This window comes from Pelomonas sp. Root1217, from assembly GCF_001425705.1.
Taxonomy (GTDB): domain Bacteria; phylum Pseudomonadota; class Gammaproteobacteria; order Burkholderiales; family Burkholderiaceae_C; genus Pelomonas.
The window spans coordinates 399,659-457,069 of sequence record NZ_LMDC01000027.1 but is presented as its reverse complement, the minus strand read 5'-3'; the positions used below and the strand labels follow the sequence as shown (position 1 = coordinate 457,069).

Genomic DNA, 57,411 nt, shown 5'->3' with positions numbered 1-57,411 from the left:
TGCGCGCAGCATCGGCCCCGCCAGCCGCGGCATGCAGCCAGCGTCGGAGCAATCGCGGACGGCAACGTCCCCCCTCAAATCTGAGGATGCCGCGCCTGCTTGCGCAGCTGAATACTTTCCGCGTTTCCGGGGGGGAGCCCCCCGCATACCAACCAAGGGAACCCAATGTCAGCCAAAAAGACCGCAACGACCGCGCGCTTCATCTTGATGCCTATGCGGGGTTTCACGTCAGAAGACATGAGGAACATCAGCGAGGCCAGTCCGGTGTTTGCCGCCGCGGCGACAAACCGCCTTGCCACCATGTCGGCGACTGGCCGGTCGCGCACGCCGGTGATGAAGGTCGTTCACTCGATCGAAGCGGATGGCCCGAAGCTTGTGGAGATGGGTTCGTAAGAACTCGCGGCGCTGCGCGTTTCCGACCCGGGTGTGAAGGCGATGCCGTTGGTCACGTACCAACTGATGCGCATGCCGCAGCTTGAAATCCTTACCAAGGCAATGCCAGCGGCGGCCTTGGGACTGACCACGAAGCTGCAGGTCACCTTCGTCGATGCCAAGAGCAAGAAGCCCGTTCAGGGCATCACTGTCGTGGCATTTACGGACTTCGCCAGCAGGGTCGGGGCCAGCGGCAAGACCAATAGCAAAGGAGTAGCCAGCCTCGGGTTCCCTGGCAACTCGGTGAAGCTGGAATTGCTCGTGGCGTATTCGCCTGCCGGCTACTGGGGATATGGAAGAAAGAACTTCACCCTCAAGGGCGGCACCACGCATGAGGTCGAGCCCGTCGATCTGGCGGTCCCGGACTTCGCGGCGATCTTGTACGGCAATCGACCTGTCGACGCTGGTGCAGGTGTCACCGTGGGCGTCATCGACACCGGCGTTGACGCCACCCACCCGGACTTGGCAGTCACTGGAGGTGCCGCTTTTGTCTACAGCGAAGGCGACGCGGGCGGTTCAGGCCCCGCCGCCAAGCAAGGCGATCACGGCACCCATGTGGCCGGCATCATCTCGAGCCGGGGCTCACTGAATCCGGCGGACCCTCACCACGCGCCTGGCAAACGGGGCATCGCACCGCAAGTGACGCTGATGAGCTACCGCGTTTTCCCTAACTCTGGAGCCGGTGCAGAAAACTACGACATCATTCGCGCGATCGATCAGGGTGTCAAACACGGCTGCGACCTGCTAAACCTCAGCCTGGGCTCTTCCATCCCCGACGACACGGTCCATGCCGCGATGAAGGATGCCTTTGACCAAGGCACGGTCTGCATCGCCGCCGCCGGCAACGACGGCCGAAAACCAGTGTCGTACCCTGCGGCCTGGAATGTCGCCGTGGCGGTGAGCAGTCTGGGAAAGAAAGGCACCTATCCAGCGTCTTCCAATGAAGTCCTGGACGAGGTGGCACCGTTTGGGAAGAGTGATTCGAAGGTCTATGTGTCCGCCTTCTCGAACGTCGGCCCACCGATCGACGTCTGCGGCCCTGGCGGCGGCATCGTTTCGACGCTTCCAGGCGGGAAGTACGGGGTGATGTCGGGGACCAGTATGGCTTGCCCCGCAGTCACGGGGGCGGCGGCTGCACTCCTCTCCGCAAACAAGACGGTCCTCAACATGCCCCGAGACCGCAACCGATCCATCGCTATCGTGGGTCTGATCACGGGCGCCGCCAAGACGCTGGGGTTCATTCAACCCCTGGAAGGAGTCGGGTTGATGGTGTAGGACAGGGGAACTGCAAACCCTGGTAGTGCTATAACAATGCTTATGGTGCGACTAGTCCTTCGCCGTTCAGAGGAAAGCGCCGCCTCGCCAGCCGAGGCAGAGGCGGCTGTTGCCTCCCAAAGTGGAGATGTCCTCGACAGCAGTGGTCGAACCATGCTTGTGAGGGTTGCCAACTCGGCAGCGGCCAATACCCTACGCAAAGCACTTCCCGGATGGTTGATCTCAGAGCAAGGTCCGAGGATTGAAGTCCCGGACACTCGGTTGAAGATCGGTTCGAGAGGTTAAGCCTCCCTTTCGCAGACCTGGCGACCGTACTCAAGCAGCTCTTGGAACGCAGCAGAGTTTTGTCCACGACGAGCAAGGTCGGCCGTAATCTGGTCCGCGTGACGTCCTCCCCTTGGCACAAGCCCCTGCCGGCGGTCATGTCTCGAGCACTGAGCGTCCCGGGGCCGGCTACTCGTCGGAGGCGATCTCCAACTGCGTCGCCATGAGCAAAGAGGCGCGCCGGGCCTTGTTCAAGGCCTGTTTCACGACCAGTTCCTCCACCTTCGCGGCGCGGCGCGTGTAGTCGGCGATCTGGTAGCGCAGGTCCGTGACGGGCACGCCCTCGATCCAAGTAAGCGGCGGCATTGCATTCGAGCCCTGGCGCACCAGCCTGATCTTCAGGCACAGCGGCTCGTAGGTCAGCTGGCTGCCGGGCTGAACGAAAAAGAGGTTGAACGCATCCGACTTGTTTTCCCCCTCCACCGCGCTCGGGCGGTGGATCTCCAGTCTGAACCACTGCGAGTTCTGCTGCACGAACTGTTCGATGAGGGGCTTGACGGTGCCGGACAGCATGCTTTCATTGCCGTCGCGCGAGAACTGGAGTTTGAGCAGGATGCGCCACAGCGGCTCCAGCCCCAGCCCCTGGTGCGCATTGACGTCCAGGCGCAGGTGCCGGCTGTGAAGCAGGTTGGCAAAGCTGCCCGACAGCGCCAGTTGTGCATTCAGCGGCGCGATGGCAGGGCCCAGCAGCGCATGCAGGCGCTGCACCATCTCCATGAATGTCACGAACCTCTCACTGAACCATGCGTGCCTTTGGTGCAGGTGCTGGGTCATTACCTGGGCCATCTCCTCCGGGACGTTCACGATGGCCCGGAGCCGGTTCACCGCGCCCTCGTCGGGTTCCACGTCCATGATCGTCGACACGCGGTCATGGCAAGCCCGCATGCAGCGGGCGAACTCGTGATCGAAGAGTTCGCAGATCTTCGAGTCATGTCTGAGGCTGTAGGCCTGAACGAACTGCGAGCCCATGATCTGCAGCAGCTCGGCCTCATGAGGCCGGAACAGGCCGAAACACGTGCCAGCCTGGGGCAGCAGTTGCAGCCGCATGTCGATGTGGTGGTCGCGCGGCGCCTCGCCGCCGTGCCTCAGGATCTGCAGGAAGCGCGGCAGGCGCTTGGCCAGCTTGGCTGTGCTGCCGCCCGGCTGGGCAGTCTCACGGATCATGGTCAGGTACTCCGTCCGGCGCGGCCATCAGTGCGCCGCGCGCGCTCATCCGCACCGTGGTCATCATGGGCGGCGACAGCGACTTCATGCCGGTCGCGCAGAAGATCAAAGCAGCTGGCCGGACGCTCATCGGCATCGGCAACCGCCGGAACACCAACAAGCATTGGGCCAAGAGCTGCCACGAGTTCCGCTACTACGGCGCTCTCATCGCGCCCCCACTTGCCGATGAGCCACCGACACCTGCCGGACAGAAGGTCGCCCCACCGTCGCCACCACCCGATCCCGCAGCCGAGATGCTGCGCCGCGCAGTGCGCCTGCTGGCAGAAACCAAAGGCGAGCCCTGGGTCAACAAGGGCTCGGTCTGGCACATGGTCAAGCGCCTGGATCCGACCTTCGACACCAAGGACCACGGACACGCAAGCTTCGCCGAGATGGTCAAGGCGCTGGATGCGGTCGTCGAAGTCAAGAAAGGCGAGTCGGACCACATGCTCCGCTTGCGCTGATCGTTCACCTCGCACCACCGTGCTTGAGGTCGGTCACCCATGGTCACCCCCTAGTCGCGCCACTCGACTGAGCAGGCAGCCGCGCCTGCCGAAATCAACTCCGTCAATCTTTGGCAGCCCTATTCACCGGCAACTGCCTCTCTGCACGTCGCGACACGAGCACCAGGCGCTGCTTCACGTTCGCACTCGGGCCATGGCCATCAAGTCAGCAACCCGACTAAAAGCCAAATGACGAAATTCGGCCGCTCGGTTTTTCGTACCTTTTTCGTACGGGCAAAGAAAAAGCACCTAGCGTCGCCACTAAGTGCTTGTTCTACCTACCGAATTTGGTAGGCGCGATTGGATTCGAACCAACGACCCCCACCATGTCAAGGCGGAGCTGACGTGATGCCTAGCCTGAGTCGTTCGAGGTAGTCGGCCCAAGCCTGCATCATCGAGACTCGCTGGTCGAGATACTGCGTACGGTTATAGGCTCGTCCCAGCGCGTCAGCTACGGCATGCGCAAGCTGAGCTTCAATGACCTCGGGGGCGAAGTTCAATCGCTCAGCGAGCATCGTTCGCGCCATGGCACGAAAGCCATGCGCGGTCATCTCATCATTGGCATAACCCAGGCGCCGCAATGCCGAACGCACCGTGTTCTCGCTCATGCATCGTTGCCGGGTCGTCAACGCCGGGAAGACGTACCGACCGTCTCCGGTGAAGGGTAGCAAGGCGCGCAGTGCCTCCACCGCCTGGCGAGCCAAGGGCACCAAGTGCGGCGGCCCGTCCTCTTTCTGCGCCTTGGTGCGCTTCATGACGCTGCCCGGGATCGTCAATAACGCGAGGTCCAGGTCGATCCATGCCCACTCCAAGTGCCGCAATTCACCAGGACGGAGTAGCAGCAACGGGGACAACTGCAACGCGACCTGGGTCGTTCGCTGGCCTGAATACTCATCGGCAGCCCGCAACAGCTTCGCGACCTCGCCTGGGTCTGTCAGTGCTGCGTGATGGCGACTCTGCACTGGCCGCAGGGCGTCGCGCAGGTCTGCCGCCGGATTCGACGCGCACGCGCCCGTGGCGATCCCAAAACGAAACACCTGACCACAAGCGTCCTTGATCCGGTGCGCCGTCTCGATAGCGCCCCGCCCCTCCACCTTGCGGAGCACGGCCAGCAACTCCGGCGCCGTAATCTCAGAAATGAGCCTTCGACCCAGCCAAGGGAAGACGTCCTGCTCAAGCCGAATACGCGTGCGGGAATGATGGCCCGCGCTGACCTTCGCCTGATGAACGGTCTCCAGCCATTCCTGCGCTACAGCCTGAAAGGAGCCGACTGGAGGAAGCCCAGCTGCCTCCAGCGCTAGTGCCTCCACCCGGCTGGCTTGCGCCACCTTTTCGCTCTTTCTTAAAGCGCTCGGGTCCACCCCGGCAGCGATTTGGCGGCGCGCCTCATCTCGTTTCGCACGGGCCTGCCCTAGGGACGTCTCGGGATACGTGCCCAAGGACAGCATGCGCTCTTTACCGTCGAACCAGTAGCGGAATCGCCACCATCCTGACTTGTTGGGCCGGACATCAAGCCGAAGTCCCGCTCCGTCCTTCACCTTGGAAGGGGCGCCGGAAACCTCTGCCGCCTTGAGCGCTGCCTTGATCGCTCTATCCGACAAGAGATCGCTAGCCGTCATCTCATCACCGCTCGGTCACATGTATGGGTAACTTTCCAGCTATTTTATCCGGCCCACGGGACTTACCCATGAAGTTACCCATGACGCTTGGGGACTCCGTGAGACGTCAAGGGATGCAGTGGGCAAAGAAAAAGGCCCAAGTCGTTGATTTACTTGGGCCTTTCAGCTCAGCGGGACCTTGCGGGACTAGCTGAGACCTCTAAGATGGTGGAGCCGGGGGGAATTGAACCCCCGTCCGCAAGCCATCACCGGGCAGATCTACATGTTTAGCCGGCTGATTTGAATCTCACGGTCAACTCGCGCAGTGGCACGCTAGCTTTTCCGCCAGTCACTTGATCTCACGCCCTACCGAGTGACCCGGTACGACGCCAGCCGATGTGAGTGACTTCTCAGCTTTGCCCCTTGCGGAACTCAGCCCGGCCCATCGGCCTGCCGTTGAGAAGCTCATCCGCAATTAAGCGGCGAGTGCGAACGTAGAGTCGTTTGCAGTTACTTTGTTTCCAGTGGTTTTACGAGCGGACTGGTGCTCGACATGCCCTACTCCGGATCCGCACCCACGTCGAAACCAAGTCGGCCCCAGAGACCTCGCATTTTAGGCCAGACCGAGCGCTTTCAAGAGCTCTCCCGGCGCAGACAGTTCCAGGTCGGCGCCCCAATGACGAAATTCACCGCTCTCGCCGAGATAGCCCCATGCCGCGGTGGCCGTTGACATGCCTGCGGCCCGACCTGCGAGGATGTCCCGTTCGTCATCCCCAACGTAGAGGCAGGACTGGGGTGCCACGCCCAGGCGGCGTGCGGCCTCCAGCAGTGGGGCGGGGTGCGGTTTGGTATGGCCCGTCGTGTCGCCACCCACGATGGCGCCGGCCGCCAAGCCCAGCGCCTTGGCCAGCGGCAAGGCGAAGCGCTCGGCTTTGTTGGTGACGATGCCCCATGTCATGCCCGCATCTGCGAGCCCGAGAAGCTCCGCCTCGATGCCGGGAAAGGCACGTGTGCTGTCATACATCACCGCTTCGTAGCGATCCAGAAATTCACGCTTGAGTTCGTCATAGCCCGACTGACCAGGCGCCGTGTCGAAGGCTTGGCCCAGCATGCCACGCGCGCCCGAGCCGCCGTGCGGCCGATATTGCAAGAGTGGCAGCGGGGCGAGACCGCGGTCGGCGCGCATCGCATTGGCGGCCGCCGCGAGGTCTGCGGCACTGTCGACCAGTGTGCCGTCCAGGTCGAACAGCACGGCCCGCAGGTGCGACCAAGACGCAAGCAGCTTCAAGCGGGACGGCGGCAAGCCAGCAGGTAGTTCACGTCGGTGTCGCTACCGAGGCTGTAGCGCTGCGTGAGCGGGTTGTAGGTCAGGCCGCGGCTGCCTTGCAGCTCCAGCCCGGCGTCGCGACAGAACTGCGACAGCTCCGACGGCTTCAGGAAGCGCGCATATTCGTGCGTGCCCTTGGGCAGCATCTGCAGTACGTATTCCGCGCCAACGATGGCGAGCAAGAACGACTTGGCGTTGCGATTGAGCGTCGACAGGAAGACCAAGCCGCCGGGCTTGACCAGCGTCGCCAGCGCCCGCACGACCGAGGCCGGGTCGGGCACATGCTCCAACATCTCCATGCAGGTAACCACGTCGAAGCTGGCCGGCTGTTCAGTGGCCAACGCTTCGACAGCGATCTCGCGGTATTCCACGCCTTCGGTCCCTGCCTCCATGGCATGCAGTTCTGCGACGCGCAGCGGCTTGGTCGACAGGTCGATGCCCAGCACCTGGGCGCCGGCACGCGCCATGGAATCGCTCAGAATGCCGCCGCCACAACCGACGTCCAGCACACGCTTGCCTGCCAAAGGGCAGAGCTGCTGAATCCATCCGAGGCGCAGCGGGTTGATCTGGTGCAGCGGTTTGAAGTCGCTCTCGGGGTCCCACCAGCGGTGGGCCAGTTCGCCGAATTTGGCGAGCTCTTGCGGGTCGGCGTTGATCGTCATGACATCCAGAAAGTAGAAAAGCCCCGACGGCGGACCGTGCGGGGCTTTGCGCAAAGCGCCCGAGGGCGCTGAGCTTACTTGTTGCGCGTACCGACGACTTCGATTTCGGTGCGGCGGTTCTTGGCGCGGCCTTCGGTCGTCTTGTTGTCGGCGACGGGCTGCTTTTCGCCCTTGCCTTCGGTGTAGACGCGGTTCGGCTCGACACCCTTGCCAACCAGGTAAGCCTTGACGGCTTCCGAGCGGCGGATCGACAGCTTCTGGTTGTACTCATCGCTGCCCACCGAGTCGGTGTGGCCCACGGCGATGATGACTTCCAGGTTGATGCCCTTGGTCTTGCTGACCAGGTCGTCCAGCTTGGCGGTGGCTTCGGGCTTCAGCGTCGACTTGTCGAAGTCGAAGAAGGCATCAGCGGCGAAGGTGACCTTCTCGCTGACCGGAGCCGGCGGCGGGGGAACCGGCTTCGGAGGCTGGGGAGCCGGCGCCGGAGGCGGGGGAGCAACCGGTGCCGGCGGCTCAACCTTGGGTGCCGGCTTGATTTCGCCATCGCAGCCCTTGGCCGCCGTAGCGGGTGTCCAGAAATTGTCGCGCCAGCAATATTCGTTGGTGCCGTTCTTCCAGACGGTGCCGTCGGTTGCGCGCCAGTTGTCGATAGCTTGGGCCGATGCGCCAGACGCAGCAACGGCGACCGCGGCCACCGCAAACAGCGACGCCACACGATTCAGTTTCTTCATGATTCTCCTCTCAAGGAATGCCGCAGTTGCCCTGCGAGAGTCAGTACTCAACCTCTAACCTCAGGAGAGACTTTAGGGTTTCTCCTAGGGACTCGACGATTGTGCCATGGGGGCACCGAGACCAACGCATTGTGGCGGCCTACGTTCAAGGCCATGGTGACGATGTTGCGCTGCTGCTACAGGGGGGCGGGCCGCATAGAATTCGCGCCTTTCACCTACCTCTGAGGACGCCGCGGCCGTGTAGCGCGTGCGTCATCCCGCCGCATGACCCAGTTCGCCAAGGAAACCCTCCCGATCAGCCTCGAGGAGGAGATGCGCCGCTCCTATCTCGACTACGCGATGAGCGTGATCGTGGGACGCGCCCTGCCCGATGCGCGTGACGGCCTGAAGCCGGTGCACCGTCGCGTGCTGTACGCGATGAACGAGATGGGCAACACCTACAACGCCAAGTACCGCAAGAGCGCGCAGGCGGTAGGTGAGACCATGGGTAAATACCACCCGCACGGCGACTCGGCCATTTACGACACCATCGTCCGCATGGCGCAGCCATTCAGCCTGCGCCACATGCTGATCGACGGTCAAGGCAACTTCGGTTCCATCGACGGCGATAACGCCGCTGCAATGCGATACACCGAGATTCGTCTCGACAAAATCGCTCACGAAATGTTGGCAGACATCGACAAGGAAACCGTCGATTTCGGGCCGAACTATGACGGCAGCCATAAGGAACCCCTGGTTCTGCCGACCCGTTTGCCGAATCTGCTGGTGAATGGTTCGTCGGGTATTGCCGTGGGTATGGCCACGAATATCCCGCCGCACAACCTCAACGAAGTTGTCGACGCCTGCCTGTTCGCGCTGAAAAGCCCGGAATGCACCGTCGACGAGCTGATGGAGATCATCCCGGCGCCCGACTTCCCGACCGCCGGCATCATCTATGGCCTGGCTGGCGTGCGCGATGGCTACCGCACGGGGCGCGGCCGGGTCGTCATGCGCGCCAAGGTGCATTTCGAGGACATCGACAAGGGCGCGCGCCAGTCGATCATCGTTGACGAAATCCCCTATCAGGTCAACAAGAAGACCTTGCTTGAGCGCATTGCCGAGCTGGTGCAGGAAAAGAAGATCGAGGGCATCAGCCACATCCAGGACGAGTCCGACAAGTCCGGCATGCGCGTGGTCATCGAACTCAAGCGCGGTGAAGTCCCCGAGGTGGTGCTGAACAACCTGTACAAGCAGACGCAGCTGCAAGACAGCTTCGGCATGAACATGGTGGCCCTCGTCGACGGCCAACCCAAGCTGTGCAATCTGCGCGACATGATCATCGTGTTCCTGGAGCACCGCCGCGAGGTGGTGACCCGCCGCACGATCTACGAACTGCGCAAGGCCCGCGAGCGCGGCCATGTGCTGGAAGGCCTGGCGGTCGCGCTGGCCAACATCGACGAATTCATCGAGACCATCAAAACCTCGCCGACGCCGCCTGTTGCCAAGGCCGCGCTGATGGCCAAGAGCTGGGATTCGTCGCTGGTGCGCGAGATGCTGTCGCGCACCGAGACGCTGTCGGCCGGTGGCCCCTCCGCCTACCGCCCCGAGGGCCTTGAGCCGGAATACGGCATGCAGGCCGATGGCCTGTACCGCCTGTCCGAGTCGCAGGCCGGTGAAATCCTGCAGATGCGCCTGCAGCGCCTGACCGGCCTCGAGCAGGACAAGATCGTCGACGAGTACAAGGGCGTGATGGCGGAGATCGCCGATCTGCTCAACATCCTGGCCACGCCGGCCCGGGTGACCACCATCATCAGCGACGAGCTGGTTCAGCTGAAGAACGAGTTCGGCCAGACCAAGCTGGGTGCACGCCGCAGCGTCATCGAGCACAACGCGCAGGAACTCGGCACCGAGGACCTGATCACGCCGACCGACATGGTCGTGACGCTCTCGCACACCGGCTATATCAAGAGCCAGGCGCTGAGCGAATACCGCGCCCAAAAGCGCGGCGGCCGCGGCAAGCAGGCTACGCAGACGAAGGACGACGACTGGGTCGACCAGCTCTTCATCGCCAACACGCACGACTGGCTGTTGTGCTTCTCCAACCGCGGCCGCGTCTACTGGCTCAAGGTCTGGGAAGTGCCGCAAGGCTCGCGCAACTCGCGCGGCAAGCCCATCGTCAACATGTTCCCGCTGCAGGCCGACGAGAAGATCACCGTCGTGCTTGCGCTGACCGGTGAGTTCCGCAGCTTCCCTGAAGATCACTTCATCTTCATGGCCACGGCCATGGGCACGGTCAAGAAGACCTCTCTGAAGGACTTCAGCAATCCCCGCAAGGCCGGCATCATCTCCGTCGACCTGGACGAGGGCGACCACCTGATCGGCGCCGCACTGACCGACGGTCACCACGACGTGATGCTGTTCAGCGACGGCGGCAAGGCCGTGCGCTTCGACGAGGACGATGTGCGCCCAATGGGCCGTACCGCCCGCGGCGTGCGCGGCATGATGCTTGAGCCCGACCAGCGCCTCATCGCCATGCTTGTGGCCGAAGACGAGACCCAGAGCGTGTTGACCGCCACCGAGAACGGCTTCGGCAAGCGCACGTCCATCGTCGAGTACACCCGCCACGGCCGCGGCACCAAGGGCATGATTGCCATCCAGCAGAGCGAGCGCAACGGCCGCGTCGTTGCAGCGACGCTGGTGCGTCCCGAAGACGAGATCATGCTGATCACCGACAAGGGCGTGCTGGTGCGAACCCGCGTCAGCGAGATCCGCGAACTCGGCCGCGCTACGCAAGGCGTCACACTGATCGCGCTGGACGACGGCAGCAAGCTGTCCGGCCTGCAGCGCATCGTCGAGAACGACGCCAATGAGACCGATGCCCCTGCCGAAGATGGCGAGGCCGGCCCTACCGATGACTCTTCCGAAGCCCCCAAGGACTGATCACATGACCTCTCGCAACCTGGGCCTGGCCCTCGCCCTGGCCCTGGCCACCGGTACCGCCCTGGCCGATCCGTCACCGGCCAAGAAGGCCCTGATCGACAAGATCGTGGCCCTGCAACAGCAGGGCATGGCCGACAGCATGGCGGCCAGCATCGTGCAGCAGCCCCTGCCGCAGCTGACGCAAGGCGGCCGTGCCGCGCTGCAGCAGGTGCCGGCCGAGAAGCGCGACGCGACGGCCAAGGCCATGGACGCCGAGCTGAAGAAGTTCATCGAGGAAAACGTGCCCTACCTGAAGGACAAGATTGCCAAGGCAATTGGTCCCACGGCTTCGGCCCTGCTGGACGAACGCTTCAACGAGGACGAACTGAAGCAGGTCGTCGCCTGGGCAGAATCACCGGTCAGCCAGAAATTCGGCCTTGCCAGCGTCGAACTGCAGAAGGCCGTCGCGCAAAAGGTGATGGCCGAGGCCGGCCCCACGTTGGAAGGCCGTCTCAAGGCCCTGCAGGCCACGCTGGCCAAGCAATTGGGCCTGCAGCCTCCGCCGCCGGCCGCAGCGCCCAAGCCCGCAGCCTCAGCGCCCAAGAAGTAGCCTCCCGGATCTCGATGACCAAAGCCCGCCCGTTCAATTTCGCCCCCGGCCCCGCCACACTGCCTGAACCGGTGCTGCAACAGGTGGCGGCCGAGATGCTGGACTGGCACGGCAGCGGCATGAGCGTCATGGAGATGAGCCACCGCGGCAAGGAGTTCATCTCCATCGCGGAAGCGGCCGAGCGAGATCTGCGCGAGCTGCTCGCCGTGCCGGCCAACTTCCGCATCCTGTTCATGCAAGGCGGCGGGCTGGGCGAGAACGCCATCGTGCCGCTGAACCTGAGCCGTGGCGGCAAGGTGGACGTCGTCGTGACGGGCTCTTGGTCGCGCAAGAGCGCTGCCGAGGCGCGCCGCTATGCCGACGTGCAGATCGCCGCCGACGTCGGCAGCGGGCATGCCATCCCCGGCGACTGGCAGCTGCGCGGCGACGCAAGCTATGTCCATGTCTGCACCAACGAGACCATCGACGGCATCGAGTTCCACGATCTGCCTCGTATCGGCAACGGCGTGCCGCTGGTCATCGACTGCTCCTCCCACCTGTTGTCGCGTCCCATCGACTGGAGCCGCGTCGGCCTGGCCTTCGGTGGCGCACAGAAGAACATCGGCCCCGCCGGCATGACCCTGGTGTTCGTGCGCGAAGACCTGCTGGGCCGCGCTCTGGAGATCTGCCCTTCGGCCTTCAACTACGAAACCGTGGCGGCGGCCCAATCCATGTTCAACACGCCGCCGACCTTTGCAATCTATGTGGCGGGTTTGGTGTTTCAGTGGGTGAAAGACTTTGAGTACGCCGGCAAGCGCGGCCTGGCCGCCATCGAGCAGCGCAATATCGACAAGGCGGGCCTGCTCTACGCGACGCTGGATGCCTCCGACTTTTACGAAAACCGTGTCGACGCCAGCTGCCGCTCACGCATGAACGCGCCTTTCTTCCTGAAGGATGAGAAGCTCAACGAGAGCTTCCTGGCCGAGGCCAAGGAAGCTGGTTTGCTGCAGCTCAAGGGCCACAAGTCGGTGGGCGGCATGCGCGCTTCCATCTACAACGCAATGCCGCTGGAAGGTGTGCAGGCGCTGGTGTCATTCCTGAAGGACTTCGAGGCCCGCCATGGCTGAACCTGTCGCCTCCCAGGCGCTGCTCGCGCTGCGCGACCAGATCGACGGCCTGGACCGCCAGCTGCTGGACCTGCTGAACCAGCGCGCCCGCGTCGCCGAGCAAGTGGGAGAAATCAAGCGCGCAGAAGGCACACCCTTCTTCCGCCCGGACCGCGTCGCCCAGGTCATCGACAAGATCCGCGCCGCCAATCCCGGCCCGCTGAAGTCCGAGCATGTGGCAGCCATCTGGCGCGAGATCATGTCGGCCTGCCTGGCGCTGGAGTCGCCACAGCGCGTCGCCGTGCTCGGACCCGTCGGCACCTTCTGCGAGCAGGCGGCCCTCGAATACTTTGGCGGCGCCGCTGACATGACCTACTGCGCAAACTTCGACGAGGTCTTCCACGCGACGGCCAGCGGCAGCGCGCAGTTCGGGGTCGTCGGCGTCGAGAACATGACCGAGGGCGTCGTCACACGCTCGCTAGACCTGTTCCTGCACACGCCCTGCCACGTGGTCGGCGAGGTCAGCCTGCTGATCCGCCACAACCTGATGCGCAAGGAACCGTCGATGCACGGCATCGAGGCCGTGCTTGCGCACCCGCAGGCTCTGGCCCAATGCCAGAACTGGCTGAACAAGCACCTGCCCGACGTCGAGCGCCGCGCCGTCTCCAGCAATGCCGAGGGCTCGCGCCTGGCCGCCACCAACCCCGCCTGGGCGGCCCTGGGCAGCGACCGTGCCTCGACCGTCTTCGGTCTGCACATCACGGCTCATGCCATCCAGGACGAGGCCTACAACCGCACGCGCTTCGCCGTCATCTGCCTGCCGCAGACGATGGCTACGCCGCCGGCCACCGGGCGCGACTGCACCAGCTTGGTCGTCTCGGTGCCCAACCGGCCCGGCGCCATGCACGATCTGCTGGTACCGCTGAAGAAGCACGGTGTGTCCATGACCCGCCTGGAGTCCCGCCCGGCCCGCACCGGCCAGTGGGACTACTACTTCTACATCGACCTCGACGGCCATCCGACGCAGCGCCACGTGGCCGACGCGCTGGCCGAGTTGCGCGAGATTTGCGCCTTCTTCAAGATCCTCGGCGCCTACCCGGTGAAGGCCTAAGACCATGTTTCAGCAGCTGGGTGTGATTGGATGCGGCCTGATGGGCGGCAGCTTCGCGCTGGCAATGAAAAAGGCCGGCCTGGTCAAGCGCGTCGTCGGCTACAGCAAGTCGCCGTCTACGACCGAACAGGCCAAGAAGCTGGGGGTCATCGACGTGGCCGCCGAATCGGCGCTGCTGGCGGTGTCGGGTTCGGACATCGTGTTGATTGCGGTGCCCGTGTCGGCCACCGAGAGCACGCTCAAGGCCATCCGCCACCTCGTCAATCCGGGCGTCTTGTTCATGGACGTCGGCTCGACCAAATGCGACGTCATTGAGGCTTCGCGCCGCGCCCTGGGCGACCGCGCGTCGAGCTTCGTGCCCTGCCACCCCATCGCCGGCAAGGAGTCGGGCGGCGTCCAACATGCCGAGGCCAATCTCTATGAAGGCCGCCAGGTCATCCTGACGCCCCAGCCCTTCACCAACCCGCAGCTTGTGCAGCGTGCCACCGACGTCTGGTCGGCCCTGGGCGCCACCGTGCTGAAGATGCGACCGCACAACCATGACGCGGCTTTCGCCGCGGTCAGCCATCTACCCCATCTGCTGGCCTTCGCCTATTTCCAGGCTATCGCCGAGCAGCCGGCCGCGCGCGACTACCTGAGCCTGGCCGGCCCAGGTTTTCGCGACTTCACCCGCATCGCTGCGGGCGAGCCGGGCGTCTGGCGCGACATCCTGCTGGCCAACAAGCATGAAGTGCTGGCCCAGTCCAAGCGCTTTCGCACCATGCTGGACCAGCTCGAAGCCTTGATCGAAGCGGGCGACGCCACGGCACTCGAAGCCGCACTGCGCCCCATCTCCGAAGGCCGCCTGGCCTGGGGCAATCCTCCTCCTGCAGTCCCTCCCGGCCGACCGGCCGGCAAGTGATGTTCAAGATCCCCTTTCTCGACCTGCCGCCCCTGCGCGGCGCCGCAGGCGCCGTGCGCCTGCCCGGCTCCAAGAGCATTTCCAACCGCGTGCTGCTGCTGGCGGCCTTGAGCGAAGGAAAGACCGTCGTGCGCGACCTGCTGGCGTCCGACGACACGGCCGTCATGCTCGATGCGCTGCGAGCGCTCGGCTGCGGCGTCTGGAACGAAGGCGATGCCGTCGTCATCGATGGCCTGGGTGGCCGCCTTCGCGCCAGGGAAGCCAAACTCTTTCTCGGCAACGCCGGCACCGCCATGCGGCCGTTGACGGCAGCGCTTGCCCTGCTGGCCGCGACGCAGGGAGCGAGCTTCGAGGTGTCCGGCGTGGCGCGCATGCATGAGCGTCCCATCGGTGACCTCGTCGACGCGCTGCGCGGCCTGGGCTGTGAGATCGACGACCTTGGCAATGCCGGCTACCCGCCGCTGCGCCTGCGCGGCCCGTCCACGCTTGCGCTGGATGCGCCGGTGCGTGTGCGCGGCGACGTGTCCAGCCAGTTCCTGACAGCGCTTCTGCTGGCCCTGCCACTCGTGGCCGAGCACGACATCCGCGTCGAAGTCATCGGTGAGCTCATCTCCAAGCCCTATATCGAGATCACGCTGGCCCTGCTGGAGCGTTTTGGCATCGCAGTGAAGCGTGAAGGCTGGGAGGCTTTCATCATCCCGGCCGCAAGCCGCTATCGCTCGCCCGGCGAGGTCTTCGTCGAAGGAGATGCGTCCTCGGCGTCCTATTTCGTCGGCCTGGGCGCCATCGCCGCGACCGATGCGCCGATCCGCATCGAAGGCGTCGGCAGCGAATCCCTGCAGGGCGATGTCCGCTTCATCGAGGCAGCTGCCGCCATGGGTGCGCAGATCAAGACCGGCCCGAATTGGCTGGAAGTCCGCCGTGGCGCCTGGCCGCTCAAGGGCATCACGCTGGACTGCAACCACATCCCCGACGCGGCGATGACGCTGACGGTGATGGCGCTGTATGCCGACGGCGCGACCACGCTGACCAACATCGCCAGCTGGCGCGTCAAGGAGACCGATCGCATTGCTGCCATGGCCGCGGAGCTGCGCAAGCTGGGTGCCACGGTCGACGAGGGGCCGGACTGGATCCGGGTCGAACCATTGAAGGACTGGAAGGCTGCGGCCATCCACACCTACGACGACCACCGCGTCGCGATGTGTTTCTCGCTGGCCGCATTCAATGGCTTGGTCACCGACGCCGCCGTGCCGGTGCGTATCCTCGAACCACACTGCGTCGCCAAGACCTTTCCGGACTATTTCGAGACGCTGTTCGGCGTCGTGATCGCCAACGCTGCCGACGTTCCGGTTATCACCATCGACGGCCCGACTGCCTCTGGTAAAGGCACGCTGGCTGATGAGGTGGGCAAGGCGCTCGGCTTTGGCGTGCTTGACTCCGGTGCGCTCTACCGCGTCGCAGGCCTGGCCGCGCGTCGCGCCGGCCTGAACCTGGACGACGGCGACGCCGTCGCCGCCATCGTGCCGACGCTGCAACTTCGGTTCGGCGACGGCCATGTCTTCCTGGGCCAGGAAGATGTCAGTGCCCGGCTGCGCGCCGAGGCGACCGGCCTGCTGGCCTCACAGGTCGCCGTCCATCCCCAGGTGCGCAAGGCCCTGCATCAGTTGCAACTCGACTTCCGCCGCCTGCCCGGTCTCGTCGCCGACGGCCGCGACATGGGCACAGCCATCTTCCCTGACGCCTCCCTCAAGGTATTCCTCATCGCCAGCGCCGCAACGCGTGCCGAGCGCAGGCATAAGCAGTTGATTTCCAAGGGAATTTCGGCTAATATCGACAGCTTGCGCGAAGATCTGGAAGCGCGGGACGAACGGGACAAGAACCGCTCGGCCTCGCCTTTGGTTCCCGCGCAGGACGCGCAGTTGCTCGACAACTCGGCGCTGACCATCGAAGCCTCGGTGGACCAGGTGCTGGATTGGTGGCAACAGCGCCGGCCTTTTTGACGCGCCTCGTTACTTTCGAAGCGCTGAGAAAGGTCCAGGCTTGAGAAGCCACGGCCCGTAGCCCTTCCCTCCGAACGTCAGTTCACTGAGGGCCACGATGTCAACAACTTAACCCGCAGCTCGTCTGCACGCCGCGTCGGGGCTCCCCGACGCATCAGGATCCATCACATGTCCCAAACCCAAACCGCCCAAGCCTCCGGCATGGAATCCTTTGCCGCCATGTTCGAGGAGTCGCTGCAGCGCTCCGACATGCGCGCTGGCGAAGTGATCTCGGCCGAAGTCGTTCGTGTCGAACACAACTTCGTCGTCGTCAACGCAGGCCTCAAGTCCGAAGCCTACGTGCCCATCGAAGAGTTCAAGAACGACCAGGGCGAACTGGAAGTCCAGGTCGGCGACTTCGTGTCGGTGGCCATCGACGCCATCGAAAACGGCTACGGCGACACCATCCTGTCGCGCGACAAGGCCAAGCGCCTGGCCTCGTGGCTGAGCCTGGAAACGGCCCTGGAGTCCGGCGACTTCGTCACCGGCACCGTCTCCGGCAAGGTCAAGGGCGGCCTGACCGTCCTGGTCAACGGCATCCGCGCCTTCCTGCCCGGCTCGCTGCTGGACACGCGCCCGGTGAAGGACATGAGCCCCTACGAGGGCAAGACCATGGAATTTAAGGTCATCAAGCTCGACCGCAAGCGCAACAACGTTGTGCTGTCGCGTCGTGCCGTGGTCGAAGCCTCCATGGGTGAAGAGCGCGCCAAGCTGCTCGAGACGCTGTCCGAAGGCGCCATCGTCAACGGCGTGGTCAAGAACATCACCGAATACGGTGCGTTCGTCGACCTCGGCGGCATTGACGGCCTGCTGCACATCACCGACATGGCATGGCGCCGTGTCCGTCACCCGTCCGAAGTCGTGACGGTTGGCCAGGAACTGACCGCCAAGGTCCTGAAGTTCGACGCCGAGAAGAACCGCGTCTCGCTGGGCATCAAGCAGCTGGGCGACGACCCGTGGTTCGGCGTTGCTCGCCGCTACCCGACGGGCACGCGCCTGTTCGGCAAGGTCACGAACATCGCCGACTACGGTGCGTTCGTCGAGATCGAGCCGGGCATCGAAGGCCTGGTGCACGTGTCTGAGATGGACTGGACCAACAAGAACATCGCCCCCAGCAAGCTGGTCTCGCTGGGCGACGAAGTCGAAGTCATGGTCCTGGAAATCGACGAAGACAAGCGCCGCATCAGCCTGGGCATGAAGCAGTGCAAGGCCAACCCGTGGGAAGAGTTCGCCGAGAACGTCAAGCGCGGCGACAAGGTCAAGGGCCCGGTCAAGTCGATCACCGACTTCGGCGTGTTCGTGGGCCTGGCCCAGGGCATCGACGGCCTGGTGCACCTGTCCGACCTGTCTTGGGACGAGACCGGCGAAACCGCCGTTCGCAACTTCAAGAAGGGCCAGGAAGTCGAAGCCGTCGTGCTGGCCGTGGACGTCGAGCGCGAGCGCATCTCGCTGGGCATCAAGCAGCTGGACAGCGACCCCTTCACTGCCTACACCACGATCAATGACCGTGGCGCTTCGGTGACCGGCAAGGTCAAGACCGTCGACCCGCGCGGCGCCGAGATCGAGCTGGCTGACGGCGTGATGGCCTATCTGCGCGCTTCGGAAATCTCCCGCGATCGCGTGGAAGACGCCCGCAACGTGCTGAAGGAAGGCGACGAAGTCACCGCTGTCGTCGTCAACATCGACCGCAAGACCCGCAACATCCAGCTGTCCATCAAGGCCAAGGACAACGCCGACAACCAGGAAGCCATGCAGCGCCTGAGCCAGTCGAGCGAGCGTGAAAACGCCGGCACCACCAGCCTGGGCGCCCTGCTGCGCGCCAAGCTGGACAACCAGGGCAACTAAGCCTTGTTTGACCTGCCCGGCCTCTCACGAGGCCGGGTATGCTCCCCACAGGCTCGCCGGCCTCGCCAGCGGGCCTGTTTCAATTCAGAACGACAAACAAGCGCTCCGCCATGACCCGCTCCGACCTCGTCGCCGTGCTCGCCGAACGATTTGGCCAACTGACCCAGCGCGACACCGAGTTCGCGGTCAAGACCATCCTCGACGCGATGAGCGACGCCCTCGCGCGCGGCCACCGCATCGAGATCCGCGGCTTTGGCAGCTTCTCCATCAGTCGCCGCCCTCCCCGCGTCGGGCGCAACCCGCGCAGCGGCGAGCAAGTCATGATTCCAGAGAAGCTGGCACCTCACTTCAAGCCCGGCAAGGCGCTGCGCGAGGCCGTCGACAAGCACTTGCCGGTCACCGACGTCTGAGTCAGCCTGAGTCAGAATCCGGGGCCATGCGCACCCTTGTCTGGCTCCTGCGAGCCCTGCTCTTCTTCACACTGTTCGCCTTTGCGCTGAACAACAGCCACGAGGCCACCGTGCGCTGGTTCTTCGGCCACGAGTGGCGCGCGCCGCAGGTCATCATCGTGCTGCTGGCCTTTGGCTTCGGCGCCGCCTTTGGCGTGCTGGCCATGGTGCCTGCCTGGTGGCGCCACCGCCGCGCCGCCCAACGCGTCGAACCCCTGCCCGGCGCACCCCAATCCACGCCCGAAGTCCCCGCAGCCCCTTACGCCGCCCACCAAGATGGAGTTTGATCCGCGCTGGCTGCTCTTCGTCCTGCCCGTCGTCTTCGTCCTCGGCTGGCTGGCCTCCAAGCTCGACTCCAAGCAGTGGAAGCTGGAACAGCGTGATTCGCCCAAGGCCTATTTCAAGGGTCTGAACCTGCTGCTGAACGAACAGCAGGACAAGGCCATCGACGCCTTCATCGAGGCCGTACAGAACGACCCCGACACCTCCGAGCTGCACTTCGCCCTGGGCAGCCTGTTCCGCCGCCGCGGCGAGACCGAGCGCGCCGTGCGGGTGCACGAACATCTGCTGCGCCGCGGCGACTTGGCGCAAACCGACCGCGACCGCGCCCAGCACGAACTGGCCCAGGACTTCTTCAAGGCTGGCCTGTTCGACCGCGCCGAGGCGGCCTATGCCGAACTGCGCGGTACCGCTTTCGAGCGTGAAGCGCGCCTGGCCCTGCTGTCCCTGTATGAGCGCTCACGGGACTGGTCCAAGGCCGCCGAGGTTGCCGCCGAGCTGGAAGCCGCGGGCACGGGCTCCTTCTCCGGTCGTATCGCGCATTACCTCTGCGAGCAGGCCCTGGTTGCCCAGTCCCAGGGGCATGTCGACCTGGTGCCCTCCCTGCTTGAACAGGCGCAGCGACGCGCGCCCGAAGCGGCTCGCGCCTACGTACTGCAGGGCCAGATGCTACTCAAGGCTGGCCAGGCTGAAGCCGCGCTTGCCGCCTTCACCAAGCTGCTCGCAGCCAACCCGCCGGCCTTCAACCTTGTTGCAGCCGACTGCGCCGCCGCCGCCAAATCTCTGGGCCAGCCTGAGCGCGCCATCGCGCTGATCAGCGAGCAGTACCACCGCTCGCCCAGCATGCAGTTGCTGCGCGCACTGGCAGGCCTGCAGCCGGGCCCGCAGCGTGAGCGCCTGGCAGTCCATCTGCGCGAGCAGCCGGCCCTGTCGGCTGCCACGGAGTTGCTCAAGCTCAATGCCGGCGCATTGCCCGCCGACGAGGCCGCTCCCATGATCCAGGCGCTGGAAAAGGCCGCCAAACCGCTGCAACGCTACCGCTGTGCCGCCTGCGGTTTCGAGGCCGCCCACTACTTCTGGCAATGCCCGGCCTGCCTGAACTGGGACAGCTATCCGCCGCAACCCATCGAGGAACTCGCGTAGATGAAGCCCCTCGCCCAGCCGCACACCGCTGAACGCGGTGCGCCTGATCGGCCCCCCGGGGGGGCGGCGATGCTTGCCGGATTGACCGGCAAGCACATCGCCAGCGCGGGCCGGCTTGGCGAACTGGAGTCGGACACAAGCAGTCCATGTGGACTGCTTGTGCCTACGACAGGCCGTCGGCCTCTGGCCCACGGCAGCCCGGCGCTCGGCCCGCAATGACTATGGAACAACTGAAATGAGCAGCGCAGCCGAAGACCGCTTCGTCATCTGCATGAAGTGGGGCACCAAGTACGGCCCCGAGTACGTCAACCGCCTGTACGGCATGGCCGCGCGCCACCTCCGCGGCCCGTTCCGCTTCGTCTGCTTCACCGATGACACCCACGGCATCCGCTCCGAGGTCGAAAGCCTGCCGCTGCCCGAGACGCACGCCAGCCCAGGCAAGCGCGATGGCGGCTGGAAAAAGCTCGGCACCTACCAGGCGGACCTCTTCGGCCTGAAAGGCACGGCCCTGTTCCTGGACCTGGACGTCGTCATCGTCGGCGACCTGACCGAATTCTTCGAGGTGCCCGGCGACTTCCTCATCATCAAGGACTGGAAGCGCCCCTGGCGCGTGACGGGCAACTCCTCGGTCTACCGTTTCCGCATCGGCGCCCACGCCGACGTGCTGGCCCACTTCATCGCCCACCAGGACGAGGTGCGCGCCAAGTACCGCAACGAGCAGGAATATCTCAGCCATTTCCTGCACGACCAGGGCAAGCTGGCCTACTGGCCCAAGGACTGGTGTGCCAGCTACAAATACCACTGCCTGCCGATGTGGCCCACCAGCTTCTGGCGCGACCCCTTCATTCCGGCCGGTGCGCGCGTGCTGGTCTTCCACGGCGTGATGAACCCACCCGATGCGCTGGTGGGCCGCTCGCATGGCAACTGGCGCCATGCCCGGCCCGCGAAGTGGATCGCCGACCACTGGAAAGAATGACAGACCACCGGCATGGACAACCGAATCATCACTGTCGACAGCCGCGACTGGACTTCGTCCAAGCCCGGCCTGGTGCCTGACCTTGAGGCGGGCCGGGTGCTGTTCTTCCCCGGACTGCGCTTCGAGCTGACGCCCGACGAGCAAAAACTGCTGCGCCCCGACGTGCGCGACGAGAAGTCCCGCAATATCAGCCTGCGCCATGACGGCGTGCTGGCCGGCGCCGCCGTGCAAGGTGAGGAGAAGGAGCGGCTCGCGGCCCTGATCGGGCGCTTTCGCACCCAGGCCTGCGCCTTGATCGACGCGATTGCGCCAGCCTACAAGCCGTCGCTGCGCTTGGCCCCCACGAGCTACCGCCCTATGCAGGTCGAGTCGCGGGTGCAGTCCTGGCGCGCCGACGACCGCCGGCTGCATATCGACGCTTTCCCTTCGCGGCCCAACCGCGGCGAGCGCATCCTGCGCGTGTTCACCAACCTCAATCCCAACGGCGAGCCGCGCATCTGGCGTGTCGGCGAGGCCTTCGAGGACATCGCCCGCCGCTTCGTGCCCCGCGCCAAGCCCTATGTGGCCTGGCAGGCCAAAGCCCTCAAGGCCCTGCACGTGACCAAGTCGCTGCGCACCGAGTACGACCACCTGATGCTGCAGTTGCACGACGGCATGAAGGGTGACCTGGATTACCAGCGCAGCAGCCCGCAGGTCGAGATGCCGTTCCCGCCCGGTTCGACCTGGGTCTGCTACTCCGACCAAACGTCCCATGCGGTCATGTCCGGCCAGTTCATGATGGAGCAGACGCTGCATCTGCCGGCCCAGGCCCAGGTCGAGCCCGCCGCCAGCCCGCTGGCCATCCTCGAGCGGCAACTGGGCCGCCGGCTGACCTGATGGATTGGCTGCCCGCGGCCGTCACCGCCCTGATCGCGGTCCTGCTGCTGCGCGAACTGGCCACCGTGCTGCGGGCCAGGGTGCCGACGCAGACCCGCGCCGTCATGGTGGGCGACAACACGCCGCTCTGCCAGGACGAGATCCCCAGGATCATCTGGACCTACTGGCAGCCCGGCCCGGCACCGGCCTTCATCCAGGCCTGCCTGGCCAACTGGCGCCGCTTCGCGCCCGACCACCAACTGCGCCTGCTGGACCGTGACAGCGTCGGCCAATGGCTGTCCGAACTGCGCGCCGACTTCGACGACATGCCGGCCGACCGCCAGGCCGACTGGCTGCGCATCCAGCTGCTGGCGCGGCACGGCGGTGTCTGGATGGACGCCTCCATGCTGCTGAGCCGCGACCTGGGCTGGCTGCATGAGACGCGCCGGCGCCGCGCTGCAGACTACGTCGGCTTCTACATCGACCGCTACACGACGCGCCCCGAGCTGCCCATTGTCGAGAACTGGCTGATGGCCTCGGTGCCCGGCGGCCGCTTTGTCACCGCCCTGGCGACGGCCTTTGACTGCGCACTGGACGAAGGCGCAGAGGCGCTGCTGCAACGCCTGCACGGCGAAGGTCGACATGCCCGTGTCGCGCAGGCACTGACCGATGAATCCCAGCGCCATCTGCTGATGCAGATGGCGGCAGGCGAGCTGCTGGACCGCGAGCCACAACTCGCCCGCCTGGTGCTGCTGCGCGCAGAAGACGGCCCTCTCGCATGGCAAGCCGGCGTGGGCTGGCGCCAACGCCACCTGTACGCCCGCCTGGCCCTGGTGCCCTGCCCGCGCGTACTGCCCGCCGTGCTCAAGCTGCGCAGCGGTGACCGCGACATCGTCGAGCGCAACTGGCGGCGTGGCCTGGTGTCACCTTTCAGCGCCCTGGTCCAGCTCATCGCCCGCGACAAGTGAAGCCACGCCGGCCCTAGATCTTTGGAGCGTAGCCAATCACTCGCTGCAGCCCCGCACCGGTTGGCACGGCCACCCATCGCCGATACTTGAAACATCGGTCTGCAGGCGGGCGCGAGCCCGTGATTTCCCATGAGTTCCCTGTTTTTACGCAATCTCGACGAACACCTGCAACTGATGCAGGTGCTCGGAGCGTTGGATCCCCAAGTGCACCAGGCCGGCCAACGCCTCGCCGCCACGCTGAGGGCCGGCGGCAAGATCATGTTCTGCGGCAACGGCGGCTCGGCCGCGGACAGCCAGCACCTGGCCTCCGAGCTGACGGGCCGCTTCATCAAGGACCGCCGCCCGCTCGCCGGCCTGGCGCTGACGACCGACAGCTCGGCGCTGACCTGCATCGGCAATGACTACAGCTTCGACGACGTGTTCGTGCGTCAGGTGCAAGGCCTGGGCCGCGCCGGCGATGCGCTGTTCGGCATATCGACTTCAGGCAACTCTGCCAACGTGCTGCGCGCCGTCGAGGCCGCCAAGGCCATGGGCATCTACACGCTGGGTCTGCTGGGCCGCGACGGCGGCAAGCTGGGCGCGCTGTGCGACGACAGCATCATCGTGCCGCACGGCATCACCGCCCGCATCCAGGAGGCGCACCTGCTGATCGGCCACACGCTGTGCGGCCTGATCGAGGCCAACCTGGGCGTGGGCCAATGAGCGCCCTGCCCTCGCGTGAACTGCTCGCCTCCCGCCGCATCCTCGTCGTCGGCGACGTCATGCTGGATCGCTACTGGCACGGTGCCGTGGAGCGCATCTCCCCCGAAGCGCCGGTACCCGTCGTGCGCATCGAGCGCGAGGAAGAACGACTCGGTGGCGCCGCCAACGTCGCGCTCAACATCCGCACGCTGGGCGCGCGGGCCACGCTGCTGACCGTTGTCGGCCAGGACGAGCCGGCCCGCCGCCTGCGCGAAATGCTGCACGAGCGCGACATCGAGACCGTGCTGCGTGAGGACAAGCAGCTCTACACCATCGTCAAGCTGCGCGTCATCGGCCGCTCCCAGCAACTGCTGCGCGTGGATTTCGAGAACGAGCCCGACCACGAGGCCCTGGGCGAGATGCTGGATGACTTTGCCGAGCAGCTGCCGCACCACGATGTCGTGCTGTTCTCCGACTACGGCAAGGGCGGCCTCACGCACATTCCGCGCATGATCGAGATGGCCCGCGCCGTGGGCAAGCCCGTGCTGGTCGACCCCAAGGGCAGCGACTACAAGCGCTACGCCGGCGCGGACGTCATCACCCCCAACCGCGGCGAACTCGCCCAGGTGACCGGTGCGTGGCGCGGTGAAGCCGAGCTGCGCGAGAAGGTCGCGGCACTGCGCGCTGGAATCAATATCGGCGCCGTGTTGCTGACCCGTTCCGAGGAAGGCATGACGCTGTTCGACGCCAGCGGCATCACGCACGAGCCGGCTCGTGCCCGCGAGGTGTTCGATGTGACCGGTGCGGGCGATACCGTCATCGCGACGCTGGCGGTGCTGATGGCCGCCGGCGCGCCGCTCCCACAAGCCATGCGCCTGGCCAACAAAGCCGGTGGCATCGTCGTCGGCAAGTTCGGCACAGCAACAGTGAGCTACGACGAGCTGGCGGCATGAGCATGCTGGAAGACAAGCTCATCGATGCCGCCGCGCTGGATGACTCGGCACTGACCGCGCGGCTGGCCACGCTGGGCCGGCCCATGGTGTTCACCAACGGCGTTTTCGACGTGCTGCACCGCGGCCACGTGGCTTACCTGCATGCGGCGCGCGAGCAAGGCGCCAGCCTCATCGTGGCCGTCAACTCCGACGCCTCCGCTCGTGGCCTCGGCAAGGGGCCGGACCGGCCGCTGAACCGCGACGTCGACCGCGCCCTGGTGCTGGCTGGCCTGGCTTCTGTCGACGCGGTGCTGTTCTTCGACGAGCCCACGCCTTGCGCGCTGCTGGCGCGCGTGCGCCCGCAGCTCTACGTGAAGGGCGGCGACTACGACATGGAAGCGCTGGAAGAGACGCGCCTCGTGCGTTCGTGGGGCGGCGATGCGCGCGCCATTCCCTTCGTCGACGGCTACTCGACGACCGCCCTGGTCAACCGCATCCGCGCGCAGGGCCAATGAGCGCGCGCCGCCCCGCCGCCTTCCTCGACCGCGACGGCGTCATCAACATCGACCACGGCTACGTCAGCCGCTGGGAGGACTTCACCTTCGTGCCCGGCGCAGTGGACGGCCTGCGCCGCCTGCAGGCTGCCGGTTACGCCCTCGTCATCGTGACCAACCAGTCGGGCGTGGCGCGCGGCTACTACGACGAAGCCGCGGTGCAGCACCTGCACGACACACTGCGCGAACACCTGGCGCAACAAGGCATCACGCTGGCCGCCATCGAGTACTGCCCCCACCTGCCCGACGCGCAGCTGCCCCGCTATGCGCTCGACTGCGACTGCCGCAAGCCGGCGCCCGGCATGATCCTGCGCAGTGCCCAAGCGCTGGGTGTCGACCTCGCCGGCTCGCTGATGTTTGGCGACAAGCCCTCGGACGTCGAAGCTGGCCGGGCGGCCGGCGTCGGGCAATGCATCCTTCTCGCGAAGAACGGTCAGCCCACAGCATCGCCCGTGGACTACCTCGACCTCCCGCAGGCGCTGGACGCACTGGGCATCGCCTGACATGAGCCGCCCGCCCGTCTTCGCGATCGAGGCCACCAACCTGACCGACGAACGCGGCACCGGCATCGGCCGCTACACGCGCCAGCTCATCGAAGCCTTGTCGGCGCTGCAGGTGCCGCCGCAGGCCGAGTTCAAGCTGCTTCAGCTGTGCAAGCGCTCGCGCTGGCAGCTGCGTGACCGGCTGGCCCAGGGGCCCCGGCTGTCCAGCCGCTGTTGGTGGGGCCCCATCTGGCCGCTGCCGCGCCCGTCGTGCGCCTTGCTGCATGTGCCCGACGAACGCCAGCCGCCCTGGCGCGTGCCCACCGTCGCGACGGTGCACGACCTCTACGCGGCGCTGAACATCAACTACACCGACGAGAAGAAGCGCCAGCGCAAGCTTCGCCACTACGAGCATCTGCGCGACAACTGCGCGCGGCTCGTGTGCGTCAGCGAGAACACGCGGCAGGACTTCCTGCGCCTGGTCGGCGGTGATCCGGCGCGGCTCAAGGTCGTCCATCCGGGCGTGGCACCCGAGTTCCGGCCGCACACGGCGGACGAGATTCAGGCCGTGCGTACGCGCCATGGGCTGGCGGGGCCGTATCTGCTGTTCGTCGGCTCCACGCCCAACAAGAACCTGGCGCGCACCATCGAGGCCTTCGCCGCCGGGCGCTTCGGCCAGGACTACACATTGATGGTCTGCGGCGAACACTCCCGCACCCAAGGTGAGGCCCTGGCGGCACGGCTCGCCGAGCTGGGCCTGGCTACGCGCGTGCACTTTGCAGGCTTTGTCAGCGACACGGACCTGCCCGCGCTCTACGCTGGCGCGGCGGCCTATCTCTTCCCGTCCTTGTACGAGGGCTACGGCCTGCCCATCCTGGAAGCCATGGCCTGCGGCACGCCTGTGCTGGCCAGCGATCGCGGCAGTTGCCCCGAGGCGGCGGGTGGCCACGCCGCGATCGCAGACCCGGAGGATATCGAGGCGCTGGCCGCGGGCATCGCGTCCGCCGTGGCGATGACGCCCGCCCGCCGCGCAGCGGCACTGGCCTACGCGCGCACACGAACCTGGGAGGCCACGGCCCGTGGCACGCTGGCGGTCTGGCGGGAAGCGCTGGCGCGCTAGCGGATCACCTCTTGCACACGGGCTTCGACGTCCGCTGCGCCGATGTCCGACAGCCGCGCGGCCTGCAGCAGGTGCACATGTTCGGGATCGTGCTCCAGCGGCGGGCGCGGGCCGAGCACGACGAAGGCATGCGTGCCCACCGCGGCCGCGATGTTGACGGCACCCGTGTCGTTGCCGATGCAGGATTGCGCCAGCGACAGGGCCGCCACGCTCTCGGCGACGCTGCTGCCGGTCATCGTGGCCACGCGCTCGCGCAATGCCGGCTCGACGCGCGCCAGGATGGCCTGCGCCAGCGCGCCTTCCGCCGGCCCGCCCAGCAGCAGGACGCCGTGGCCACGCGCGGCCAGGCGATTGGCCAGTTCGACGAAGTTGTCTTCGCCCCACTGCTTGTAGGGCTCGGACGCGCCGATGGCCAGTGCATGAAAGGGCCGCGGCAAGGGCGCCAGGTGCTCGCCCATGCGCGCCAGCGCATCGGGGCGCACGCTGATGCGCGGCACGATGGGCGCGCTGCAGAAGCCCTGGGCGATGGAGAAGTTCGTCGCGTCCTTGTAGCCGGCCACGGCGGGGCCGCGATAGCGGCCGATCCATGGCGACCGCGTCAGCAGCAGGCGCTGCAGCCAGGTCTCGCCGAAGCCGAGGATGGTGCGGACGCCGGCGCGCCAGCAGACGATGATGGCGCGCCCCGGATGGTCGGAGAACAGCACCATGCGGTCGAAACGCTTGGGGGCCAGCTCGGCGCCCAGGCGCAGCAGGCCGTCCAGGCCGCTGTGGCGGCCGCGGCGACGCTCGCTCTTGCGCGGGCGCCGGTCGAAATCGATGACTTCGCGCACCCAGGATTCGTGGCCCAGCAGCTCGCGGGCCATCGTGGTCGGCGCGGCGATGAGGCTGATCTGGCCGTCGCGGCTCTGCTCGGCCACGCAGCGGAAGTACTGCGCATGCCACACGAGATCGCCCATGCCGTTGAGCTGCAGTTGCACGGCCGTTTTGGGGCGGGTGTCTGCCGGGCTCATGCGGCCTGCGCCAGCGCGATACGGGCAACGTCGCCGGGCTGGATGTCGGCCAGCCTGGGCGCGGTCAGCATGTGCAGCGTTTCGGGGTCATGCGCCAGCAGCGGACGTGGGCCCAGCACCACCCAGGTCGGCGTGCCGACGGCGGCTGCGATCTGCACGCCGCCCGTGTCGTTGCCCAGGCAGGTCCGCATCAGCGACATGGCCGCCACGGTCTCGGCCACCGTGCCGTCCGTGACGGCCAGGATGCGCGGGCGCAGGGCCGGCTCGACGCGCTGCAGGATGGCCTGCGCCATCTCGCGCTCCGCCGGGCCAGCGATCAGCAGCACCCCGTGACCGGCGCGGGCGAGCTCGGCGGCCAGCGCGGCGAAGTTGTCGGTGCCCCACTGCTTGTAGGGCTCCGACGAGCCGATGCACAGCGCATGCATGGGCTGTGGCATGCCCTGCACCCGCGCCTTCATGCGCTCCAGCGCTTCGGGGCGCACGACGAGGCTCGGCACGATGGGCGCATCACACCAGCCATGCGCGATGGCGAACATCGTGGCGTCCTCGTAGGTGCCGACGGCCGGGCCGGTGTAGCGCTGGATCCAGGGCCCGTGCGAAAGCAGCCGGCGCTGCAGCCAGGTCGTGCCATAGCCCAGGCGCTCAGGGATCTTCGCGGTCAGCGCCACCAGGGAGCGGTTCGTGTAGTTGGTGAACAGCACGATGCGGTCGAACTGCTTCTCGCGCAGCTCCACGCCCATGCGGAACAGGCCCAGCACGCCGCGGTGACGCCCCTGTCGGCCCTCATGGCGGCGCGGGTGGCGGTCGAAGTCGATGATCTCGCGCACCCAGGGTTCATGGCCCACCAGCTGCTGCGCGAACACGGTCGGCGAGGCGATCAACGACACCTGTCCGCCCTGGCTGGTCTCGGCGACGCGTCGAAAGTACGGCACATGCCAGACCAGGTCGCCCATGCCGACCCACTGGAGCAGGACCACGGTGCGGGGTCGGGAGTCGGTGGCAGCAGGCGATGAGGGACGCGACGGCATCAGGCAGGGGGAGCGGAAAGCGGGCGAATTCTATGGGCCTGCCCATTCGCTCGGCAGGCGGCGATGCCGGCAAACCCCGCGACAATCCCGTCCCATGTCCGCCGACGCCAACGCCTCCATCGCCCGACGTCTGGGCCAATACGTCTTCCCCTATCGGTGGGGCGCGCTGCTGACCATCGTGGCCTACCTGTGTCTGGCCGGCACCGAGTGGCTGTTGCCCCAGCTGATCAGTTATGCCTTCGACGACAAGGGCTTCACCAAGGACGCTTACCCGTTGTGGATGGTGCCCGTGGTGCTCATCGGGCTTTACATCGTGCGCGGTGCATCGAGCTTTGCCGGGCAATACCTCTTCCACTGGACGCAGACGCGCAGCGTGCTGGACTTCCGCACCGCACTGGTCAACTCGTTGCTGCGGCTGGATGCCCAGGTCTACACCCGCATGCAGCCCGGCACAGCGGTCACCAAGGTCGTCAACGACCCGCAGCAGATCCTGCAGCTGACAGGTGACGTGGGCATTGCGCTGCTGCGCGACGGCCTGGCCGCCATAGGCTTCGCGGTCCTGCTGTTCTACCTGAACTGGCAGCTCACGCTGATGGCGCTGGTCATCACGCCGGTGATGGCGATAGTGATGAAGAAGCTCAACCAGCGCATGCGGCAGATGTCCACGCGCTCCTACGACTCGCAGCTGGTACTGGTGAACAAGGTGGACGACATCACCCGCGCCTGGCGCGCGGTGCGCCAGTTCGGCGCGGCGGACTACGAGCGCCAGCGCTTCACAGCCGCGGCGCTGGAAGTGCGGCGCTACAACCTCAAGGCCGCCGCAGCGGGTGCGCTGGCCCAGCCCGTGTCGCAACTGGTCGCGAGCGTGGGCTTGTCGCTGATCATCTGCATGGCGCTGTGGCAGGCACGTACTGAAGGCACCGGCGTGCAGGACTTCGCCAAGTACGTGGCGGCTCTGCTGTTGCTGCTCTCCAAGCTGCGCCACCTGTCCGACCTGGCCTCGCCGCTGACGCGCGCCAGCGTCATTGCCAAGGGCTGCTTCGAGCTGATGGACGCACCCAAGGAGGTCGACACCGGCACGCGCGAGCTGCCTGGCCCGGCGCAAGGCGACATCCGGATGGACGATGTGCGCCTGACCTATCCCGGCGCCGGCCAGCCCGCGCTGGACGGCCTCTGCCTGACCTTCGCCGCCGGCAAGACCACGGCGCTGGTCGGCGCCTCGGGCGCGGGCAAGAGTTCCATCATCCACCTGCTGCTGGGCTTCGGCCCGCCTGACGCCGGTCGCATCCTGCTGGACGGCACCGACATCGGCACGCTGACGCGGCTCTCCCTGCGCCGGCAGTTCGCGGTGGTGTCGCAGGACATCGTGCTCTTCGACGACTCCGTGGCCAACAACATCGCCTACGCCCAGCCGCGCGACGCGGCCAAACTCGAAGCCGCGCTGCGCGCCGCCCACCTGTGGGACTTCGTGCAGACGCTGCCCGAGGGCGTCGAAACCCACGTCGGCGCCAACGGCAGCAAGCTGTCTGGCGGCCAACGCCAGCGCCTCGCGATTGCCCGGGCGCTGTACAAGGACGCGCCGATCTGGATCTTCGACGAAGCCACCTCGGCGTTGGACACCGAGAGCGAGCGAGCCGTGCAACAGGCCCTGGCCGCCTGGTCCGGCCGCAAGACGCTGATCGTCATTGCCCACCGGCTGTCCACCATCCGCGATGCGGACGCCATCCACGTGCTCGGCGCCGGCAAGCTTGTCGAGACCGGCACGCACGCCGAGCTGATCGCGCGCGATGGCGCCTACGCGGCCATGGTGCGGGCTCAGGTCGGCGAGGCCTGACGATGAAGCGGCGGGCCCTGCTGCTGTGGGCGGCACTCCCGGCCCTGGCTCAGGGTGAGGTCGAGGCCAACACCGCGACCCGCGCCGAACTCGAATCCCTGCCTGGCCTGGGCCCGGCCCTGGTGCAGCGCCTGCTGGCCGCGCGGCCGTTCAAGGACTGGGCCGACCTGATGCGCCGTGTGCCAGGCATCAAGGCGGGAACCGCCCGCAAGCTTTCCAGCGCCGGCCTGCGCGTGGCCGGCCAGGCCTTCTCAACAGCCGGCAGCGAACCCAGCTGAGCGACTCTTGCGCAGCAGCGCCGGGTCGATCTGCGGCGCCCGCGCCGGCCAGCCAAAGAAGCGCTGCACCTCGGCGCGCTTGGCCAGGGTGTCGCTCATGCCCAGGTTGATCAGCTCGTTGACGAAGCTCGGCTCGAACAGCAGATAGCTGACCAGGGCCGAGCCGCTGGTCGTCTTGCCCTTGCCGCTGACGCCGAAGGCCCGCAGCATGGCGCGCACCGACGGGGGCAGGCTGGCCTGGTGCTCGCCGGCGAGGTCGTCCAGGCGCCGGCTTGGCGCGATGACGAGCAGCTCGATGGGCCGCAGCGCCGTGGCCGCCCGCGTCTCGCGTGACAACAGGGCCAGCGTGCGGTTGATGCGGCGCAGCCGCTCGACGTCCACCGCCAGCGCGTCCAGGAAGATGTTGGACAGCGCATGGCCGGCGATCTGCGCCATGCTGGGGTGGGCATCGGTCGCGGTGACGCGGCGCCCCTCGGGCTCCTTCATTCGGCCTGCGCCAATGACGAGGACGCGCTCGGCACCCAGGTGCACGGCCGGCGAGATGGGTGCGCTCTGGCGCATCGAGCCGTCGCCAAACCACTCGGCCACGCCCTCCAGCTCCAGCAGCTCGGCCGGAAAGATGAAGGGGATGGCCGAGGAAGCCATCAAGTGGCTCAGGCTCAGCTTCGTCTGCACGGCCATGCGCTGCTCGCGCAGCCACGGCACGACGTGGTGATGGGTCTGGAAGAAGGTGACGTGCTGGCCCGAGGTGTAGCTGGACCCGGTCAGCGCCAGCGCGCGCAGATGGCCGCCGTCCAGCATGGTCTCGATGCGCGGCATGTCGAGATAGCGCGCCAGCAGCTCGCGCAGCGGTGCGTTGTTCAGCAGGCTGCGTGGGCGGCTGCGCGTCCAGCGCGCAATGGCCCAGCCCAGGCTCAGCATGCTGAGCCAGCGTGCGCCACTCCTCACCGCCTCGAAGGCGTCGGCCCGGTAGATGCTCTCGACGTGCAGGCCCTGCCAGAGGTGCAGCAGGCCGTCGACCGCGGCGTCGAAGTCGTCCGCATGACAGGCCAGCGTCGACGCGTTGATGGCGCCGGCCGAGGTGCCGCTGATGACCGGAAAGGGGTTCTGCTGCGTCGCGCCGGCATCGCGGCGCAACTGGGCGATGGCTGCCAGCACGCCCACCTGGTAAGCCGCACGTGCGCCGCCGCCGGTCAGGATCAACCCCGTGACCGGCGGCGTACGGTTGAGCCCCATCGACTGGGATGCGGGCTTGGGCACGGCTTGCAGCATCGGCGGGAATCATCGCCGATGCCGGGGCTCATCCAGCTTCGTAAATGACCTCAGCCGCCGTGCCCAATTTGGCTAAAGCCTCGTCCGCGGGCCAGAAGCGGCTCGCCTCGCCCAGTTCCACCAGCCAGCGGGCACCGACGCCCCCACCGTCGGGCTCGGCCTTGACCGATACCCGCACTGGCAGGCCAAGCTTGCGCGTGCCGCCCTCCTCCATCACGACCTCGCGCGGCGGGAAGCGCTCCACCAGCTCCTTGATCAGCCCGGCCGCACCCGCATTGCCGAGCAGCAGGTGCTTGCCAAACTTGGCGCGCGCCGCGGACAGGCTCCACACCGCCTGCACATTCATGCGCAGGCCGCCCGAGAAGCGGTCGTTCTGCACCTTGCCCTGGGCAATGATGAGTTCGTCCTCGGCCAGCAGCTCCTTGTTGGCGTTCAGCAGCTCCTCGTTGGCCACGGCCTCGATGGCGTCGCTCTTGTCGTCGATCTTGAAGATGGCGACGCGGCCGCGCTGGCCGTTGATGACGCGCATGTCGCTGACGATGCCGGCCACCAGCGTCGGCTCGCGGCTGTCCACCAGGTCGGCGATCTGGCGCTTGACGATGCGCCGCACCTCGGCGCCGCCGTGGTCGAACAGATGGCCCGACAGGTAGAAGCCGATGGCGGTCTTCTCCAGCGACAACCGTTCCTTGATGTTCCAAACGGGCGCGTCGACGAGATCGGGCTCGACATGCGAGGCCGCATGCGAATCGCCGAAGTCGAACAGGCCGCCCTGGTCGGCATTGGCCTCCTGCGTCTCGGCATGCGTGTAGCCGCGGCCGACGCTGGCCAGCAGTTTCGAGCGCTCGGGGTTGATGCTGTCGAAGGCGCCGGCCTTGATCAGCGCCTCCACGGCACGCTTGTTGACGGCTTTGCGGTCCACGCGCAGGCAGAAGTCGTAGAAGCTCAGGAATGGCCCGCCGGCCTCGCGCGCCGCGACGATGGCCTCGATGGCGCCACGGCCCGTGCCCTTGACGGCGCCCAGGCCGTAGTTCACGAGGCGGTTGGTGATGGGTTCGAAGCGGTACTGCCCCTTGTTCACGCAGGGCGACTGGAACTCGATGCCGAAGATCTTGGCGTCATTGAGCAACACCTTGAGCTTGTCGGTGTCGTCCATTTCGATGGTCATGTTCGCGGCGTAGAACTCGGCCGTGTAGTGCGTCTTGAGCCAGGCCGTGTGGTAGCTCAGCAGCGCATAGGCGGCGGCATGCGACTTGTTGAAGCCATAGCCCGCGAACTTTTCCATCAAGTCGAAGACTTCATCCGCCTTGGCCTGGTCGATGCCCTTTTCCGCCGCCCCCTTGCGGAAGATCTCGCGGTGCATGGCCATTTCCTCGGCCTTCTTCTTGCCCATCGCGCGGCGCAGCATGTCGGCGCCACCGAGGCTGTAGCCACCCAGCACCTGGGCGGCCTGCATGACCTGCTCCTGGTAGACGAAGACGCCATAGGTCTCCTCCAGCACCTGGCCCAGCAGTGGATGCGGGTATTCGATGGTCTCCTTGCCGTGCTTGCGCGCCACGAACGACGGGATCAGGTCCATCGGGCCCGGGCGGTACAGCGACACCAGCGCGATCAGGTCCTCGAAGCGCGACGGCTTGGCGTCCTTCAGCAGGCGCTGCATGCCGGGCGATTCAAATTGGAACACGCTCTCGGAGTAGCCCTTGCCGAAGAGGTCGAACACCTTCTTGTCGACCAGCGGCACGTCGGCCCAGTCGAAATCCTTGCGGTCCGGATAGCGGGCGACGATGAAGTCCTTGGCCAGCTCCAGGATGGTCAGCGTGGCCAGGCCCAGGAAGTCGAACTTCACGAGGCCGATGGCCTCGACGTCGTCCTTGTCGAACTGGCTGACGGCCGAGGTTGAGCCGGGCTGCTGGTACTGCGGGCAGAAGTCGGTGATCTTGCCCGGCGCGATCAGCACGCCACCGGCATGCATGCCGATGTTGCGCACCATGCCTTCGACGCGGGCGGCGAGCTTGAGCAGCTCGGCCACTTCCTCGTCGCTCCTCTCGCGCTCCTCCAGCTCCGGCGCCTCGTGGCGGGCGTAGATGACCTTGGCCTTGTCGGGGTCGAAGTTGGGCGGCAGCTTGGCCAGCGTCACCGTCTTGCCGGGTGGCGCGGGAATGAGCTTGGCGATGCTGTCCACATGGCCGAAGCCCATGCCCAGCACGCGGCCGATGTCGCGCAGCGCGGCCTTGGCGGCCATGGTGCCGAACGTCGCGATCTGGCTGACTGCCGGCCGGCCGTATTTGTCCTTGACGTAGTCGATGACGCGGTCGCGGTTGCCCTGGCAGAAGTCGATGTCGAAGTCGGGCATCGAGACCCGCTCGGGGTTCAGGAAGCGCTCGAACAGCAGGTTGTATTTGAGCGGGTCCAGGTCCGTGATCAGCAGCGCATAGGCCACCAGCGAGCCGGCGCCCGAGCCCCGCCCCGGGCCGACCGGGCAGCCGTTGGCCTTGGCCCAGCGGATGAAGTCCGAGACGATGAGGAAGTAGCCCGGGAAGCCCATCTTGATGATGGTGTTCAGCTCGAACTCCAGGCGCTCGACGTAGCGCGGGCGCTCCTTCTCACGCTCGGCCTCGTCAGGGAAGAGATGCTTGAGCCGCCCCACCAGACCCTCGTGGCTCAGCTCGCGGAAGTATTGCTCCATCGGCATCGGCGTGCCGTCGTCCAGCAGCGGCGTCGGGAAATTGGGCAGCTGCGGCTTGCCCAGCACCAGCGTCAGCGAGCAGCGGCGTGCGATCTCGGTGGTGTTCTGGATGGCGCTCGGGATGTCCTTGAACAGCTGGCGCATCTGCGCCTGGGTCTTGAAGTACTGGCTGGGCAGGAAGCGCTTGATGCGCTTGGGGTTGGCGAGAGTCTCTCCTTCGGCCACGCAGACGCGCGCCTCATGGGCCTCGAAGTCGTCCTCACCCAGGAACTGGATCGGGTGGGTCGCCACCACGGGCAGGCCCAGCTCGGCCGCCAGCGGCACGCTGGCCTGCACCAGCGCCTCCTGGCCGGGCAGCCCGGCGCGCTGCAGCTCGATGTAGAAGCGCCCCGGGAAGACCTCGGACAGCCGCTGCGCCCACTCCTTCGCCCGCACCTTGTCGCCCTGCATCAGCGCCTGGCCCAGGCCGCCATGCTGGGCGCCGGACAGGCAGATCAGGCCCGCGCCCAGTTCGGTCAGCCACTCCCACTTCAGGCAGGCCTGGTTGCGCTGGACGTTGTCGATCCAGGCGCGCGACAGCAGTTCGCTGAGGTTGAGATAACCCTGGCTGTTCTGCACCAGCAGCAGCAGGCGCGTCGGCGGCTTGTCGGTGGCGTCGGTCTCCAGCCAGCAGTCGGCGCCGAGGATGGGCTGCACGCCCTTCTTGCGCATCGCCGTGTAGAACTTGATGCCGCCGAACAGGTTGGCCAGGTCGGTGATGGCCGCCGCCACCTGGCCATCCGCCGCGGCTGCGTCGGCGGCATCGTCGGTGCGCAGGGTGCCGTCCACCACCGAATACTCGGTGTGCATGCGCAGGTGGACGAAGGGCAGGTCTTGCAGGTCGTGAACAGCGGTCTCGGGCATCGCGCCATTGTAGGAAGCCGCTCCGCCGTTAAGCTGCGCGCCCATGAAACACATCGCGCTCGCGCTGGCCACCGCCGGCCTGCTGTCCACCGCCCTTGCGGCACCCTCCAAGGCTGCCAAGCCCACGGTCAAGGCGGCTGCAAAGAAGACCGCCCAGCAGATCCTGGCCGGCTCGCCGGCCAGCGACTGGCGCGGGCTCGATCCCGAGAACACGCTGCTGATGGAGCTGGCGTCGGGTCAAGTCATCATCGAACTGGCCCCGCGATTTGCGCCCGCGCATGCCGCCAACATCCGCGCCCTGGCCCGCGGCGGCTATTGGGATGGCCTGGCCATCCTGCGCGTGCAGGACAACTTCGTCACCCAGTGGGGCGACCCTGATGGCGAGGACGCCAGCAAGGCGAAGCCCTTGCCGGCCGGGGCACAGGCCAAGCTGCCCGCCGAGTTCTCCGTGCCGCTGGACAAGGTCGGCAAGGAAGCCGCCTTCGCCAGGCTGCCCGACGTGGAAGGCTGGGCGCCACGCACCGGCTTTGCCGATGGCTTCCCGGTCGCCGCTGATCCCAAGGCCGGCAGGGCCTGGTTGGCCCACTGCTACGGCATGGTCGGCGCCGGGCGCAGCGACGCGGTCGACTCGAGCAACGGCACCGAGCTCTACGCCGTCATCGGCCAGGCGCCGCGCGGGCTGGATCTCAACATCACCGTGGTGGGCCGCGTGCTCAAGGGCATGGAGCTGCTGTCCGGCCTGCCCCGCGGCGGCGCGGCCATGGGCTTCTATGACAAGCCTGAGCAGCGCACGGGCATCCAGCGCATCCGCCTGCTGGCCGAGGTGCCGGCCGTCGAACGGCCGGCGCTGCAGGTGTTGCGCACCGAGTCCACCACCTGGACCCAACTGCTCGATGCCAGGCGCTTTCGCAGTGGCTGGTTCGTGCACAGCCCCGGCTATATCGACATCTGCAGCGCGTCGGTGCCGACGCGCCCCACTCCCTGAAGCCCCTCGTCCGGTCTCGCCCCGCTGAACGCGGGCGCGCCCAGCCGGTCCCCCGCGGGGACGGCGATGCTTGCGGCATTGAGCCACAAGCAAACGCCCAAGCGGGCCGGCTCGGGAACGGCCCAGCGCTCGGCCCGGAATACGCTGACGTCAAGCGCCGAAGTAAAGCGCGACGCGGTAGGTGATGAACGAGGCCAGATAGGCCAGCCCGAACAGATAGGCCGTCATGATCAGCGGCATCTTGTAGCCGCCAGTCTCGCGCTTCACGGCCGCCAGCGTCGCGATGCATTGCGGCGCGAACACATACCAGGCCAGCAGCGACAGCGCCGTCGCCAGGCTCCAGCTCTGCTGGATCAACGGTGACAGCGCCTGGGCAGCATCGTCACCCGTGGCGGACAGCGCGTAGACCGTGCCCAGCGCGCTGATAGCCACCTCGCGAGCCGCCAGGCCCGGCACCAGGGCCAGGCTGATCTGCCAGTTGAAGCCGATGGGCGCGAAGACCTTGGCCAGGCCGGCGCCCAGCCAACCGGCGACGCTGTACTGGATGGGTGCGCCCGTCGCGCCTTCCGGCGGGCCGGGGAAGCTGGACAGCAACCACAGCGCGATGGTCAGCACGAGGATGATGCCGCCGACGCGCTTGATGAAGATCATGGCGCGCTGCCACAGGCCGATGGCGATGGAGCGCGGATGCGGCCAGTGGTAGCTCGGCAGCTCCATCATCAGCGGCCGCACCAGGCGGCCCGTGCTAGTGAAGCGCTTGAGCACCCAGGCCACGGCCAGCGCGCCGAGGATGCCAGCGAAGTAGAGGCCGAACAGCACCAGGCCCTGCAGCTCGAAACCGGCCACCTCGCGGTGAGGCACAAAGGCGCCGATCAGGAGGGCATAGACCGGCAGGCGCGCCGAGCAGGTCATCAGCGGCGCGATCATGATGGTCACCAGGCGGTCGCGCGGGTTGGAGATGGAGCGCGTAGCCATGATGCCGGGGATGGCGCAGGCAAAGCTGGACAGCAGCGGGATGAAGCTGCGCCCCGACAGGCCGACGCTGCCCATCAACCGGTCCAGCAGCAAGGCTGCACGTGGCAGATAGCCCGACTCCTCCAGCAACAGGATGAAGAAGAACAGGATCAGGATCTGCGGCAGGAAGGCCAGCACACCGCCGGCACCGGCGATGACGCCGTCGACGATGAGGCTGCGCAGCCAGCCATCGGGCAACCACAGGCCGACCTGGGTACCCACCCAGGCCATGCCGCTCTCGATCAGGTCCTTGGGCGGCTCGGCCCACGAGAAGACGGCCTGGAAGAGCAGGAAGAGCAGCACCGCGAGGATGATGGAGCCGGCCACCGGATGCAGCAGCACGCGGTCGACGCGGTCGCTCGGCAGGGTGGGCAGCTCATGGTCGAGGTGGAGCTCGCGCAGCAGCGTGCGCACAGTGACATGGTCGTCGACCTGTTGCTCGCCCGCGATGGCAAGGGGCGCGGCCACCCAGACCTCGGGCTTGTCGAGCAGCGCGCGCAGCTCGTCCAGGCCTTCCTTGCGGATGGCGACGGTACGTACGACGGGCACGCCAAGCTGGGCGGCCAGGGCTGCCGGGTCGATCTTGAGGCCCCGCAGGGCGGCCAGGTCGGCCATGTTCAGCGCCACGACGACGGGCAGGCCCATGCGGCGCACAGCCAGCAGCAGGCGCAGGTTGCGGCGCAGATTGGTGGCGTCCAGCACGCAGACGACGAGGTCGGGCCGCTTTTCGCCCTTGGCACGACCGGCCAGCACATCGCAGGTGACGCGCTCGTCCGGCGAGCGCGGGTGCAGGCTGTAGGTGCCCGGCAGGTCCAGCAGGCGCAGCGCCTTGCCGGCCACGGTGACGAGGCGGCCTTCCTTGCGCTCGACGGTGACGCCGGCGTAGTTGGCGACCTTCTGGTGGCTGCCGGTCAGGCCATTGAACAGGGCGGTCTTGCCGCAGTTGGGGTTGCCGACCAGCGCGACGAGCTTGCCGCCGCGATGGACGTGAACAACGGATTCAGTCATGGCCGCGCGGCGTCACGGCGATGCATTCGGCCTCGGCATGGCGCAGCGCAAACGTCGATTGCCCGATGCGCACGACCAGGTTGCCCGTGCGCTGGGCGCCGCGGCGCAGCACATGCACGGCTTCGCCCGGCAAAAAGCCCAGATCGGCCAGCCAGCCCGCCCATTCCGGCGAATGCCCGGGCGCGCTGACCTGATGGACAGTCAGCGCCAGCCCGGCAGGGGCGGCGGCGAGGCTGGAGAACAGCGGCTCGGACATGGGCGGGCTCGGCGGACGAGTTGGTTTGATGAGAATGATTCTCATTGTACGCAAGCCCACGGCGCCCGCACACCGGGAATGGGTTTTGCCCGTCGGGTGGCCCAACCGGCGCTCAGCGGGGATTGAGGCGGTCCAGCAACTGGTCGCAGGCTTTCAGGGCCTTGCCGAAGTCCAGCTTCGCCACGGCCGTGGAAAGCTGGGCAAGCTCGGTGCCGAAGGCGTCGGCGTGCTGCGTGGACAGCTCTTCGCAGACTGCGACCGAGCGCATATTGCGTTCGACCAGCAACTGGCGCAGCCGGCGCAGTGCTTCCAGCGGCTCGCTCACGATGGCGGGAGCGGTGGGCGGCGGCGGGCCGGGCACGACAGCGGCGGACAGCACGGCGAGGCTGGCGTCGAGCAGCCCCTGCAAGCCGACCAGATCGACCGCGCTGGCGCTGCCACCCTCGCGCAATGCCAGCTCCTGGCGGCCGGCCGATACGGCCAGCGCGGTGGCGCCGACGGCGCCGGCCAAGCCGCGCAGGGTATGCAGCACGCGCGTCGCGTCGGCCAGGGCTTGTTGTTGCAGATGGCACCTGAGCGTGTCCATCTCCGCGGGCGCGTCCTGGGCGAAGGACTTGGCGAGTCGCTCGTACAAGGCGGCCCGACCGCCCAGGCGCTGCAGCGCTGCCTCGCGCTCCAGCAGCGGTGCCGACACCGGCGGCGGGGGCGGCGCCGGCCGCATGGGGATGGGGCCGACGTGGCGGCGCAGGCTGGCGACGAGCTGCTCCAGGTCCACGGGCTTGGCGACATGGTCGCGCATGCCGGCGGCCAGGCAGGCCTGGCGGTCCGATTCCATGGCGTTGGCCGTCATGGCGATGATGAGGCTGTCGGCCCGGTGCGCGAGGATGCGCCGCGTGGCCTCGAAGCCGTCGATGTCGGGCATCTGCAGGTCCATCAGGATGGCGTCGAAAACGGGCTCGGCCACCTTGGCCAGATGGGCCCCCTCGACGCCGCCGCCGGCCACTGTCACGACGGCGCCCTCGCCTTCCAGCAGCTCCTGGGCCACCTGCTGGTTGACGCTGTTGTCCTCCACCAGCAGCAGGCGCATGCCCTGCAGTCGGGGTTCGGCCGCGGCCCGCGGCAGCGGCGCCGGCTGCCCACGCGTGGCTTCAGCAACGGCGTCGTGCAGCATGGACGCCGTCACCGGCTTGACTAGATAGCCGCCCAGGCCCTGGATGTCCTGCTCACTGCGCTCGGCCAGCAGCTCGCGGCCATGGGCCGTGACCATGATGATGACGGGCGCATCGGACTCGTGGCTGGCGCGGATGCGCCGCGAGGTCTCCCAGCCGTCCAGCCCCGGCATGCGCCAGTCCATCAGGATCAGTTCGTAATGCGGCTCGCCGCGCTCGGCGGCCTCGTGCACCACGTCCAGCGCCTGCTCGCCACTGGCTGCCAGGTCGCAGTCCCAGCCCAGGCTGGCGCCGATGCCCTGCAGCACCTCGCGGGCCATCGGATTGTCGTCGACGATCAGCACCTTGAGGCCGCGCTGCGCCGTGTCGGGCTCACCGCGCTCGGCCGGCGCAGTCGCCATCAGCAGATCGAAATGGAAGCGGCTGCCCTCGCCGACGCGGCTGTCCACGCGCAGCTCGCCACCCATCAGCGCGACCAGCCGCCGGCTGATGGCCAGGCCCAGGCCGGTGCCACCGTAGCGGCGCGACGTCGACTGCTCGGCCTGGCTGAAGCCGGCAAAGATGTGATCGAGCTTGTCCGCCGCGATGCCGATGCCGGTGTCGCGAACCTCGAAGCGCAGCCGCGCCTGCCCACCCGTCTCGCCCAGCAACGACAGCCCCAGCACCACCTCGCCGCGCTCGGTGAACTTCAGCGCATTGCCGGCCAGGTTGAGCAGCACCTGGCGCAGCCGCGTCGAATCCCCCACCAGCGCCGACGGCAATCGCGGGTCGAGGCGGAACAGCACCTCGATGTCCTTGGAGCCGACGTTGGCCGACAGGATGACGGCCAGCTCGCGCATGAAGTCGCTGAGCTCGAAGCGGTGCGGGTCCAGCTCCATCTTGCCGGCCTCGACCTTGGAGAAATCCAGCACATCGTTGATGACGGCCAGCAGCGCCTGGGCCGCCGTGCGGGCCTTCGCCGCATAGTCGAGTTGGCGCGGCGACAGCTCGGTGCGCAGCAGCAGGTTGAGCATGCCCAGGGCCCCGCTCATCGGCGTGCGGATCTCGTGGCTCATGTTGGCCAGGAAATCGCTCTTGGCCTGGCTGGCCGCCTCGGCCGCAACCCGGGCACGTACCAAATCAACTTCGGCGCGGTGTCTCTCGGTCACGTCGACCAGCATCTGCACGACGTTGACGAGGCGGCCACGGCGATCGCGGATGGCGCTGGCGCTGCCGTCGACGAACAGCTCGCCGCCGCCGGGCAGCGCGAAGCCGCGTTCGAAGCGGACATGGTCCAGCCGCCCGGCCGCCAGGCGGGCCAGCTCGCCGCCAGGCAGGCGGCCGGGGCGGAAGTCCGGCAGATCGGCGAGCTTGGCGCCGCGCAGCGCCCCGGCCTCGCGGCACAGCATCGCCGTCAGCGCCTGATTGACGTCGAGGATGACACCCTGGGCGTCGCACAGCGCAATGCCGACCTGGGCGCGCTCGAAGACGCCGCGAAAGCGCTGCTCGCTCTCATTGAGCGCCCGCGTGCGTTGCTCGACGCGCGCCTCCAGCAGTTGGCGCTCGACGACGAGCTGTTCCGTCATTTGGTTGAAGCTGCGCGCCAGCTCGCGGAACTCGGCAAAGCCGCAGACCGGCGCACGCTCGTCCAGCTTGCCTCCGGCGATGCGGGCCACCGCACCGCTCAGCATCTGGACGGGCTCGACCAGGCGACGCCCCAGCAGCAGACCCAGGCCCAGGGCCAGCAGCAGGGACAGGCCGAGGGCGAGAGCCAAGCGGTCGCGCAGCGCACGCGCCGGCGCAAACGCCTCGGCCGCGTCGATGTTGACGGAGATGCCCCAGTCCAGCGCGGGCAGGTGGCGCCAGGACGCGACGATCTCGATACCGGCGTAGTCGCGCGTCAGGCCGCTGCCGCTTTCGCCGCGCAGGGCGCGCACGGCCGGCGGCGGCTCGGGCGAGGCCAGGTCCAGCGAGCCGGTCAGCGTCTGCAACGGCGGCCGCTTGAGGTCGTTCATGAAGACGGCCCGGTCGCCCTGGCGTTGCACCAGCACCGTCTCGCCCGTCAGCGCCAGCCCCGAGCGCTCGGTCGCGACCCGCAGCAGGCGGTCCAGGTCGAGCTGCAACACGACACTGCCGAGCACGCGGTCGCCATCAACCACCGGATGGACAAGGAAGAGCGTTGCGGGGCCCTCGCCGCGCAGGCGCTCGGCCGGCGTCAGCTGCGGGTCCAGCTGACCGATGGCGCGGCGGTGCGCGGCCAGCAGCTCGCTGCCTTCGTAATCACCGCCATCCAGCCGCGCCAGCTCGGGTGTCGAGCCAGCTGGTGCCTTCATCGCAAAGCTGATGCGGCCGTCGGGCTGGACCAGCAGCAGGTTGAGGTATTTGCCGCTGTCGTAGAGGCGTTCGAAAAAAGCCCGGCTGCCCGCACTGACGCGGGTGGCCACAGCGTCGCCGCGCTGCACCAGCAGTTCACGCGTGTCGCTGGCCTGGGCGACGAGGCGGCCATCGACCTCGACCTCGTTGAGGTATTCGTTGATCTCGTGGACCTTCTTGCGCGAGATCGCCACCAGGCCTTCGGTCACCGTCTCATGCAGACTGCTCTCGAAGCTGGAGAGCTGCCACAACCCGACCAGGCCCAGAGGCAGCATCGACAACAGTATCAGGCCCAGCAGCAGGGCGGGGCCGACGCGCCAGGCGCGGCGTGTCGCCTCCACGGCCGGCACGGCGGCGATCAAGGCGCGCCCTCGGTGCGTGGCAGCACGGCCATCCAGTGCTCTGCGGACCGGAACACCGGCCATGGCGCCGGCTTGATGTAGCGCGGCAGTGCGAACACCTCGGCGAGCTGGCCATCCGGCTTGACCTGGGCGATGCGCAGCTGGCGCCACAGATGCCGGCTCTGGCTGTCCACCGCCCCGAAGCCCTGGGGCACTGACACGCTCTGCTGCAGCACATTGGCATTGACCGCGTCCGTCTGCGCGCTGCCGACCCCGCGCACCGCGGCGGCCCACAGCTGCACGCCGACGTAGGCCGACACCGCCGGATCACTGGCCTGGATGCCCTCGCCCTGGCTGCGCCGCAGCCGCGCCAGAAAGGCCTCGTTGGCAGGCCCGGGTTGCGACTGCAGATAGCTCCAGGCCGTGAAATGGCGGTCGAGCCGGCCGCCGCCATAGGCCGTCATCTCCGGCTCGGCGGCACGCAGGGACATCAGCGGAAGGTCGGTCAGGCCGGCTGCCACCAGGGCATCGAAGAAGGCGCGACTGCTGCTGCCGCCAATGGTGCTGATGACGACGTCGGGCTGGACGCGTTGCAGGTCTGCCAGCATGCCGCCCATGTCGGTACCAGCCAGCGGTACATAGCGCTCGGCCAGCACTTGGCCGCCACTCAGCAAGATGAAGTCGCGCAGCATCGCGTTGACCCGCCGCGGGTAGAGGCCGTCGGTGCCAATGAGATAGACGCGCCGGCCGAAGCCATGCATGGCCCAGTCGGTGGCAGGCAGTGCATGCTGGTTGGGCGTGGGGCCGGTGTAGATGATGTGGGGCGACTGCTCCATGCCCTCGTAGGCCAGTGGATAGAACAGCAGATGGCGATGGATCTCGACGACCGGCCTGACGGCCTGGCGGCAGTTGGACGACCAGCAGCCGAACAGCGCCACCGCATGCTCGGCGCTGATGAGGCGCTCGGCGGCCGCAGCCGCGGTGCGCGGCTCGGAGCGCGTGTCCTCGATCCTGAGCTCGACGCGCCGGCCCAGCAGGCCGCCGCCGGCATTGATCTCCTCCACGGCCAGTTTGACGGTCGCCACCAGCGGCGCCTCGCTGGCCGCCATCGGGCCGCTGAGGGCGTGCAGCAGGCCGATGACGATAGGCCCGCGAGCCGCCTCGACCGACGGCCTTTGCACGAGGTAGAGCGCCAGCCCTAATGCCAGCATCAACAGGAGGCCGCCCAACAGCGCCAGTCGGGCGCGCATTCCGGCCAGCATCAACCCGCCGCGCGCCGCGCCTCGGGCGAAATCATCGGCAAGGTCAGCCTGACCGTCGTGCCCAGACCGGGCGTGGACTCGACCTGGATCTGCCCGCCCAGCGCAAAGGTGACAAGGTTGCGCACGATGTACAGGCCGGGCTCGCTGCGGTTGGGGCCGAAACGCGTCGAGAAGAAGGGATCGAAGACGCGCCCGAGCATGCCGGGCGGGATGCCGACGCCGTGGTCCTGCACGGTGACGATGAGCTGGTCGGTGCCCAGCGGCCGCACGCGCAGGTGGACCTCGCCACCGGCCTCGCGGTAGGCATGCTTGACCGCGTTCTGGATCAGTGTGGACAACACCTTGGCCAGGGCACCACGAAAGCTCAGCAGATGCAGGTCCTCGCTGGCGTCGAGCTCGCAGCGCACCTGGTGGGTGTCCAGCGCCGGCGCCAGGCCGGCGACCACCTCGTGCACCAGTTCCAGCAGCGAGAAGCTGCGGCGCTGGTCACCGAAGTTGTCGGCCGTGGATTGCAGGAAGGAGTCGACGACGGACAGGGTGCGCTGCAGGTTGGACAGCACCAGGCCCACGCTCTCCTCGCTGACGCGCAGATGCTTCTCAAGATCGCTGCGCCTGATACTGCCGCTGCCAGACAGGCCGCGCAGATGGGTCAGGTCATCCTGCAGCGTGCAGGCCGAGATCAGCGCGTTGCCCAGCGGCGAACTCAGCTCCTGGGCGATGCCCGAGATGGTTCGCCCGACCGAGGCCAGCTTGTCGCGCTGGAAAAGCTCGATCTGCGAACGCGCGAAGCTCTCGGACGCCAGCTTGAGCGCCAGCTGGGTGCGCACCCGCGCCTTCACGACGACGTCGACGAAGGGCTTGGGGATGTAGTCCACCGCACCATGGGCGAAGCCTTGGGCCTCGTCGTCGGCGCTGCCCTGCACGGTGACGAAGATGACAGGGACGCCGCGCGTGCGCGGATCGGCCTTCAGGCGGTCGCAGACCTCATAGCCGCTCATTTCGGGCATCAGCACGTCGAGCAGGATCAGGTCGGGCAGCTGCTGGGCACAGAAGGCCAGCGCCTCGGCGCCGCTGGTGGCCATGGAGACCTCGCATTCGTCCACCAGCAACTGATAGAGCGCATGGATGTTGCTCGGCTGGTCGTCGACTACGAGGATGAGCGGCATGGCGGGTCAGAATAACCGCTGCACCTCCCCGACAACCGCAGGCATGCCCGGGGCTTTCCCCAGGGCGTGGCTGTAGATTCCGTCGCACATTCGGGTCATCCGCGACCACCATAATCGGCAAGTTCCCACGCGACCGCCCATGCCCCAGCGCACGATCACGCTCGGCCTACTCTGGCTTGCCATGGCGGCGCTGCTGGCGCTTCTGGCCCTGCTTTGGAGCCTGCGCGGCGCAGGCGGCGCGGCGGTCGACGCCGCGCTCGTGATCAATGCCCTGCTGCTGCCGCTGCCCCTGCTGTGCGTGCTGGTGCTGCGGCGCGGTGTCGATGCGGCCGAATCCCACCGGTCGGCCACCGAAGCCAAGACGCGCTTCCTGGCCCAGCTCAGCCACGAGATCCGCACGCCCATGAATGCCGTCATGGGCATGACGCAACTGGCGCTGCAGACCCAGCTCACGCCCGAGCAGCGTGAGCTGCTGACCAAGGCCGATGCCGCCTCGCGCATGCTGCTCAGCCTCGTCAACGACGTGCTGGACGTGGCCAAGATCGAGGCCGGCCAGATGGCAATCGAGTCACTGCCGATGCGGCTGGAGGACGTCGTCGGCCAGGCCATGGGGCTGGTCAGGCCGGTGCATGCCAACCCCGCTGTCGCACTCATCTGCGACTGGGCCGACGCCAGCCTGCTCGGCCCGCACGGCCAGCTCCGCGGCGACGCACTGCGGCTGCAGCAGGTGCTGGTCAACCTGCTGGCCAACGCCATCAAGTTCACGCCGGCCGGTCAGGTGCAGCTGCGCCTGGCAGCCGCACCTATCGACGATCAGGGCCGCGTGCCGCTGTGCATCACCGTGCAGGACAGCGGCATCGGCATGAGCATGGCGCAGCTCGACGGCCTGTTCCGTGAATTCCGGCAGGGCGACGCGTCCATGCAGCGGAGCCATGGCGGCACCGGGCTGGGCCTGGCCATCACGCGCCGCCTCGTCGAGCTGATGGGCGGCGTGCTCGACGTGCACAGCACGCCAGGCCGGGGCAGCAGCTTCGAGATCCGCCTGCCGCTGCCGCTGGACGTGGGCGCCGCGACGCCCGCGCCGCTCAAGCCGCAACGCCTGCTGCTCGCCAAGGCCCACCCCGAGGGTCGCGAGGCAACGCTGGCCCTGCTGCGCCACCTCGGCTTCGGCGCTGGCCTGGCCGCCAGCACCGATGCCGCCGGTACACGGGCCGCGCTCGTCGAGGCCCAACAGGCCAGCAAGCCCTTCGAGTGGCTGCTGCTCGACTGGCAGTTGCCCGGCCCGGGCGCAACTGGTGCCGAGTTGCTGGCTCAGTTGCGCCGCGATCACCCGGCACTGCGCATCGCCGTGCTCTGCCCGCCAGGCATCGATGACGGCCCGGCCCAGGCGCGCAGCTTCGGCGCCCGCGCGCTCTGCCCCAAGCCGCTGCTGCCCGGGGAATTGCGCCGCTTGCTCGGCGACGCCCCGGCCGACCGGCCCGTTGGCCTGGATGCCCAATCGCTGGCCGGGCTGCGCGTGCTGCTGGTCGAGGACCATCTCGTCAACCAGGAGATCGCGCTGCGCCTGCTGAGCAGCCGCGGCGCCCAGGTCGACGTCGCGGCCAACGGCCAGGAAGGCCTGAACCGCCTGCTGGCGCGCGGCCCAGCCGCCTACGACCTCGTGCTGATGGACCTGCAGATGCCCGTGCTCGATGGCCTGAGCGCGACGCGCAAACTGCGCGAGCTGCCCGAGTTCGACGCCCTGCCCGTGCTGGCCATGACAGCGCACGCACTCGCCGAGGAGCGCGCCCAATGCACGGCCGCCGGCATGCAGGGCCATATCGCCAAGCCGCTGGATGTGGCCCGGCTGGTACGCGAACTGCAGCGCTACCGTCCTGCTGCCAAGCCCGCAGCGCCGTTGCCGCAGCGCCCGGCACTGGACCTGCAGACCGGGTTGCGCCAGTTCGATGGCCAGTCGGCCCTGTACCGCCGCACCCTGCAGGGTTTTGCCGACCAATACACCGCCGGGCTGGCCGGTTGGTCCGACTGGCTGGCGGCTGGCAACTGGGTTGAACTGCGCCGCGCCGCCCACACGTTGCAGGGTCTGGCCGCGACGCTGGGCGCCCAGCCCCTGCACGAAGCCGCGCTCGCGCTGGAGCGCAGCGCCGCTGCTGCCGACGCCGACAGCGCCGGCCGACATCTCGGCCACGTCGAACCTGCCCTGGCGCTGCTGCAGGCCGAGATCCAAGCCGCCCTGGCACGCAGCTGGGAGGGTGCGGCAGCCCCGCGCCCGAGCGGCCCGGGTGACGTGGCTGAGCTGCACCAGTTGCTGGCACAGAGCGACAGCCGCGCGCTGGACTGGTGGCAGGCCCACGGCGCCCACACCGGCCTGGCGCCTGACGTGCGCCAGCGCCTGGAGCAGGCCCTGGCCGCACTCGACTTCGACGCCGCGGTCCTCGCGCTGAAGGGCCAGGCTTGAGGGCCCCGGTCATCGTCATCCTCGGCCCGGTCGGCACCCGTTGGCTCTTCAAGGTCATCGTCGCCTCCGCGCTGTTCGCCTGGGCGAGCGAAGCGGCCATGGGTGTCATCGAGCCCAGCGACCGCATCTCCTACCCGCTGATCGCGACCGCCTTCTCAGCGCTCGCCCTGCTCGTCTGGCGGCGGCCACAGCAGCTGCGCCTGTGGCAGCGCATCGGCGTCACGCTGCTGGCCCTGTACTTCTCCTTGACCATGCTGGTGTTCACGCTGCGGCCCGACCCTGGACCGAGCCTCTACACCCTCGGCAGCTTTGCGCCCTGGGCGATGGGCGGCAGCTTGCTGCTGTTTACGACCTGGCGTGCCCGGGAGGCGCTGCGAATCTCGCTGAGCCTCCTCGTCGTCATGCTGGCGCCGCCCACGCTGCTGCGCTTCTCCGGCACGCCACCGCAATGGCTGATGCAAGGCTGGCCGCTGATCGCCAACCTTGGGCTGTGCCAGACCATGTTCTGCGTCGCGCTGTGGGGCCTGTCGCGCCAACTCGGGCGCCTGACCCAACTCGCGCCCGCTGCCAGGGGCCTGGGCACGGCCGAAGACCTCATCGAAGCCCGTCTCGTCGAACTGGAGCGTTCGCGCGCCGCAGCCGAAGCGGCCTCGCGGGCCAAATCCGACTTCCTGGCCAATATCGGCCACGAGATCCGCACGCCCATGAACACCGTGCTCGGCCTGACGCGGCTGATGCTGGCTGGGCGGCTGCCGGGTGAGCAACGCGGCCGGTTGCAGCAGGTGGCGAGCGCCGGCGAGTCCCTCGTGAAGCTCATCGACGGCCTGCTGGACTACGCCGACCTCGACGCCGGCCGCATGCAGCTCGCCGCCGAGCCACTGCACTTCGAGCAGCTGCTGGCCAGTGCTTTCGAGGCCGTGCGGCCGGCGGCCCAGGCCAAGCAGCTGGAACTGGTCTGCGACATCGCCTCGCCCGAGCTGCTGGGCACTGCGGGCGCGCGCCGCGGCGACGTGGTGCGCCTCACCCAGCTCGTCACCGAGCTGCTCGTCAACGCCGTCAAGTTCACGCCGACCGGTCAGGTCAAGCTCAGCGCCGGGCTGGACGCGGCGGGCGGTTGGGTTCTGCGCGTGCGTGATACCGGCCTGGGCATGGCGCCGGATCAACTGGCGCGCCTGTTCACGCCCTTCGCCCAGGCCGAGGCCGGCGCGACACGCCGCTTTGGCGGCACGGGCCTGGGCCTGGCGATCTGCCGCGCGCTGGCCGAGCGCATGGGCGGAACCCTCTGGGCAAGCAGCGCCGCGGGCCGTGGCAGCGAGTTCGAGCTCAGCCTGCCGCCGGCGCCCTGCCCTGAGCTGGCCCCACCGCCTGCCCCGCCACCGCAGCGCGTGCTGCTGGTTCAGGCTGCCCACAGCGGTGGCCACGAGACGTTGATCGCATTGCTGAAGGCGCTGGCACCGACCAGCCGCGTCGACCTGCTGGCCCAGGGTCGCCAGGCCCTGTCCCGCCTGGTTACCGTACCAGCCAACCAACCCTATGACCTGTTGATCGTCGACTGGGTGCTGCCCGACATGGAGGGCAGCGAGCTGTTGGCCAGCCTGCGCGACAGCGGCCCATCGCGCGCCCGCCGCACCGTGCTGCTGAGCGCCTTCGACACGCCGGTGCTGCGCGAGCGCGCGCTGCGCCTGGGCGCCGAGGCCCTGTGCAGCAAGCCGCTGCTGCCGCACATGCTGCGCCGCCTGCTGGACCTGGACCGCCCTTTGCCCGTCGACCTGCACCTGCCCCCGCCCAAAGTCCCGGACCGGGCAACTCCCGGCGGCGACCCGACCACGCTGATCAATGAGCTCGCCACCCTGCTCGGCGAGGCCGACAGCAATGCGCTGACGTTCTGGGAGCAGCATGAATCCGCCTTCATCGAGATGTTGCCGGCAGCGCGGGCCAAGGCCCTGGCAGGCGCCATGCAACGCTTCGATTTCGACCAGGCCCAGGCCGCGTTGCGCGGTGAGCCCCAGGACGCGAGCCCGCCATGACAATGATGCTGCCCGAGATCACCGGCATGCCACAGGCCACCGTGCTGGTCGTCGACGACACGCCGGCCAACCTGACGCTGCTGGCCCAGGTGCTGAAGCCCCACTACCGCGTGCAGCTGGCCGTCAGCGGCGCGAAGGCGCTGGAAATCTGCCGCCGCCAGCCACCCGACCTGATCGTGCTCGACGTGATGATGCCGGAGCTGGATGGCTACGAGGTCTGCCGCCAGCTCAAGGCCGACCCGGCCACGCGCCGCGTGCCGGTCATCTTCCTGACCGCGCTGACCCGGCCCGAGGACGAGAGCGCCGGCTTCCAGGTCGGCGGCGCCGACTTCATCCACAAGCCCTTCAACCCCGCCACCGTGCTGGCCCGCGTGCGCACCCATCTGCAGCTCAAGCTGGCCGAGGACCAGCTGCTGCGCCACAACGAGCTGCTGAGCGGCGAGCTGGGCGCGCGCCGGCGTGAGGTCGAACGGCTGCGCGATACCACCCTCTTCGTCATGGTCGGCCTGGCGGAGTTCCGCGACGCCGATACCGGCAACCACATCCAGCGCACCCAGGAATATGTGCGTACGCTGGCGCAGTGGATCTCAGCCCAGCCCGACGGGCCGCTGGACCTCACGCCCGAAGCCATCGACGAGCTCGCCAAGGCCGCGCCGCTGCACGACATCGGCAAGGTTGCCATCCCTGACGCCATCCTGCTCAAGCCCGGCAAGCTGTCGCCGGACGAATGGCAGGTCATGATGACCCATGCCGAGCATGGCGCCGACCTGCTGCAGCGCGCCATCGACCGCCTCGGCGACGACGCCGGCCCGATGCTGACCTTCGGCAAGCAGATCGCCCGCCACCACCACGAGAAATGGGACGGTAGCGGCTACCCCGACGGCCTGACCGGCGAGGCCATCCCGTTATCGGCCCGGCTGATGGCCGTTGCCGACGTCTATGACGCCCTGATCAGCGTGCGGCCCTACAAGCGGGCCATGAGCCACGACGAGGCGCTGGCCTTCATCCGCGGCGGCAGCGGCAGCCATTTCGATCCGCGCGTCGTCGAAGCGCTGAACGCATGCCTCGACGAGGTGCGCGGCATTGCGTCCCGCTGGGCCGACTGAGGACAGGCGGCCCAACTGCTTGCGCCGACTCGCCTCAGTCAGGGCACTGGCTCTGCGAGTGCGCGCCCTGCAGGGGGACTGATAATCCCGGGCCCATGCAGTCCGGCCCCATCCTCAACATCTCCAGCTACCTCTTCGTCTCGCTGACCGACACGGCGGCGCTGCGCGACCTCCTAGAAGCCCGTGCGCAAGCCCTGGACCTCAAAGGCACGGTGCTGATCGCCGAGGAGGGCATCAATCTCTTCCTGGCCGGCCCGGCCGAAGCCGTGAACACCTGGGTGGCCGAGCTGCGCGCCGACCCACGCTTCGCGACACTGACACCCAAGGAGAGCTGGAGCGAGGTGCAGCCCTTCCAGCGCCTGAAGGTCAAGGTCAAGCCTGAGATCATCCGCATGAACCACCCGACCATCCGCCCTGACCAGGCGCCACGCGCGCCGGCCTTGGCGCCGGCCGTGCTGGCCCGCTGGCTGGACCAGGGCCATGACGACGCCGGCCGCGAGATCGTCATGCTGGACACGCGCAATGGCTTCGAGGTCGACCAGGGTGCCTTCGACGGCGCCATCGACTGGCGGCTGAACAAGTTCAGCGACTTCCCCGAAGCCCTGGCCGCCCACCGCGACGAACTGGCTGGCAAGACGGTCGTCAGCTACTGCACCGGCGGCATTCGCTGCGAGAAGGCGGCGATGGTCCTGCATGAACACGGCCTGACGGCCTGGCAGCTCGACGGCGGCATCCTGAAATACTTCGAGGACACCGGTGGCAAGCATTACCACGGCAACTGCTTCGTCTTTGACGATCGCAGGGGTGTCAACGCCGACCTGAGCCCATCGTCATGAAGGGCCGATTGGGCGACTTTGCGCTGAAGGCCTTCGGCATCCTGTTGATGCTGGCGGCATTGGGATTTGCCGTAACCAAGGCGCCCGACCGATCGCTGGAAAGCCTGGTGCCGCGCTGGGCACCGCCGCCGTCGGACTTCGTCGACCTCGACGGCCTGCTGGTGCACTACCGCGATCAAGGGCCGAGCAGTGACCCGCTGCCCATCGTCCTCATCCATGGCACCGGCGCCAGCCTGCACACCTGGGAAGGCTGGGCTGAAGAACTGAAGTCCACCCGGCGCGTCATCAGCTTCGACCTGCCAGGCTTCGGGCTGACCGGCCCCAACGCGGAAAACGACTACAGCGATGCGCGCTACGTCGCCTTCGTGCGCCAGTTGCTGGCGCGCCTGGGCGTGGGTCGGGTCATCCTCGGCGGCAACTCCCTGGGCGGCGAAATCGCCTGGCAGGTGGCCTTGGCCGACCCGAACAGCGTCGCCGGCCTCATCCTCGTCGATGCCGCCGGCTTCGACTTCGTGCCGGAGTCCATGCCGCTGGGCTTTCGCATCGCCCGCATTCCCGTGCTGCGAGAGCCGATGCGCTGGATGCTGCCGCGCCGCTCCATTGAGGACAGCGTGCTGGATGTCTACGGTGACCCCAGCCGCGTCACCGCCGCCCTGGTGGACCGTTACTACGAACTGACGTTGCGCGAAGGCAACCGTGTCGCCTTGATGCGGCGCATGGATCAGCTTGCTCCCGGCCCCTTCCAACGCCTGCCCGAGATCAAGGTCCCTACCCTCATCCTCTGGGGCGAGCGCGACCGGCTGATCCCGCTGCGCTGGGGCCGCGAGTTCGCAAAAGCCATCCCGAACAACAAATTGGTGGTTTTCCCGAAGCTGGGCCATGTGCCTCAGGAGGAAGACCCGGCTGCTACCCTTGCGGCCTTGCGCGACTGGCTACCTCAAGTCCAACCCTGATCCCCACGAAGGACCCCCTCATGAAGACCCGCCTTCTTGCCCTGGCCTTGCTGGCCGCCAGCAGCCTGGTCGGCATCCAAGCCCAGGCCCAGGCCCCCGAATGGAAGAAGCTGCGCATCGGCGTCGAAGGCGCCTACCCGCCCTTCTCCGAGATCGGCCCGGACGGCAAGCTCAAGGGCTTCGAGATCGAGCTCGTGCAGGCCTATTGCGCTGAAATGAAGGCCCAGTGCACCCTGGTGCAGCAGGACTTCGACGGCCTCATCCCGGCCCTGCAATCGCGCAAGGTGGACGCCATCTTCGCCAGCGTCTCCATCACAGAGGAGCGCCAAAAGGCGATAGCCTTTTCCAAGCCCTACTACAACACCCCGGCCCGCCTCATCGCCAAGGCGGGTGTGAAGCTGGACCCCACAGCCGCGGGGCTGAAGGGCAAGAAGATCGGCGTGCAGCGCGGCACGACCCATGAGACCTACGCCGCTGCCACCTTCAAGCAGAGCGAGATCGTGCGCTACGGCAGCCAGGACCAGGTCTTCCTGGACCTGAAGAGCGGCCGCATCGATGCGACGCTGATGGATTCCCCCGCCGGCGACTTCGGCTTCCTGAAAAAGCCCGAGGGCAAGGGCTTCGCCTTCTCGGGCCCGGCCATCATCGATGACAAGGTCTTCGGCGTCGGCACCGGTGTGGGCATGCGCAAGGCCGACGAGGCCACGCTGGGCAAGAAGTTCAACGCCGCCATCGACGCCGTGCAGGCCAACGGCACCTTCAAGAAGCTCGCCGACAAATACTTCGACTACGACATCGCGCCGCGCACCAAGCAGTGATGCGCCGCCGCTCCGCCCTGGCCCTGCCCGTTGCGCTGGCCCTCGCCGGTACGGCCCGGGCCCAGGCGCCGCAGCGCCTGCGCATCGGTTTCGCCGTGGGCTACGCCCCTTTCAGCGAGATCGGCACCGACGGCCAGCTCAAGGGCTTCGAGATCGACGTGGCCCAGGCCCTGTGTGCACGCCTGGGCCAGCAGTGCGCCCCGGTCATCCTGGAATTCGACGGCCTGATCCCGGCGCTGCAGTCGCGCAAGATCGACGCCATCATGGCCTCGATGTCCATCACGCCAGAGCGCCAGCAGGTCGTTGCCTTCTCGTCGCCTTACTACTACTCGCCGGCCCGCCTGGTCATGCGCGGCGACCCACGCGCCGACGTCAGCCCGGCTGGGCTGAAAGGCAAGCGCATCGGCGTGGAGCGCGGCACCATCCATGAACGCTTCCTGGCCGAACAATTCAAGGGCATCCAGCTGATGCGCTACGCCACCCAAGACCAGGCTTTCCTGGATCTGAAGTCTGGCCGCCTGGACGCCACGCTGGTGGACGCCGCCATCGCGCAGTTCGGCTTCCTCAACCATGCCGACGGCCGCGGCTTCGGCTTTGTCGGGCCCGACTTCGCCAAGGACCAGCGCTACTACGGCAAGGGCATTGGCGTGGGCCTGCGCAAGACCGATGTGGCGACGCTGGGCCAGCGCATCGACGAGGCCCTGGCTGCGTTGCGTGGCAACGGCACGCTGAAGACGCTCAACGACCGCTACTTCAGCTTCGACCTCATCACCCCTCCACGCTGAGCGCGGCCTTCTTTCCCATGTTGCACGGATTCCTCCCCAGCCTGCTCGAAGGCTCCGCCGTCACGCTGGCAGTGGCCATGTCCTCGCTGGCCATTGCCGCCCTGCTGGGTCTGATCGGCGCATTGGCCAAGCTGTCGCGCTCGCGCGTCGCGCGAGGCATGGCAGCCACCTACACCACGCTGATCCGCGGCGTGCCCGACCTTGTGCTGATGCTGCTCGTCTTCTACGGTGGCCAGCTCGCCGTCAATGCCATCGCTCCCATGCTCGGCCATGAGGACTACATCGACATCGACCCCTTCATCGCCGGCGTGCTGACCATCGGCTTCATCTTCGGCGCCTACCTGACCGAGGCCTTCCGCGGCGCCTTCCTGGCCGTACCGCCGGGCCAGCGCGAGGCGGGCCTGGCTTATGGCATGAGCCCGCGCCTGGTGCTGTGGCGCATCACGCTGCCGCAGATGCTGCGCCATGCGCTGCCGGGCATCTCCAACAACTGGCTGGTGCTGATCAAGAGCACGGCCATCGTTTCGCTGATCGGCCTGTCCGACCTGATGACCCGCGGCAACCAGGCCGCCGGCACCACACGCGAGCCGTTCACCTTCTTCCTGGCCGTGGGTGTGATCTACCTGGTGTTCACCAGCGTGTCCGAGCTCGTCTTCGCCTGGGCGCAACGGCGCCTGGCCATCGGGACGCGAGAGGGCCGACTGTGAATTTCGACGCCATTGCCGAGAACTTCCCGCTGTACCTGGCCGGGCTCGTCATTACGCTGAAGATGCTGGCGCTGTCGCTGGCCGCCGGGCTGGTGCTGGCAGTTCCGCTGGCCGTAGTGCGAACGGTGTTCAAGGGCTGGCCGTCGCGGTTGGTCTGGGTCTACACCTACATGTTCCGTGGCACGCCCATGCTGGTGCAGCTGTTCCTCATCTACTACGGCCTGGCGCAGTTCGACGTGGTGCGAGACAGCTGGGCCTGGCCCTGGCTGTCGTCAGCCACCTTCTGCGCCTGGCTGACCTTCACGCTGAACACGGCCGCCTACACGACCGAGATCATTGCCGGCAGCATCCGCGCGCTCCCCGTCGGCGAGATCGAGGCCGCCAGGGCGCTGGGCATGGGGCGCGGGCTGTTGCTGCGCCGTATCGTGCTGCCCGCCGCGCTGCGCCGCGCGCTGCCGGCCTATGGCAACGAGGCCATTTTCATGCTGCACGGCACGTCGCTTGCCAGCACGGTGACACTGATGGACGTGACCGGCGCGGCCAAGATGGTCTATGCCAAGTACTACCTTCCCTTCGAGGCCTTCATCACAGCCGGCGCCTTCTATTTCGTGCTGACGCTGTGCCTGGTCGGCCTGTTCCGCTGGGCCGAGAACCGCTGGCTCAAGCCGATGATGTCCCGCTAGCCATGAATATCCACCGCCATCCCCTGCTCTCCCCCGCCCCGGGCACGCAACGCGAGCTGGTCTCGCTGCATTACGGCCCCGATGCCCAGTCCAGCGGCGGACAGAAGGCCTACATCCAAGCCTCGCTGCATGCCGACGAGTTGCCCGGCATGCTGGTCGCCCACCACCTGCGCCGCTTGCTGGATGAGCTGGACGCCACCGGCCAGGTCAGCGGCGAGATCGTCCTCGTTCCCATGGCCAACCCCATCGGCCTGAGCCAGTTCGTCATGCACGGCCATCAGGGTCGCTTCGAGCTGACGACGGGCGAGAACTTCAACCGCCACTATCCTGATCAGATCGACAACGTCGCCAAGGCCGTCGAGTCCGACCTCGGCCCGGACGCCGCTGCCAACGTCGCGACGCTGCGCCGCGCGTTGAAGTCCGCCGTGCTGTCGTCGCCCGTCGAGACCGAGCTGCAGTCACAGCGCCGCACGCTGCTCGGGCTGTCCTGCGACGCCGACATCGTGCTGGACCTGCACTGCGACGCCCAGGCGCTGCTGCACCTCTACACCGAGGTTCCCTGCTGGCCCGACTGCGAGCCGCTGGCGCGCTTCCTGCGCTCGCGAGTGACGCTGCTGGCGCAGGACTCCGGTGACAACCCCTTCGACGAGGCCTGTTCCCAGGTCTGGTGGAAGTGGGCCCGGCATTTCGCCGGCCGTTTCCCCATCCCGCAGGCCTGCCTGTCCGTCACCGTGGAGCTGCGCGGTGCCGTCGACGTGACGCACGAACTGGCCGCTGCCGACGCGCAGAACATCATCGACTTCCTGCGCTGGCGCGGCCTGATCAAAGGCGACAGGCCGCCCCTGCCCGACCCCGTCGGCGACGCCCGCCCCCTGGCCGGCAGCATGCCGATCAAGGCGCCCGTGGCCGGCGTGCTGACCTTCGTGATGGAGGTGGGCGCCGAGGTACGGGCCGGCGATGTGCTGGCCCAGGTCATCGACCCCGTCACCGCCGAGATCACCGACCTGAAAAGCCCCGTGGACGGCCTGTTCTTCGCGCGCGACTTCGTGCGCTTCGCGAGCGCCGGCATGCGCATCGCCAAAGTGGCGGGCCGCGAAGCCCTGCGCACCGGCAAGCTCCTGGGCGCATGACAAGAACAACATGAGCGATATCCAACTCCAGGCCACCAACATCCACAAGCGCTTCGGCGATCGCGAGGTGCTCAAGGGCATCTCCTTCGCGGCGCGCCGTGGCGACGTCGTCACGTTGATCGGCTCCTCGGGCTCGGGCAAGAGCACGTTTCTGCGCTGCCTCAACCTGCTGGAACAGCCCAACGAAGGCGAACTGAGCCTGTGCGGCGAAGCGCTGAAGCTGACCCGTGACCGCGACGGCACGCTGAAGGCCGCATCGCCTCAGCAGCTGCAGCTGTGGCGCGCCAAGCTGGCCATGGTGTTCCAGAACTTCAATCTCTGGGCCCACATGACAGTGCTGGAGAACGTCATCGAGGCACCCATC

The 57,411-nt window shown here is 67.4% G+C and carries 49 protein-coding genes and 1 other RNA gene (1 of these 50 running past the window's edge); 35 read left to right on the top strand and 15 right to left on the bottom strand.

Annotation, left to right across the window (positions count from 1 at the left end; genetic code table 11):
* Nucleotides 1-165: 165 nt before the first annotated feature.
* Nucleotides 166-393 carry a hypothetical protein gene (locus ASC95_RS19760; protein WP_057299400.1) on the top strand — a complete coding sequence of 76 codons (228 nt, stop codon included), beginning with the start codon at nt 166-168 and terminating at the stop codon, nt 391-393.
* 48 nt (nt 394-441) lie between these two features.
* The gene (locus ASC95_RS19755) at nt 442-1,707 is read left to right on the top strand and encodes a S8 family serine peptidase (protein ID WP_162250812.1); all 1,266 of its coding nucleotides are present in this window, start codon (nt 442-444) and stop codon (nt 1,705-1,707) included.
* Nucleotides 1,708-2,160: 453 nt separating this feature from the next.
* On the opposite strand, the gene ASC95_RS19750 is transcribed toward ASC95_RS19755, so the two are convergent.
* On the bottom strand, nt 2,161-3,195 hold the full coding sequence (locus tag ASC95_RS19750; RefSeq protein WP_057299398.1) for a hypothetical protein: 1,035 nt from the start codon (nt 3,193-3,195) through the stop codon (nt 2,161-2,163).
* A 56-nt stretch (nt 3,196-3,251) separates the two neighbouring features.
* Here ASC95_RS19750 and ASC95_RS19745 point away from each other — a divergent pair, with 56 nt between their 5' ends.
* A complete protein-coding gene (locus ASC95_RS19745; protein ID WP_369820624.1) occupies nt 3,252-3,698 on the top strand; it encodes an OST-HTH/LOTUS domain-containing protein in 447 nt (148 codons plus the stop codon).
* Between the two features lie 368 nt (nt 3,699-4,066).
* Here the strand turns inward: ASC95_RS19745 and ASC95_RS30095 are convergent, their stop codons facing one another.
* The 5 genes from ASC95_RS30095 to ompA all read right to left on the bottom strand — a co-directional run bounded on the left by ASC95_RS30095 (nt 4,067) and on the right by ompA (nt 8,055).
* A complete protein-coding gene (locus tag ASC95_RS30095; RefSeq protein WP_082567937.1) occupies nt 4,067-5,356 on the bottom strand; it encodes an integrase arm-type DNA-binding domain-containing protein in 1,290 nt (429 codons plus the stop codon).
* A gap of 205 nt (nt 5,357-5,561) precedes the next feature.
* Nucleotides 5,562-5,934, bottom strand: a transfer-messenger RNA (tmRNA) gene (gene ssrA / locus ASC95_RS30090).
* Between the two features lie 14 nt (nt 5,935-5,948).
* Nucleotides 5,949-6,587: an HAD family hydrolase gene (locus ASC95_RS19735; protein WP_235537979.1), complete on the bottom strand. Its 639-nt coding sequence runs from the start codon at nt 6,585-6,587 to the stop codon at nt 5,949-5,951.
* Between the two features lie 32 nt (nt 6,588-6,619).
* Nucleotides 6,620-7,324, bottom strand: a complete 705-nt coding sequence (gene ubiG, locus ASC95_RS19730; RefSeq protein ID WP_057299397.1) for a bifunctional 2-polyprenyl-6-hydroxyphenol methylase/3-demethylubiquinol 3-O-methyltransferase UbiG — start codon at nt 7,322-7,324, stop codon at nt 6,620-6,622.
* 74 nt (nt 7,325-7,398) lie between these two features.
* Nucleotides 7,399-8,055, bottom strand: coding sequence for an outer membrane protein OmpA (ompA, locus tag ASC95_RS19725; RefSeq protein ID WP_057299396.1), 657 nt, complete (start codon nt 8,053-8,055; stop codon nt 7,399-7,401).
* A 264-nt stretch (nt 8,056-8,319) separates the two neighbouring features.
* Between ompA and gyrA the strand changes: the two genes are divergently transcribed.
* The 18 genes from gyrA (at nt 8,320) to ASC95_RS19635 (ending at nt 26,983) form a co-directional block, all read left to right on the top strand.
* Complete coding sequence (gene gyrA / locus ASC95_RS19720) at nt 8,320-10,974, top strand: DNA gyrase subunit A (RefSeq protein WP_057299395.1); 2,655 nt, start codon at nt 8,320-8,322, stop codon at nt 10,972-10,974.
* Between the two features lie 4 nt (nt 10,975-10,978).
* The gene (locus ASC95_RS19715) at nt 10,979-11,563 is read left to right on the top strand and encodes a DUF2059 domain-containing protein (RefSeq protein WP_057299394.1); all 585 of its coding nucleotides are present in this window, start codon (nt 10,979-10,981) and stop codon (nt 11,561-11,563) included.
* A gap of 14 nt (nt 11,564-11,577) precedes the next feature.
* Nucleotides 11,578-12,669 carry a 3-phosphoserine/phosphohydroxythreonine transaminase gene (gene serC, locus ASC95_RS19710; protein WP_057299393.1) on the top strand — a complete coding sequence of 364 codons (1,092 nt, stop codon included), beginning with the start codon at nt 11,578-11,580 and terminating at the stop codon, nt 12,667-12,669.
* Nucleotides 12,662-13,759 carry a prephenate dehydratase gene (pheA, locus tag ASC95_RS19705; protein ID WP_057299392.1) on the top strand — a complete coding sequence of 366 codons (1,098 nt, stop codon included), beginning with the start codon at nt 12,662-12,664 and terminating at the stop codon, nt 13,757-13,759. Before serC ends, pheA begins: the two co-directional genes overlap by 8 nt.
* Before the next feature lie 4 nt (nt 13,760-13,763).
* Entirely contained in the window at nt 13,764-14,660 is an 897-nt protein-coding gene (locus ASC95_RS19700; protein ID WP_057299391.1) for a prephenate dehydrogenase/arogenate dehydrogenase family protein, read from the top strand.
* On the top strand, nt 14,660-16,660 hold the full coding sequence (locus tag ASC95_RS19695; RefSeq protein WP_057299390.1) for a bifunctional 3-phosphoshikimate 1-carboxyvinyltransferase/cytidylate kinase: 2,001 nt from the start codon (nt 14,660-14,662) through the stop codon (nt 16,658-16,660). Before ASC95_RS19700 ends, ASC95_RS19695 begins: the two co-directional genes overlap by 1 nt.
* A gap of 168 nt (nt 16,661-16,828) precedes the next feature.
* Nucleotides 16,829-18,544, top strand: a complete 1,716-nt coding sequence (rpsA, locus tag ASC95_RS19690) for a 30S ribosomal protein S1 (protein ID WP_082567935.1) — start codon at nt 16,829-16,831, stop codon at nt 18,542-18,544.
* Nucleotides 18,545-18,654: 110 nt separating this feature from the next.
* Complete coding sequence (locus tag ASC95_RS19685) at nt 18,655-18,954, top strand: integration host factor subunit beta (RefSeq protein WP_057299389.1); 300 nt, start codon at nt 18,655-18,657, stop codon at nt 18,952-18,954.
* A gap of 26 nt (nt 18,955-18,980) precedes the next feature.
* Nucleotides 18,981-19,280 carry a lipopolysaccharide assembly LapA domain-containing protein gene (locus ASC95_RS19680; RefSeq protein ID WP_057299388.1) on the top strand — a complete coding sequence of 100 codons (300 nt, stop codon included), beginning with the start codon at nt 18,981-18,983 and terminating at the stop codon, nt 19,278-19,280.
* Entirely contained in the window at nt 19,270-20,415 is a 1,146-nt protein-coding gene (gene lapB / locus ASC95_RS19675) for a lipopolysaccharide assembly protein LapB (protein WP_057299387.1), read from the top strand. The genes ASC95_RS19680 and lapB overlap by 11 nt, the downstream gene beginning before the upstream one ends.
* 235 nt (nt 20,416-20,650) lie before the next feature.
* Complete coding sequence (locus tag ASC95_RS19670) at nt 20,651-21,391, top strand: hypothetical protein (protein WP_057299386.1); 741 nt, start codon at nt 20,651-20,653, stop codon at nt 21,389-21,391.
* A gap of 12 nt (nt 21,392-21,403) precedes the next feature.
* Complete coding sequence (locus ASC95_RS19665) at nt 21,404-22,267, top strand: Kdo hydroxylase family protein (protein WP_057299385.1); 864 nt, start codon at nt 21,404-21,406, stop codon at nt 22,265-22,267.
* On the top strand, nt 22,267-23,214 hold the full coding sequence (locus tag ASC95_RS19660) for a glycosyltransferase family 32 protein (RefSeq protein ID WP_057299384.1): 948 nt from the start codon (nt 22,267-22,269) through the stop codon (nt 23,212-23,214). The genes ASC95_RS19665 and ASC95_RS19660 overlap by 1 nt, the downstream gene beginning before the upstream one ends.
* Nucleotides 23,215-23,343: 129 nt before the next feature.
* Nucleotides 23,344-23,916 (top strand): SIS domain-containing protein, encoded by a 573-nt coding sequence (locus ASC95_RS19655; protein WP_057299383.1) that lies wholly within the window; start codon nt 23,344-23,346, stop codon nt 23,914-23,916.
* Nucleotides 23,913-24,848: a D-glycero-beta-D-manno-heptose-7-phosphate kinase gene (gene rfaE1 / locus ASC95_RS19650; protein ID WP_057299382.1), complete on the top strand. Its 936-nt coding sequence runs from the start codon at nt 23,913-23,915 to the stop codon at nt 24,846-24,848. Before ASC95_RS19655 ends, rfaE1 begins: the two co-directional genes overlap by 4 nt.
* A gap of 2 nt (nt 24,849-24,850) precedes the next feature.
* Complete coding sequence (locus tag ASC95_RS19645) at nt 24,851-25,342, top strand: adenylyltransferase/cytidyltransferase family protein (protein ID WP_235537991.1); 492 nt, start codon at nt 24,851-24,853, stop codon at nt 25,340-25,342.
* Nucleotides 25,339-25,884 (top strand): D-glycero-beta-D-manno-heptose 1,7-bisphosphate 7-phosphatase, encoded by a 546-nt coding sequence (gmhB, locus tag ASC95_RS19640; protein ID WP_057299380.1) that lies wholly within the window; start codon nt 25,339-25,341, stop codon nt 25,882-25,884. Before ASC95_RS19645 ends, gmhB begins: the two co-directional genes overlap by 4 nt.
* A gap of 1 nt (nt 25,885) precedes the next feature.
* The gene (locus ASC95_RS19635; RefSeq protein ID WP_057299379.1) at nt 25,886-26,983 is read left to right on the top strand and encodes a glycosyltransferase family 1 protein; all 1,098 of its coding nucleotides are present in this window, start codon (nt 25,886-25,888) and stop codon (nt 26,981-26,983) included.
* Here the strand turns inward: ASC95_RS19635 and ASC95_RS19630 are convergent.
* Entirely contained in the window at nt 26,980-27,993 is a 1,014-nt protein-coding gene (locus ASC95_RS19630; protein ID WP_057299378.1) for a glycosyltransferase family 9 protein, read from the bottom strand. The two genes, ASC95_RS19635 and ASC95_RS19630, sit on opposite strands and share 4 nt — an antisense overlap.
* Nucleotides 27,990-28,970 carry a glycosyltransferase family 9 protein gene (locus ASC95_RS19625; RefSeq protein WP_162250811.1) on the bottom strand — a complete coding sequence of 327 codons (981 nt, stop codon included), beginning with the start codon at nt 28,968-28,970 and terminating at the stop codon, nt 27,990-27,992. Before ASC95_RS19625 ends, ASC95_RS19630 begins: the two co-directional genes overlap by 4 nt.
* A gap of 145 nt (nt 28,971-29,115) precedes the next feature.
* On the opposite strand from ASC95_RS19625, the gene ASC95_RS19620 reads away from it, so the two are divergent.
* Entirely contained in the window at nt 29,116-30,855 is a 1,740-nt protein-coding gene (locus tag ASC95_RS19620) for an ABC transporter ATP-binding protein (RefSeq protein ID WP_057299376.1), read from the top strand.
* Between the two features lie 2 nt (nt 30,856-30,857).
* Entirely contained in the window at nt 30,858-31,133 is a 276-nt protein-coding gene (locus tag ASC95_RS19615) for a helix-hairpin-helix domain-containing protein (RefSeq protein WP_057299375.1), read from the top strand.
* On the opposite strand, the gene ASC95_RS19610 is transcribed toward ASC95_RS19615, so the two are convergent.
* A complete protein-coding gene (locus tag ASC95_RS19610; RefSeq protein ID WP_082567934.1) occupies nt 31,107-32,405 on the bottom strand; it encodes a patatin-like phospholipase family protein in 1,299 nt (432 codons plus the stop codon). The genes ASC95_RS19615 and ASC95_RS19610 overlap by 27 nt on opposite strands.
* Before the next feature lie 28 nt (nt 32,406-32,433).
* Nucleotides 32,434-35,991 carry a DNA polymerase III subunit alpha gene (gene dnaE / locus ASC95_RS19605; RefSeq protein ID WP_057299374.1) on the bottom strand — a complete coding sequence of 1,186 codons (3,558 nt, stop codon included), beginning with the start codon at nt 35,989-35,991 and terminating at the stop codon, nt 32,434-32,436.
* A gap of 43 nt (nt 35,992-36,034) precedes the next feature.
* Here dnaE and ASC95_RS19600 point away from each other — a divergent pair, with 43 nt between their 5' ends.
* Nucleotides 36,035-36,976: a peptidylprolyl isomerase gene (locus ASC95_RS19600; protein ID WP_057299373.1), complete on the top strand. Its 942-nt coding sequence runs from the start codon at nt 36,035-36,037 to the stop codon at nt 36,974-36,976.
* Between the two features lie 150 nt (nt 36,977-37,126).
* Here ASC95_RS19600 and ASC95_RS19595 read toward each other — a convergent pair whose 3' ends face one another.
* The 5 genes from ASC95_RS19595 to ASC95_RS19575 form a co-directional block, all read right to left on the bottom strand.
* Nucleotides 37,127-38,998 carry a ferrous iron transporter B gene (locus ASC95_RS19595; RefSeq protein ID WP_057299372.1) on the bottom strand — a complete coding sequence of 624 codons (1,872 nt, stop codon included), beginning with the start codon at nt 38,996-38,998 and terminating at the stop codon, nt 37,127-37,129.
* On the bottom strand, nt 38,991-39,254 hold the full coding sequence (locus tag ASC95_RS19590) for a FeoA family protein (RefSeq protein ID WP_082567933.1): 264 nt from the start codon (nt 39,252-39,254) through the stop codon (nt 38,991-38,993). Before ASC95_RS19590 ends, ASC95_RS19595 begins: the two co-directional genes overlap by 8 nt.
* 112 nt (nt 39,255-39,366) lie before the next feature.
* Nucleotides 39,367-43,137 carry a response regulator gene (locus ASC95_RS19585; protein WP_057299371.1) on the bottom strand — a complete coding sequence of 1,257 codons (3,771 nt, stop codon included), beginning with the start codon at nt 43,135-43,137 and terminating at the stop codon, nt 39,367-39,369.
* On the bottom strand, nt 43,134-44,366 hold the full coding sequence (locus tag ASC95_RS19580) for an urea ABC transporter substrate-binding protein (RefSeq protein ID WP_162250810.1): 1,233 nt from the start codon (nt 44,364-44,366) through the stop codon (nt 43,134-43,136). Before ASC95_RS19580 ends, ASC95_RS19585 begins: the two co-directional genes overlap by 4 nt.
* Nucleotides 44,367-44,377: 11 nt before the next feature.
* Complete coding sequence (locus ASC95_RS19575) at nt 44,378-45,544, bottom strand: hybrid sensor histidine kinase/response regulator (protein WP_057299369.1); 1,167 nt, start codon at nt 45,542-45,544, stop codon at nt 44,378-44,380.
* Between the two features lie 139 nt (nt 45,545-45,683).
* Here ASC95_RS19575 and ASC95_RS19570 point away from each other — a divergent pair, with 139 nt between their 5' ends.
* The 11 genes from ASC95_RS19570 to ASC95_RS19520 form a co-directional block, all read left to right on the top strand.
* Nucleotides 45,684-48,002 carry a hybrid sensor histidine kinase/response regulator gene (locus ASC95_RS19570; protein WP_057299368.1) on the top strand — a complete coding sequence of 773 codons (2,319 nt, stop codon included), beginning with the start codon at nt 45,684-45,686 and terminating at the stop codon, nt 48,000-48,002.
* Entirely contained in the window at nt 47,999-50,029 is a 2,031-nt protein-coding gene (locus ASC95_RS19565; RefSeq protein WP_057299367.1) for an ATP-binding protein, read from the top strand. The genes ASC95_RS19570 and ASC95_RS19565 overlap by 4 nt, the downstream gene beginning before the upstream one ends.
* Nucleotides 50,026-51,135 carry an HD-GYP domain-containing protein gene (locus ASC95_RS19560; RefSeq protein WP_200960170.1) on the top strand — a complete coding sequence of 370 codons (1,110 nt, stop codon included), beginning with the start codon at nt 50,026-50,028 and terminating at the stop codon, nt 51,133-51,135. Before ASC95_RS19565 ends, ASC95_RS19560 begins: the two co-directional genes overlap by 4 nt.
* A 95-nt stretch (nt 51,136-51,230) precedes the next feature.
* The gene (locus tag ASC95_RS19555; RefSeq protein WP_057299365.1) at nt 51,231-51,971 is read left to right on the top strand and encodes a sulfurtransferase; all 741 of its coding nucleotides are present in this window, start codon (nt 51,231-51,233) and stop codon (nt 51,969-51,971) included.
* Nucleotides 51,968-52,924 carry an alpha/beta fold hydrolase gene (locus tag ASC95_RS19550; protein WP_057299364.1) on the top strand — a complete coding sequence of 319 codons (957 nt, stop codon included), beginning with the start codon at nt 51,968-51,970 and terminating at the stop codon, nt 52,922-52,924. Before ASC95_RS19555 ends, ASC95_RS19550 begins: the two co-directional genes overlap by 4 nt.
* Nucleotides 52,925-52,944: 20 nt before the next feature.
* A complete protein-coding gene (locus tag ASC95_RS19545; RefSeq protein ID WP_057299363.1) occupies nt 52,945-53,742 on the top strand; it encodes an ABC transporter substrate-binding protein in 798 nt (265 codons plus the stop codon).
* Nucleotides 53,742-54,527, top strand: a complete 786-nt coding sequence (locus ASC95_RS19540) for a transporter substrate-binding domain-containing protein (RefSeq protein WP_057299362.1) — start codon at nt 53,742-53,744, stop codon at nt 54,525-54,527. The genes ASC95_RS19545 and ASC95_RS19540 overlap by 1 nt, the downstream gene beginning before the upstream one ends.
* 17 nt (nt 54,528-54,544) lie before the next feature.
* On the top strand, nt 54,545-55,234 hold the full coding sequence (locus ASC95_RS19535; protein ID WP_057299361.1) for an ABC transporter permease: 690 nt from the start codon (nt 54,545-54,547) through the stop codon (nt 55,232-55,234).
* Complete coding sequence (locus ASC95_RS19530; protein ID WP_057299360.1) at nt 55,231-55,917, top strand: ABC transporter permease; 687 nt, start codon at nt 55,231-55,233, stop codon at nt 55,915-55,917. The genes ASC95_RS19535 and ASC95_RS19530 overlap by 4 nt, the downstream gene beginning before the upstream one ends.
* Before the next feature lie 2 nt (nt 55,918-55,919).
* Nucleotides 55,920-57,047: a succinylglutamate desuccinylase/aspartoacylase family protein gene (locus ASC95_RS19525; protein ID WP_057299359.1), complete on the top strand. Its 1,128-nt coding sequence runs from the start codon at nt 55,920-55,922 to the stop codon at nt 57,045-57,047.
* A 10-nt stretch (nt 57,048-57,057) separates the two neighbouring features.
* On the top strand, nt 57,058-57,411 hold the 5' portion of the coding sequence (locus ASC95_RS19520; RefSeq protein WP_057299358.1) for an ABC transporter ATP-binding protein. It continues 417 nt past the right edge of the window; only the first 354 of its 771 coding nucleotides appear in the window; its start codon is at nt 57,058-57,060; the stop codon falls past the right edge of the window.

Bases quoted from the DNA above. Each gene is read 5' to 3' on its own strand.
- ASC95_RS19570 (WP_057299368.1), top strand. From the start codon at position 45,684: ATGCCCCAGCGCACGATCACGCTCGGCCTACTCTGGCTTGCCATGGCG.
- ASC95_RS19555 (WP_057299365.1), top strand. From the start codon at position 51,231: ATGCAGTCCGGCCCCATCCTCAACATCTCCAGCTACCTCTTCGTCTCG.
- ASC95_RS19700 (WP_057299391.1), top strand. From the start codon at position 13,764: ATGTTTCAGCAGCTGGGTGTGATTGGATGCGGCCTGATGGGCGGCAGC.
- ASC95_RS19715 (WP_057299394.1), top strand. From the start codon at position 10,979: ATGACCTCTCGCAACCTGGGCCTGGCCCTCGCCCTGGCCCTGGCCACC.
- ASC95_RS19540 (WP_057299362.1), top strand. From the start codon at position 53,742: ATGCGCCGCCGCTCCGCCCTGGCCCTGCCCGTTGCGCTGGCCCTCGCC.
- ASC95_RS19645 (WP_235537991.1), top strand. From the start codon at position 24,851: ATGCTGGAAGACAAGCTCATCGATGCCGCCGCGCTGGATGACTCGGCA.
- ubiG (WP_057299397.1), bottom strand. From the start codon at position 7,324: ATGACGATCAACGCCGACCCGCAAGAGCTCGCCAAATTCGGCGAACTG.
- pheA (WP_057299392.1), top strand. From the start codon at position 12,662: ATGGCTGAACCTGTCGCCTCCCAGGCGCTGCTCGCGCTGCGCGACCAG.
- ASC95_RS19560 (WP_200960170.1), top strand. From the start codon at position 50,026: ATGACAATGATGCTGCCCGAGATCACCGGCATGCCACAGGCCACCGTG.
- serC (WP_057299393.1), top strand. From the start codon at position 11,578: ATGACCAAAGCCCGCCCGTTCAATTTCGCCCCCGGCCCCGCCACACTG.
- ASC95_RS19595 (WP_057299372.1), bottom strand. From the start codon at position 38,998: ATGACTGAATCCGTTGTTCACGTCCATCGCGGCGGCAAGCTCGTCGCG.
- ASC95_RS19550 (WP_057299364.1), top strand. From the start codon at position 51,968: ATGAAGGGCCGATTGGGCGACTTTGCGCTGAAGGCCTTCGGCATCCTG.
- ASC95_RS19635 (WP_057299379.1), top strand. From the start codon at position 25,886: ATGAGCCGCCCGCCCGTCTTCGCGATCGAGGCCACCAACCTGACCGAC.
- gmhB (WP_057299380.1), top strand. From the start codon at position 25,339: ATGAGCGCGCGCCGCCCCGCCGCCTTCCTCGACCGCGACGGCGTCATC.
- ASC95_RS19760 (WP_057299400.1), top strand. From the start codon at position 166: ATGTCAGCCAAAAAGACCGCAACGACCGCGCGCTTCATCTTGATGCCT.
- ASC95_RS19615 (WP_057299375.1), top strand. From the start codon at position 30,858: ATGAAGCGGCGGGCCCTGCTGCTGTGGGCGGCACTCCCGGCCCTGGCT.
- dnaE (WP_057299374.1), bottom strand. From the start codon at position 35,991: ATGCCCGAGACCGCTGTTCACGACCTGCAAGACCTGCCCTTCGTCCAC.
- ASC95_RS19695 (WP_057299390.1), top strand. From the start codon at position 14,660: ATGTTCAAGATCCCCTTTCTCGACCTGCCGCCCCTGCGCGGCGCCGCA.
- ASC95_RS19535 (WP_057299361.1), top strand. From the start codon at position 54,545: ATGTTGCACGGATTCCTCCCCAGCCTGCTCGAAGGCTCCGCCGTCACG.
- ASC95_RS19685 (WP_057299389.1), top strand. From the start codon at position 18,655: ATGACCCGCTCCGACCTCGTCGCCGTGCTCGCCGAACGATTTGGCCAA.
- ASC95_RS19590 (WP_082567933.1), bottom strand. From the start codon at position 39,254: ATGTCCGAGCCGCTGTTCTCCAGCCTCGCCGCCGCCCCTGCCGGGCTG.
- ASC95_RS19680 (WP_057299388.1), top strand. From the start codon at position 18,981: ATGCGCACCCTTGTCTGGCTCCTGCGAGCCCTGCTCTTCTTCACACTG.
- ASC95_RS19665 (WP_057299385.1), top strand. From the start codon at position 21,404: ATGGACAACCGAATCATCACTGTCGACAGCCGCGACTGGACTTCGTCC.
- rpsA (WP_082567935.1), top strand. From the start codon at position 16,829: ATGTCCCAAACCCAAACCGCCCAAGCCTCCGGCATGGAATCCTTTGCC.
- ASC95_RS19620 (WP_057299376.1), top strand. From the start codon at position 29,116: ATGTCCGCCGACGCCAACGCCTCCATCGCCCGACGTCTGGGCCAATAC.
- ASC95_RS19610 (WP_082567934.1), bottom strand. From the start codon at position 32,405: ATGCTGCAAGCCGTGCCCAAGCCCGCATCCCAGTCGATGGGGCTCAAC.
- ASC95_RS19670 (WP_057299386.1), top strand. From the start codon at position 20,651: ATGAGCAGCGCAGCCGAAGACCGCTTCGTCATCTGCATGAAGTGGGGC.
- ASC95_RS19630 (WP_057299378.1), bottom strand. From the start codon at position 27,993: ATGAGCCCGGCAGACACCCGCCCCAAAACGGCCGTGCAACTGCAGCTC.
- ASC95_RS19580 (WP_162250810.1), bottom strand. From the start codon at position 44,366: ATGCGCGCCCGACTGGCGCTGTTGGGCGGCCTCCTGTTGATGCTGGCA.
- ASC95_RS19655 (WP_057299383.1), top strand. From the start codon at position 23,344: ATGAGTTCCCTGTTTTTACGCAATCTCGACGAACACCTGCAACTGATG.
- rfaE1 (WP_057299382.1), top strand. From the start codon at position 23,913: ATGAGCGCCCTGCCCTCGCGTGAACTGCTCGCCTCCCGCCGCATCCTC.
- ompA (WP_057299396.1), bottom strand. From the start codon at position 8,055: ATGAAGAAACTGAATCGTGTGGCGTCGCTGTTTGCGGTGGCCGCGGTC.
- ASC95_RS19575 (WP_057299369.1), bottom strand. From the start codon at position 45,544: ATGCCGCTCATCCTCGTAGTCGACGACCAGCCGAGCAACATCCATGCG.
- lapB (WP_057299387.1), top strand. From the start codon at position 19,270: ATGGAGTTTGATCCGCGCTGGCTGCTCTTCGTCCTGCCCGTCGTCTTC.
- ASC95_RS19525 (WP_057299359.1), top strand. From the start codon at position 55,920: ATGAATATCCACCGCCATCCCCTGCTCTCCCCCGCCCCGGGCACGCAA.
- ASC95_RS19750 (WP_057299398.1), bottom strand. From the start codon at position 3,195: ATGATCCGTGAGACTGCCCAGCCGGGCGGCAGCACAGCCAAGCTGGCC.
- ASC95_RS19545 (WP_057299363.1), top strand. From the start codon at position 52,945: ATGAAGACCCGCCTTCTTGCCCTGGCCTTGCTGGCCGCCAGCAGCCTG.
- ASC95_RS19660 (WP_057299384.1), top strand. From the start codon at position 22,267: ATGGATTGGCTGCCCGCGGCCGTCACCGCCCTGATCGCGGTCCTGCTG.
- gyrA (WP_057299395.1), top strand. From the start codon at position 8,320: ATGACCCAGTTCGCCAAGGAAACCCTCCCGATCAGCCTCGAGGAGGAG.
- ASC95_RS19600 (WP_057299373.1), top strand. From the start codon at position 36,035: ATGAAACACATCGCGCTCGCGCTGGCCACCGCCGGCCTGCTGTCCACC.
- ASC95_RS30095 (WP_082567937.1), bottom strand. From the start codon at position 5,356: ATGACGGCTAGCGATCTCTTGTCGGATAGAGCGATCAAGGCAGCGCTC.